This is a genomic window from Pseudoalteromonas sp. BSi20480 (genome assembly GCF_000241365.1).
GTDB classification, from domain to species: Bacteria; Pseudomonadota; Gammaproteobacteria; order Enterobacterales; family Alteromonadaceae; genus Pseudoalteromonas; species Pseudoalteromonas marina.
The window spans coordinates 1-57671 of sequence record NZ_BADX01000154.1; the positions used below are offsets into that span (position 1 = coordinate 1).

Sequence of the window (57671 nt, forward strand, 5' to 3'; positions counted from 1 at the left end):
TTTAGGGCATTGTCCGATAGTCATTATTTTTCATTATTATCTACTTGTTCAAGTTTTACTTTAAACCCCCATAATCTATAAAGATGCTTAAGTACTTCCTCATGTGTATTTGCTAAAGGTATATTATTGTGCGGAACATACCTAAGCGTAAGCGCTCTATCCCCTCTGATATCAACATCGTACACTTGAATGTTAGGTTCATGATTACTTAAGTTATATTGAGCCGAAAGCGCTTCCCTTACCGCTTTATATCCATTGTCGTTATGAATTGCGCCTATTTCTAAATGCGGAGCGCTTGCGTTATCAATAAGTGTAAAAAGCTTAAAGTCGCGAATTAATTTAGGGGATAAAAACTGGCTTATAAAGCTTTCATCTTTAAAGTTTTGCATAGCAAAATGAAGGGTATCAAGCCAATTACTTCCGGCATATTCAGGGAACCATTTTTTATCTTCTTCCGTTGGGTGTTCGCATAGTCGCCTAATATCAACCATCATATTGAAGCCTAAAGCATACGGGTTTATGCCCGAGTAATACTGACTATTGTAAGGTGGTTGATAAACAACATTTGTATGGCTTTGTAAAAATTCCAGCATAAATGAGTCGGTAAGTTTACCTTCATCATATAGGTGATTTAAAATGGTGTAATGCCAAAAGGTGGCCCAGCCTTCATTCATTACTTGTGTTTGTTTTTGTGGGTAAAAATATTGTGATATTTTACGCACTATACGAATAACTTCACGTTGCCAAGGTTCTAAAAGTGGTGCGTTTTTTTCTATAAAATACAAGATATTTTCTTGCGGCTCTTGAGGAAAGTGGCGTTCTTTCTTTTTTGCTTCTTGGTGATGTTCGGGGATTGTTCGCCATAATTCGTTCACTTGAGATTGCAAATAAGCCTCGCGTTCTTCTTGGCGCTTTTGCTCTTCGAATAACGAAATTTGTTGCGGGCGTTTATAACGATCAACGCCATAGTTCATGAGTGCGTGGCATGAGTCTAGTAAGGTTTCTACTGCTGTTACACCGTATTTTTCTTCGCAGCGACGTATATAATTTTTAGAAAATACCAGGTAATCAATGATAGAGCTGGCATCAGTCCATGTTTTAAATAAATAATTACCTTTAAAAAAGAGTTGTGGCCATAACATGCGTGCGCCATAACTAGTGCTTGCATCGGTAACGTATTTTCTTCCATTAAATATGCAATACAGGGGTCTGAATTAATCACTATTTCATACGCGAGGCCCATTTGTCCGCGTTTATAGTTTTGCTCAGTTTGAATGAATTTTTTCCCGTAAGACCAATGGTTGTAACCAATAGGCATCCCAACACTTGAGTACGCATCCATCATTTGTTCGGCGGTGATCACCTCTATCTGATTAGGGTAAATGTCTAACCGGTAAAAGTCTGCAACGCGAGCTATTTCTGTTTGATACTCAGTTAACAAATCAAAAGTCCAGTCAGGGCCGTCACTCATTCGTTTAGTATTCATATTAATACCTCGCTTGGTTATGCAGCCCCTTGTTGTTGCCGACCTTTTTTAAAAAGCTCCCTAAATATAGGGTAAATGTCTTCAACACTTTGAATGTGCTGTATGGCAAAGTTGGAATGTGTTTGCGTAATATTTAAATATTCTCGCCATAGGCTTTGATGAGCACGTGTTGTGATTTCAATGTAGGCAAAATAGCGAACAACATCTAAAATGCTATTACGTAATATTTGTCCGCAATGAGGAGTATCGTCAGCCCAGTTATCACCGTCAGATGCTTGTGCTGCATATACATTCCATTCGTCTGCGTTGTAACGCTCTTTAATTATTTTATCCATCAGTTTAAGTGCGCTCGATACGATAGTTCCCCCAGTTTCTTGAGAGTAAAAAAATGTTTGTTCGTCTACTTCAGTAGCTTGCGTATGATGACGGATATAGACCACTTCAATGTCTTTATAACTGCGCGTTAAAAATTGATATAGTAAAATATAAAACCGTTTTGCCATATCTTTTGTGGCTTGGTCCATAGAGCCTGACACATCCATAATACAAAACATAACCGCTTTGCTGGTGGGGTGGGGGCGCTTCTCGTAATTTCTAAAACGCAAGTCGTAGTTATCAATAAAAGGCACAGCTTTAATTTGCTGTTTAAGTAGGTTTATTTCTTTTTGTAAAAGTGCAACAGCGGCTTTATCGCTATGAGGTTCGTGTATTAATATTTTTAGCTGAGCTTCTAAATCGGCTAAGCGGCGCTTTTTTCCAGCGCTCATCGCAACACGTCGAGCAAGTGATCCTTGTAACGAACGAACAATATCAATATTACTTGGCATACCTTCACTGCAAAAACCGGCTCGGTGGGTTTTCATTTGTACAAGTTTATCAAGTTGATTTTCTTGAAGATTAGGAAGTTCTAAATCTTCAAAAAGTAAATCGAGGTACTCATCTTTTGAGATAGAGAACACAAATTCATCTTGCCCTTCGCCAGAGTCGCTTGCCTCACTTTGTCCAGAACCATCACCTTGACCACCTTTTGGTCGCTCTATTTTATCACCTGTTGCAAACTGATCGTTACCTGGGTGTATTTGTTTTTTATTCCCGCCTTTACCTTGATGAAAGGTAGGCTCGCTGATATCACGTTGTGGAATAGATATACTTTCCCCCGATGTAGAGTCGGTTACACTGCGTTTATTTATTGCATCTGACACCGCTTCTTTTATCTGTTTTTTATAACGCCTAATGAAGCGTTGACGATTTACGGTGCTTTTATTTTTACCGTTTAAACGTCTGTCTATAAAATGTGCCATAATGACCTCCTAAAACCACAACCATGAAGGTTATTGTGATTTCCTAACACGTAGGTACCACTCAGATAACAATCTGACTTGCTTTTGTGTATAGCCTTTCTCGACCATGCGATTAACAAAGTCTTCGTGTTTTTGCTGATCTTCAGCTGAGGTTTTAGTATTAAACGAAATAACAGGCAACAGATCTTCTGTGTTTGAAAACATTTTTTTCTCAATGACAGTCCGTAATTTTTCGTAACTCGTCCACAGCGGGTTTTTGCCATTGTTATGAGCCCGTGCGCGTAGTACAAAATTAACTATTTCGTTACGAAAATCTTTAGGATTAGAAATGCCCGCTGGTTTTTCAATTTTCTCAAGCTCTGCATTGAGTGCAGCTCGGTCAAATAATTGGCCTGTATCAGGGTCACGATATTCTTGATCTTGAATCCAAAAATCGGCATAAATAACATAGCGATCAAATATGTTTTGCCCATATTCTGAGTATGATTCCAAATACGCAGTTTGAAGTTCCTTACCAATAAATTCAACATACTGAGGGATTAAATAGCCTTTTAAAAAGCTCAAGTAGCGTTCTTCAACATCGCTGCTGAATTGTTCACGTTCTATTTGTTGTTCAAGTACATAAAATAAGTGAACAGGGTTTGCGGCCACTTCTGTGTTGTCAAAATTAAATACCCGAGATAAAATTTTAAATGCAAAGCGAGTAGAAAGACCCGTCATGCCTTCATCCACTCCTGCGTAATCGCGATACTCTTGATACGACTTTGCTTTTGGATCAGTGTCTTTGAGTGTTTCACCATCGTACACTCGCATTTTAGAATACAGGCTTGAGTTTTCAGGCTCTTTTAATCGTGAAAGAGTTGTAAATTGTGCCAAAGCTTTTAAGGTGCCAGGCGCGCAAGGGGCGCTATGAAGTTCACTATGCTGAAGAAGTTTGTCGTAAATTTTAATTTCTTCAGTGACACGCAAACAATAAGGTACCTTGACTATGTATACACGGTCTAAAAAGGCTTCATTATTTTTGTTATTTTTAAAGGTTTGCCATTCAGATTCGTTTGAATGAGCGAGGATCATGCCATTAAAAGGAAGAGCGCTAATACCTTCAGTCCCATTGTAATTACCTTCTTGCGTGGCCGTTAGTAGTGGATGAAGTACTTTGATAGGGGCTTTAAACATCTCTACAAATTCCATCAAGCCTTGATTTGCCATACAAAGTGAACCCGAGTAAGCATAAGCATCGGGGTCATTTTGCGCAAAATGTTCAAGCTGACGTATATCTACTTTACCTACTAATGCGGATATATCTTGGTTGTTTTCATCGCCTGGCTCTGTTTTAGCGATGCCTATTTGATTCAGAATAGATGGATAACGTTTTACCACTCTAAACTTACTTATATCGCCATTAAACTCTTTCAGCCGTTTGCCTGCCCACGGTGACATAATTGTTTTTAAATAACGTGGCTTAATACCGTACTCTTGCTCTAGCACATTAGCGTCTTCAATGGGATCAAACAGAGATAATGGATGATCGTTTACCGGTGACCCTTTAATTGAATAGATGGGTACTTGTTGCATGAGGTACTTTAGCTTTTCAGCAATAGATGATTTGCCACCGCCGACAGGACCTAATAGGTAGAGAACCTGTTTACACTCTTCAAGCCCTTGAGCGGCGTGTTTTAAATAAGAAACAATTTGTTCAATGGCATCCTCCATACCATAAAAATCGGTAAAGGCAGGGTAGCGTGCGACTACTCTATTTGAAAATAACCGACTGAGGCGTGCATCCGTTGCGGTATCTACCATTGTGGGTTCACCAATGGCCATTAAAAGGCGTTCTGGTGCACTCGCGTAGGCAGATTTATCGGTTTTACATATCTCAAGAAACTCGGCGATACTGTACTCTTCTTCTTGTGCCGCTTCGTAACGTGCTTGGTAATGCTCAAAAATCGTCATAATAACCTCCGAAACCCGCTGTAAAAGGTGCTTACATTTTAAAGTTTAGTCGCGAAAGTCTATGTTTGTGGAATAAAATTAAAAATTTAAGTGAAAAAAGATCATGTTGAAGAAGGTTATTTTGTCAAGTGACAGAGTTTAAAAGTATAAATAATAGGCATAAAAAAAGACGCTTTAGCGTCTTTTTTAAATTAGCGATAAGTGCTAATTAAGCGAAGTTTGCGTTTGCAAATTCCCAGTTAACAAGTGACCAAAAACCTTTAAGGTAATCTGGACGCACGTTACGGTAATCAATGTAGTATGCGTGTTCCCATAAATCTACAGTAAGAACAGGTGTAACGCCTTCGTCAGTAAGTGGTGTAGCAGCGTTAGACGTGTTAACGATGTCTAAAGAGCCATCGGCAAGTTTTACTAACCAAGTCCAGCTTGAACCGAAGTTATTTACTGCTTTGTCGTTTAATGCATCTTTAAACGCATCAAAAGAACCCCATTTAGCGTTAATTGCATCTGCAATTGCGCCAGTAGGCTCGCCGCCGCCATTTGGAGATAGGCTGTTCCAGTAAAACGTGTGATTCCAGATTTGCGCTGCGTTGTTAAATACACCGCCTTCTGATGAACATACGATTTCTTCTAGAGATTTGTTTTCAAACTCTGTACCAGGGATCAAACCGTTAAGCTTAACAACATACGTGTTGTGGTGCTTACCGTGGTGAAACTCTAATGTTTCTTTTGAAATATGTGGCTCAAGTGCGTCGATTGCATATGGTAGTGACGGTAGTTCAAATGCCATTTTTTATCTCCATCTTTTTTAGTTGATAGTCCATTTGGTAATACGTAATGCCTGTTGAAACAGACCACTTACCTATACCAAGTGGGAATATAGTGTTACTATAATTGTTGAGTATTTTACTCAAGTTTAAGCAAACAGCAATGCTATTGCGAAAGACTATTTCAATTGTGGCTTTATTTGCCCATTTTAAGTTATATATTTATGGTCACGATGAGTTATTTTCAAGACCTAAGTATATTTAGCTATCGTTACTTTGAGGTTGTAGATGGAAACCATTGATAAAATTAAACAGCAAATTTCAGAAAACCCAATTATCCTTTTCATGAAAGGGTCACCTAAGTTACCAAACTGTGGTTTTTCTTCACAAGCTTCACAAGCACTTATGTCGTGTGGCGAACCGTTTGCATACGTTGATATTTTACTAAACCCAGACATTCGTGCTGAGCTTCCTGCGTACGCAAATTGGCCTACATTCCCACAACTTTGGGTTGAGGGTGAGCTAATTGGTGGTTGTGATATCATCATCGAAATGTTCCAACGTGGTGAATTACAACCGTTAATCACAGAAACAGCGGCTAAGTACAAAGAAGCTGACGCTGAGTAATCTTATTTTGTGAGCGCTATTTCTATAGTGCTGTGATAATAAAAGCCACGTTAAGTGGCTTTATTGTTTTTAGTTTTTTTAACAACATCACTTATCTGCACGGCAGGGTAACTTGCACGTTTAGACCACCACTTAATTTATTATGTAAGCTTATTTGTCCTTTATGTGCTTCAGCAATCTCTCTGCACAAGGCTAACCCCAAACCACTTCCTGTACTTTTTGTAGAATAAAAAGGTACGAGGGCATTAGCCATAACCTGCTCACTCATTCCTTTTCCGCCATCGCTTACATCTACTATGCAAGTATTACTAAAGAACGTTACATCTATGTTTATTTTAGACGGATTTGAGCCTGACTCGTGTGCATTTTTGAGTAAGTTGATAAGCAACTGCTCAAGTTGTGCCTGATCTGCATGTAATATGCTTTGGGTGCTGCTTACTGTGTAGCTAAACTGCCATTGTCTATTCAGATCATTTAATGTGTTTTGCCAATTTATCGCTGACTTTTGTGGTGTAGGGAGCTTCGCAAATTTGCCATAGCCTTGAACAAACTCAGCCAAGTGGCTTATTCTTTCATCGATTGTTGAAAACACTCGTGCAAGACGAGGCTCATCTACGCGGCTAGCTAAAAGCTGAGCGCTGTGCAGCATTGATGACATAGGGCCAAGAGAGTTATTGAGCTCGTGGCTTATTATTCGAATAACTTTTTTCCATACTGCTACTTCTTGGCGGCTGAGTTCACGGGTAAGTTGTTTAAATATGTACAAGTGATGTTTTTGATTATTAAGCAAAAATTCGCCAGTCGATAAATGCCAAGTTTGAGAATCGTGACTATCTATTTCAATATTAAACAAGCCATCCACGCCTTGCTCAATAGCATTAGTAAGTTGAATAGGTGCATCAGACAATAATTCGTGAAGTTGCGTGCCTTCTAGTTGTGTTTTGCTATTAAATAAAGTGCGGCTGACTAAGTTACTAAATACAACAATTTTATTATCGTTAACAAGTAAAAGTGCTTGGGGAGAGCTTTGTAATACTTTATCTAACATTAACTCTCGTTGATAAATCCACTGTTTTTCTTGACGAAGTTGTTTTGCCGTTTGATTATAAAGCAGACATAGCTTTCCTAACTCATCGTTGTTTTTATAGGCTAATAAACTAGAAAGCTCACCATCTTTAAAATTAAGTAAGCCAGTTTCTAGCGATTGCAACCCTAGCTTAATAGGCTTTGTTAAGGCTCTAGCTAGCAAGATGCTTATTAGCATAGCTGCTATGACCAACAACACAGAGTAATACAGCGGATGTTGTGCAATTATTGTAATGCTAACAACAGGCAAAACGCTGCATAAAACACATATAGCCATTATTTTTTGAGTTAACGATAAGCCACTAATAAAATTAAACATTAGTAATCAATACCCATTTTTTGTAAGCGCCTATAGAGTGCTTGACGGCTTAAACCAAATTCTCGTGCTACTTTGGCTATAACCCCCTGATTAGCGCGTATTGATTGTTCAATTTCGAATTTTGTTGGTTCTTTTTTTACGTCGTTATTTTTTATTGGCGACGACGGGGTTAGGTCAAAATCTTCAGCACTAAGCAAACCATTAGGCTTGATTACACCAACACGTTTACAGGCGTTTTCAAGTTCTCTTACATTACCTGGCCATTGGTATCGATTAAGGGCTTGCTCTGCATCAATACTTAGCTCTCTATGTGGTAAAAAGTGATTAATGAGTGGCGCAATATCATCAACGCGTTCACAAAGCGCAGGTACGTTTAACTCAATAACGTTAAGGCGATAGTACAAATCTTCTCTAAAACGCCCTTCGGTTATTGCTTGTAATAAATTTTCGTTTGTGGCTGATATAACACGTACAGTTACTTTGCGCGTTTGTGTGGACCCTAACCGTTCAAATTCACCTGTTTGCAACACTCTTAGCAACTTCATTTGCCCAGAAAGTGGCAAGTTGCCAATTTCATCTAAAAATAATGTTCCACCATCAGCTGCCTCAAAACGACCTATACGTTGCTTGCTTATACCAGTATAAGCACCTGCTTCAGCACCAAACAATTCAGCTTCCAAAAGCTCTTGGGGAAGGGCGCCTGCATTGACCTTTATGAAAGGCTGATTTATTAGTGAAGAGTTTTTTTGAATAATAGTGGCAATACACTCTTTACCACTGCCATTAGGGCCTGTTATGAGTGCAGAGATATCAGATTTAGCCACTTGCAATGCCATCGTGACCAATCGCTCCATTGCGGTACTTTTAAAAATAAGGCCTGCTAAGTTAGCAGTGTTATATTTATCCTCTCGCTCTTTTTGTTGGCGGTTGTGCGTGGCCACAAGTTGCTTAGTGCGCCCTAGCTCTATTAAGTTAGTAATACACGTAAGAAGCTTATGGTCGTCCCATGGTTTTGGAAGGTAATCGGCTGCACCTGCTTTAACGAGTTCAATAGCCGTTGACAATTCAGTCCAAGCGGTTATTAGTATAATAGGGAGGTGTGGGTTCTCTTCACGCAGCGCATAAAACAAAGTTTTACCTTCTTCACCTGAGGTGGTATCGCTGGTAAAATTCATATCTTGAATAACGAGAGAGATGCGTTGGTACTGCACAATTTGAATCGCTTCAAAGGGCGTTGTTGCGGTAACTACATTAAAGTTATGTATTTCCAGTAGTAATGATAATGCCTCTAAAACAGCCGGGTTATCATCAACGATAAGTATTTTTTCCATGTGAATTTAATCGCTGTTTATTATTATTTAGAAAATGCTACACCGTATTTTGCCAGTGTAGCATAGGTTGGGAGCAGCGCTATATGGTTCGGGTTGCGATACTCGGCGAAATATTTGCTGCACGCTTAGCAGGGCCAAATACAGCTAGAAGGCTCATTATAAAAACCATAACGGCAGTTGCTGCGACATAGCCTAAGGGTAATACAGCTATTGAAAAGTGTTGCATTAGCAATTGCCCAAGTATGAGGGCCGCAATGACGCCTAAAACTAACCCAGCAGTGCAAATCAATGCATTTTCAACTAAAAAGTACTTGATGATTGAAGATTTACGAGCGCCCAAAGCGCGACGGGTTCCAATTTGTTTGGTGCGCTTACTTATATTGAATAAGGTTAAGCCAAAGATCCCTAAAGCGGTGACAAGTAAAAGTATAGTAATAAGCACAACTAACATACGCATCATCAATGTGTCTTCAGCCATATACTGCGCTTTGTCTTGATCTAAACCACGAATTCGAATAATCACACGCTTGTTATAATTTTTAAGCATAGCGTCTTCAATCTGTTTAGCTATGTCTGCACGCTCGTTGGACGCAGTGCGAACTAAAAAGTTGCCAGATATATTGGGATTAATGTAAGGAATTAATGCGATATTATTTGGGCGGCTGTCTTTTAACCAAGGCCCTTTTGCATGCTTAATTACACCAACAACTTTCAGTGGAATATCACCAAGAAAAATCGTTTTTCCTAAGCCCTCTTCATCAGGAAAAAGCTCATTGAGTAATGCTTGAGTGACAATTGTCACATTGGCTCGTTGATCATTATCGTTAGTGACAACGATTTCATCTTGAGTAAAATTTCGTCCTGCAACAAGCTCAACGCCAAGTGTATTAATTGCATGGTCATCCGTAAAAAAGTAAGCCGTTCTTGCTGAAAGCCCTGGCTCTGGTGCAGAGTTAATACTGAAGTCAGATGAGCTGCCACTACCTGATAACGGTATGTTGTTAATATATATGGCGTCTTTAACGCCGGGTAAAGCTCGAAGCATGGCTTCATCAAGTTCAAATTGCTGATGGCTTTGAACATCTTTACCAAAATGCATAACATGAAAAGCAAGTATTTCATCTTCCGGGTAGCCTGTTTCTTGGTTAAGGTAGGTTACTCTGTCTTGAATTATAAATGCTGCGTTACTAACAATTGCAGTGGTAATTGCTATTTGTATAAGTAGCAAAATTGCACCCACCTTAGATCGACACAGCGCATGAAAAATAGGTTTAATTTCTAATATCATTGTGTTCGTCCCTATTGGCTTTTTAGATAAATGGCAGGGTTGGTTTTACACACCAGCCAAGCAGGATAAAGCCCGGCAATTACACAAGTACTGATTGCAATAAGTGGGGCGCTTAGTAACATACTTAAATCCATAGTCGCTAAGCTTTCGTAATAACTGTAGCTCTGACGAACACCTAATAGACCAAACTGCGCAAATACAATCCCAAGTAGCCCGCCCAAAAGCCCTAACATAGCGACTTCAATGATATGTTGCATAAAAATCTGCCGTTTATTAGCACCAAGAGCACGACGTACTCCAACCTCTGGCGCTCGACGTAAAAATTTGGCAAGTAATAAGCCAAGTATATTAGCCAAACACACAGCCAAAAACATAAAACTTAGAGCCACTAAAATTTTGTTATCTTCACTAACCACATTATTGTAAGCCATCCATTGATTAACATCTCGAAGCCCAAAAGCGAGCTCTTTACGATTAAATCGACCGAGCTTTTGCTGCTCTTGCATATAAGCTAGTAAGTAATTCTCGTAATCATTTTTTTGTTGCTCGGTCGTTAATTCAACCCAGAATTGAATCCAAACCATTTCTGACTGTAATTTGGCAGTAAAACTTCGAACATCTTCATGCTTCCAACCATTAGTATTTCCCCAATTACCAAGTTGCTTTGCTTCAAGAAGGCTAAATGGCATAAAAAGTTGTTCGGGTTGGTTAAATGCACCATTGTTTAAGTCGTAATATTTGATGGTTAGTGGCCAATTTTTTGTAACGCCAATCACTTCGTAACTAGCATCGTCAAGGTAAATAACCTGACCCACTGAATTTTTGCCAGCAAATAACTTATTGTTTAACTCCTCGCTAATGACAACAACGGGCGCTGCATTGTCTTCTTGTTGCTGTGACCACTTGCTACCATGTAAAAATTCGAGGTCAAACATATTAAAAAATTCAGGAGTGGTAAGTCTTGCACTTTGACTAAACGGTTTTACTTTGTCAGAGTCTATGTAAACAGAAAAGCCACTTCGTACCATTTTTAAACGTTGAGCACCTACTTGGGATTGATAAAGATTTGCAGCATCTTGATAAGTTAGTTGAAGAGGCTGGTTATCTGACGTCCACCATGTGCTTCCATCATCCATTATCTGTAATTGCACACTAAAAAGCTGACTGCTCTTGTCCGGGATTGGATCGGCCGACATCATGTGATACACACTCAGACTAGTCATGGTGATGCCTATACCAATTGCTATGGCAAGTACCATTAAAAAGCTTACGAGTGGTGTGCGCTTAAAGCTACGCCAACTCAGATCAATATAATGAACCAGCATGAATTATACTCCTTGTGCGACTTTTATTGGCTGTGTACCTTGGTACAAAGTAAAGTCAGCAAGTTGTCCATCAACTACTTGAATGTTGCGCGGTGCACGGCGGGCTAATTCGCTGTCATGTGTCACCATTATAATTGTGGCGCCATCGCGATTTATTTGCTCAAGTAATTCCATCACTTGGCGAGCCATTAGGCTGTCTAAGTTACCGGTGGGCTCATCGGCAAGTAAAAAACGTGGTTCGCCGGCAAGTGCGCGGGCTATAGCGACGCGTTGTTGCTGGCCGCCAGAAAGTTGTAGAGGTAAATGCTTAGCGCGGGAGGCTAAGCCTACTTGTTCTAAACATTGCTCTATTCTACGTTTACGTTCTTTTGCTTTAATACCTCTATAACGAAGAGGTACTTCAATATTTTCATAGAGGTTTAAATCTGGTATTAAATTAAAACCTTGAAAGATAAAACCAATTTTTTGATTTCGGCAATCGGCACGTTGGTTGTCGTTTAGGCTACCCACGTTTACACCATCTAAAATATAATCACCTTCACTAAAGGGTTCTAACATTCCGGCAATATTTAAAAAAGTAGTTTTCCCAGAGCCGCTAGGGCCTGTGACAGCTATAAATTCGCCTTCATTTACATTTAAATTAAAGTCTCTTAATGCGTGAGTTTGAACCATTTCAGTTTGGTATACTTTACTTATGTTTTTCATTTGTAACATGGTTTTTCCTTAAATTGGCGCTGGTTGAGAGCGCTTCTAATTTAATAAAAGCGTGTCTGCTTGGTTAAATTGGTTGTAGCTAGAAATTATTATTTCGTCGTTTTCATTTAAGCCGCTTAAAATTTCTACCGCGTTAATGCTGGTGGCACCTACGGATATAGGTATACGTCTTGCAAAATTACCGTCTATTTTATATGCAACAATGCCGCCTTGTTGCATAAAAGCGCCTCGCTTTACCTGCAGCACATTTTGGCGATTGTCGAGTAAAATACGCGCGGTTAAACGTTGATTTTGGCGAATGTTATTGCTGTTGCTTGTAAAGCGAACACGTGTGGTTACTTCGCGATTATTAACTTCGGGTGATATAGCCGATAGCACCCCCATTATTGTTTCGTTCCCTAATTTAAGCTCTACGTCCATACCTAACCCGAGTTCGTTTGCGTAACTTTCTGGCACCTGCAACTGTGCTTCAAAATGACTTAAATCAACGAGTGTCATCAGAGGCTGACTTTGCGTGACGGCTGCTTTTTGTTGCACAAGCAGATTACCAACAATGCCTGTCACTGTGGCCCGAATTGACAGCTCATTTACTTTTCTATGTAATTCATCAACGATCAGCTGCTGACGCTCTACATCACTTTTAGCAGCTTGCAATTCAAATGCGAGTGTATCTTTAGCAAGTGCCACCTCTTGCTGTGCGTGTTTATAGGTAAGCTGAGCACGTGATAAGTCGTCTATTGCTTTTTCAAGGTCTATTTGGCTTATTAAATGCTTTTTAATTGATAGTTTTGCGCGACGATCTTCTCTTTGTGCTGCGTTTAATTCTACACTTGCCATATCGAGTGTTTTTGTAAGGGTTAAAGTGTCTCTTCTTGATTGTAGGTGTTGCCTTTTAAGTTCACCCTCTAAGCGTTGTAATACGGATTGTTGTTGTTTTAATTCATTGGTAAGTTCAGGGCTATGAAGAACAGCAAGCTCGTCGCCTTTGGTAACTGTATCGCCAGCTTTAACGTGCAAGCTTACAAAGCCTCTCTCTGGGCTGTAGATATGTGGCGCATTGGCGGCAACAATTTTTCCACTTGCGGCTACATCGCGAACAAGCGTTTTAATTTCTACTTTTGCTATTTGCACCTTTTCTTGGCTAAATGATTTAGTTGCATCCGAGCCTGACATAACTCCATAAGTAGCAGCAATAATAAGTAACAACACAGCGATAATTAAAAGAAAACGTTTTTTATGGTTTGCGAGTGTTTTAACTTGTATGTCTTGAGCACTGGTATCTTTAATCATTATTCAACCCTAACTAAATGAATTTATATTTTTTTCAAACATGACATAAAGTAGTGCTGCAAAAATGGCGGCTAGTGGCGAGAGTAAAAATAAGCTTAAAGTGAACATAATTCTTCCAAATAATAATTACTAAATTACACTATACGATTAGCATGCCAAAATTTAACCTATTGATATTAATATACTTAATAATTTATTTATTAAAGTAATATGTCCGCGGACACTTTATGTGTCCGCTTCGGACACATAAAAAGCAATATATAAAGAGTAAATACTGCGTTGCGGGTACAAGAAAACCAATAACGTCGCAACTACAGTGAACTCAAAGTGTAAGTGTATTTTAAAGCTAAGCTACTCAGGCGATTAAATAGCGGGGTGACATTTAAGCTTTGACTGGTTTTATTTTTCTATTTACGAATAATTAATCAAAGTAATGAGTGGTTAAATTACAGTTTTTAAGCTGAATGAAGAATAAGGAACATAATTCTACCTGTATTTATCCCTTTTATAATTCGTTAATGAAAAGGGGTAATATTATTTGCATAATCCCCACATTTTATAAATTCCTATAATTGAATATTTATTCACTAATATTTAGGTTTACGTTTACGTAAACTGCGTTTTGATTTAGAGCTATTTTTACAAAATGTTAAACTTGACACCAGTGTCATGAAAAAATAACGATGAAAACACCGCTAAATGTTAATAAAAATGATAAAAAAGAAATCTTGCTATGAAGTGAGAAATATTCAAGAATGTGAATATGTATTCAAATTACTGTTGACTCTATTTGATATAGAGGCTAGTTTTGACCGGCTGTTAGCAAATCGTCGAGCAGTTCATTAACGCTAACAGTGAAGCAAGGGGAGGGGTCTATGTTATACGACTCGAAATTAGAGAAAGAAAATTGTGGCTTTGGCTTAATTGCCCAAGTTAATGGTCAGGCTAGTCACCGGCTTATTCGTACTGCTATTACTGGGTTGGATCGTATGCAACACCGTGGCGGTATTTCTGCTGATGGTAAAACAGGCGATGGCTGTGGTTTGCTTTTGCAAAAACCAGATAGTTTTTTCCGTGCTATTGCAAGTGAGCATAACTGGCACCTTGGTAAAAACTATGCAGTAGGCATGATCTTTTTAAATTCAGATCCTGTTTTAGCACAAGCTGCAAAGGAAATTCTTAGCGAAGAATTAGAAAAAGAAACGCTAAATATTTTAGGCTGGCGCGAAGTGCCTACCGACCCATCAATGCTGGGTCCAATTGCTGTGCAGCAATTACCGGGCTTTGAGCAAATTTTTGTAAGCGCACCTGAAGGTTGGCGTTCAAAAGATTTAGAACGTCGCTTATACGTAGCGCGCCGTCGTGCTGAAAAACGTTTAGCAGACGATGAATCATTTTACATTGCAAGTTTATCTGGATTAGTGACTATCTATAAAGGCCTTATGATGCCTGCAGATTTGCCTAATTTTTATTTAGACTTAGCTGACATTCGTATGACCAGCGCAATTTGTGTTTTCCATCAGCGCTTTTCAACAAACACACAGCCTCGTTGGCCACTTGCTCAGCCTTTCCGTTATTTAGCGCATAATGGTGAAATTAACACCATTGAGGGTAACCGTCAGTGGGCTCGTGCTCGCTCGTATAAATTTTCGTCTCCACTTATTCCAGATTTACAAAGCGCAGCGCCGTTTGTTAATGAAACAGGCTCAGATTCGTCAAGCCTCGATAACATGCTAGAGCTATTTTTAGCCGGTGGCATGGATTTATTCCGTGCAATGCGCATGCTTGTGCCGCCTGCATGGCAAAAAAACCGTGCTATGGATGACGATTTACGTGCATTTTATGACTTTAACTCTATGCACATGGAGCCATGGGACGGTCCTGCGGGGATTGTTATGTCAGATGGCCGCTTTGCAGCCTGTAACTTAGACCGAAATGGTCTTCGTCCTGCGCGTTATGTAATTACACAAGATGGTTTTATTACTCTTGCTTCTGAAGTGGGCATTTGGGATTACACCGCCGATGAAGTAGTTGAAAAAGGCCGAGTGGGTCCGGGTGAGCTTTTAGTAATTGATACCAAATTGGGGAAAATTTGGCACTCAGACGAAATCGACCAAGATTTAAAATCTCGCCATCCTTATAAGTCGTGGCTTGAAGAAAATGTTAAGCGCTTGACTCCCTTTGAAGAATTAAAAGAGCAAGATGCAGGCAATCGTTCATTTGACGATGAAACGTTAGCTAAATATCAAAAAATGTTTGGTTATACCAATGAAGAGTTGGATAGCGTTATTCGTGTAATGGGTGAAAACGGGCAAGAAGCGACTGGCTCAATGGGTGATGACACTCCGTTTGCTGTGTTAAGCGAAGGGCATCGTTCACTATACGATTATTTCCGTCAAAAGTTTGCACAAGTCACTAACCCGCCAATTGATCCTCTTCGCGAAAACCATGTTATGTCTTTGGCTACGTGTATTGGTAGCGAACAAAATGTGTTTAATGAAACAACAGGGCACGCTAAGCGCTTACAGTTCGATACACCTATTTTAATGTATGCAGACATGCAGCAGCTACTAAATGCAGATGAAGCGCATTACAGCTATTGTAAAATTGATATTACTTACACTGTTGAAGAAGGCTTAGAAAACGCAGTTAAACGCATTTGCGATAAAGCAAAAGAGAAAGCAGCTGCTGGCTCTATCATGCTTATTTTAACTGATCGTAATTTTGACGATGTAAACCTACCTATCCCTGCGGCTATGGCTGTAGGTGCAGTGCAAAAGTGTTTGGTTGATAACAATTTACGCTGTGAATCAAACATCATTATTGAAACGGGTAGCGTAAGAGACCCTCATCAATTTGCAGTGTTACTTGGTTTTGGCGCAACAGCTATTTACCCATACCTAGCGTATGAGTCGTTAGTTGCGATGAGTGACAGTAAAATCATCGATAAATCTTACTGCGAGGTAACCCTTGCTTATCGTAAAGCAGTAAACAAAGGCTTATACAAAATAATGTCTAAAATGGGCATTAGTACAGTCGCTTCTTACCGCTGCTCAATGTTATTTGAGGCGGTGGGTTTATCAGATGCTGTTGTTGATATGTGTTTTAAAGGTGTGGCTAGCCGCATTAAAGGCGCATGTTTTACAGACTTTGATGACGATCAACAAAGCTTACACAAGCTTGCTTTAAGTAAGCGTAAGTTACTTAGCCATGGTGGTTTATTTAAATACGTACATGGTGGTGAATACCATGCATACAACCCAGATGTGATCCAAACACTGCAGGTAGCAGTTCGCTCTGGTGAATACAGAGATTACAACGAGTATGCAAAGCTTGTTAACAATCGCCCTATTTCAACATTACGCGATATGCTGGCTCTTAAATTACCAGAAAATGGAATTAGTATTGATGATGTAGAGCCTGCAGAAGCGCTTTACAAACGCTTTGACTCAGCTGCGATGAGTATTGGTGCTTTATCGCCAGAGGCACATGAAGCACTCGCAATTGCAATGAATCGCCTAGGTGGTTGTTCAAATTCAGGTGAAGGTGGTGAAGATAAACTTCGTTACGGCACAGAGAAAAACTCACGTATTAAGCAAGTTGCCTCAGGTCGATTTGGTGTTACACCGCATTATTTACGTAGCGCAGATGTAATTCAAATTAAAGTAGCGCAGGGTGCAAAACCAGGTGAAGGCGGGCAACTTCCGGGTGAAAAAGTAACACCTTACATTGCTAAGCTTCGCTATTCGGTACCTGGCGTGACGTTAATTTCACCGCCACCACATCATGATATTTATTCTATTGAGGATCTTGCTCAGCTAATTTTCGATTTAAAGCAAGTAAATCCAAAAGCACTTGTATCAGTAAAACTAGTGTCGGAACCGGGTGTTGGCACGATAGCAACGGGTGTAGCTAAAGCATATGCTGATTTAATTACTATATCTGGCTACGACGGCGGCACAGGCGCAAGTCCGCTTACATCTGTAAAGTATGCAGGCAGCCCATGGGAATTAGGCTTAGCTGAAACACAACAAGCCCTTGTAGAAAATGGTCTTCGCCACCGCATTCGTTTGCAAACAGATGGTGGTTTAAAAACAGGTTTAGATATTATTAAAGCCGCTATTTTAGGTGCTGAAAGCTTTGGTTTTGGTACGGGCCCTATGGTGGCATTAGGGTGTAAATACTTACGTATTTGTCATTTAAATAACTGTGCAACCGGTGTTGCAACCCAAGACGAAACACTTCGTCAAAAGCATTACCATGGCTTACCTGAAATGGCGATGAACTACTTTAAGTTTATTGCACAAGAAGCGCGTGAAATCATGGCAAGCTTAGGTGTTGCAAACTTAACAGACCTAATTGGTCGTCTTGATTTACTTGAAGCAATTGAGGGCAAAACAGCCAAACAGAAAAAGATAGATTTATCTTCTGTTATTGCGCAGCCAAACAATCCAACAGGCGAAACGTTATTTTGTAGCGCGCCAAATAGCTCACATTATTTAGGCGAGCTTAACGAAAGCCTATTAGGAAAAGCGCAAGAAGCGATTGATACTTCAAGTGGTATTTCACTTGTTAGCCGAATTTGTAATACAGACCGTTCAGTTGGTGCAATGCTATCAGGCTACATTGCTGATAAACACGGAAATCAGGGTATGGCGGCTGACCCGGTAGCAATCGAGCTCCATGGCACGGCTGGTCAATCGTTTGGTGTTTGGAACGCAGGTGGGCTTGAAATGACCCTCGTTGGTGACGCTAATGACTACGTTGGTAAAGGCATGGCTGGTGGTAAGCTAGTTATTCGTCCGCCAGTGGGTTCATCATTTGAAAGTCATAAAGCAACGATTATTGGTAATACCTGTTTATACGGTGCAACGGGCGGTAAATTGTTTGCTGCAGGGTGCGCAGGTGAGCGCTTCGCAGTTCGAAATTCAGGCGTGCAAGCAGTTGTTGAAGGCGTTGGCGATAATGGCTGTGAATACATGACCGGTGGTGTTGTGTGTGTGCTTGGTAATGTAGGTGTTAACTTTGGGGCGGGTATGACCGGTGGTTTTGCCTATGTTTTAGATGAGCGAAACGACTTTGAGAAACGCATAAACCCAGAGCTTGTCGAAGTTGTGACATTAGAAGCGTTAACGTCACACCAAGAGCACCTACGTGGATTAATTGCTGAGCATTTAGAGCTAACAGGCTCATGCAGAGCAGAAAGTATTTTAGCTAATTTTGAGCTCTACTTACCTATGTTTAAATTAGTAAAACCTAAATCAAGTGACGTAAAAAGTTTACTCGGGCACCGCGCCCGTAGTAGTGCCGAACTACGTGTTCAGGCGCAATAAGGGGGCAGTATGAGCGAAAATGTATATCAATTTATAGACGTGCAGCGTGTAGATCCACGCAAAAAGCCAATTTCGTCACGTAAAAAATCATTTGTAGAAATTTACGAACCCTTTTCAGAAAATCAGGTTAACTCTCAAGCTGATCGTTGCTTGGATTGTGGTAACCCATACTGTGAATGGAAATGTCCGGTACATAATTACATTCCACAGTGGCTTAAACTAATTCGCACAGGGCGTATATTAGAAGCTGCGGAGCTTTCTCATCGAACAAACAGTTTGCCTGAAGTATGTGGCCGTGTTTGTCCTCAAGACCGGTTGTGTGAAGGCTCATGTACGCTCGATGAAGAGTTTGGCGCAGTAACGATAGGTAACATTGAAAAATATATTACCGATACCGCGTTTAAAATGGGCTGGAAGCCAGACATGTCTTACGTAACATGGACTGACAAAAAAGTAGCTATCATTGGTGCAGGGCCCGCGGGCTTAGGTTGTGCGGACATTTTAGTTCGAAATGGTGTTAAGCCTGTTGTGTTTGACCGTCACCCAGAAATTGGTGGATTACTCACATTTGGTATTCCTTCTTTCAAACTAGAGAAAGAAGTGATGCAAAAGCGCCGTGAGATTTTCACTGAAATGGGCGTAGAATTTAAGCTGAATGTTGAAGTAGGTGTAGATATCACTATGGATGATATTTTAGCCGACTATGATGCTGTATTTTTAGGCGTGGGTACGTATCAGAGCATGCGTGCAGGGCTTGAAAATGAAGATGCGCCGGGTGTTCACGATGCGCTGCCGTTTTTAATCGGTAACACTAACCGAGTTATGGGTTATGATGAAGCGAATCAAGCTTATATTGACATGGCGAATCAGAAGGTCGTTGTATTAGGAGGTGGTGATACTGCGATGGACTGTGTAAGAACGTCTATACGACAGGGTGCTGCAAAAGTAACGTGTGCGTACCGCCGTGATGAAGAAAATATGCCAGGCTCTAAGCGTGAAGTAAAAAATGCCAAAGAAGAAGGGGTTATATTTACATATAACGTTCAACCTAAAGGCATTGTGCTAGACGCTAACGGCCATGTTGCAGGCGTAAAAATGGTTAGAACTAAGCTGGGTGAGCCAGATGCGAATGGTCGTAGCCGCGCAGAAGAGGTCGCCGGTTCAGAGCATGTTATTGAAGCAACACAAGTAATTATGGCGTTTGGTTTCAAGCCACACAAAATGGACTGGTTAGAAAAGTATGACGTAGAAATAAACCACTGGGGCGGTATTAACGCACCAGAGCAAGGTGAATTTACACATCAAACAACTAACCCTAAAATATTTGCTGGTGGCGATATAGTGCGTGGTTCGGATTTAGTAGTAACCGCTATTTTTGAAGGCCGTAACGCAGCTGAAGGTATTATGGATTATTTAAAAGTTTAATTTAATATTTTCAGAAATCGACAATTTAAAAGCAAGCCAAGTGGCTTGCTTTTTTTGTGCTTGAAACGAATTAGGTACCATTTATTTTTAACCATTTTATTTTAGATGATAATTTGGTCGTATTACCAAGCTACACTCATGAATAGTTTTAAGATTCATAAACTTATAATTTGTTAAAAAAGGTACTAGTATTAATTTTACATCAGTAATACTTTAATCTTGATTTAACTGCTGAAAAAGGGGAGTATTGAGTGTTACTCAGAAAAATTGGTGATAACTTTGCTGAAAATTAACTCAATAATATAAGAAAAATAGCGCTTATTATGCATGAACATTCAAATAATCCAGAAAGAAAACTAATAGTTAGATTTTTCTCATCAATAGGCTTTATAGCAACCTTGGTGATGGGCTGCATTGCATTGACCAACAGCGATTATTTTTTATTTTTTACCTTAATATGTTCTTCGCTAGTTTACGCATGGGCGCTTAGTGTTTATAAAAACCTTGAAAAGTCAGCTAGTGCTATCCTTTATAACCTTTATGCATTGATGATTTACCTTGTTTTAACTGGAGGCGCGCAGGGAACTGGTCCGATTTGGATATTCATAGTTTCGCCAGTCACATTTTCAATTAGAGGCTTAAAGCGCGGTATCGTTGATATTGTTTTGTTTTTATTAGCGGTTATATTAGCTTTTTATTGCGCGCATACCTTTAGTATTTATAACTATCAACCTGATCAATTTCCCTATCGAGTTATATTTTCATTTATTATTGTCGCAATGTTGAGTGGCTTTTATGAAAACTCAAGGGAAAAATACAATCAAAAAATATTAGCACTGAGTAAAAAAAATGAACTGTTGGCGACTATTGACCCTTTAACGGGGTTACCAAACAGACGCTTTACAATGAATAAGCTTAGTGAATTTAAATTAGCGCTCACGAAGGAGCAAACACCGTTTGTACTTATTTTGTGCGATGTAGACAATTTTAAAAAAGTTAACGACGAGTACGGGCATAGTTTTGGTGATGAAGCGCTCATACACTTAGCTAATATTTTAAAGCAACATATTCCTAATAATGCCGTTGCATCACGCTGGGGCGGGGAGGAGTTTTTGATTGCAATTCCTAATGTATTTAACGCAAAGGGCGTAGAAATCTCAAATAAAATACATGCCGCGCTAAAACAATTTCCTGTTAATACATCTTTTGCGAGCTTAAGCTTAACGATTAGTATGGGGGTTGTTCAATCCCATGAAAGCGATTCTATAGACATTGATATCAAGCGCGCAGATGAATTGCTTTATAAAGCTAAAGAGCAAGGTAAAAATAAGACTTGCTCAGAGTAGTTTTATTATTCCATTGAGAACGAATCAAGTGTTGACTTAACTTTAGCAATACGTCTTTTTAAACTCATGCAACAAAATACATTACACAGTATTTGGGTGAGCAAAACACATGTATAACTAAAAATTAAATTATTCGAATTACCATCCTGGTAACTCATTAAATTGTAAACACTAAGAATCAGCTGAACGAATAACGTTACATTTAAAAAGCTCATTAAGTGTTTCTTGAATTGTGTGTGTTTGTATCGGCTAAATAAAGTTAACAATAGACTAATTAAAACCAGTAGCCAGCTTACAATAATAAGAATTAAAGCAGTATTAGTAATCATATAAAGGCCTTGCTGAAAATTGAAACCCTAGTTGGTTATTAATTAAACCTAAATTACACATGCGCTTTTTATTAACTCTTTTGCGTTTGCTTTTGCTGTTTTACTAACATTGTCGCCGCCAAGCAACCTTGCTATTTCGTCTACTCTACCATCTTTTGTTAGTGCCAGCATATTGGTAAAGGTTTCACCTTTAGCAATTTCTTTTGCTACAAAAAATTGCTGATGCGCACTACTTGCAACCTGCGGCAAATGGGTAACACAGATCACCTGAGTCGATTTACCAAGTTGCCTTAATAACTTTCCAACAGCAGAGGCTGTAGGTCCAGAAATACCTACGTCTACTTCATCAAATATCAATGTTGGTGTTGTTACTTTTTGGGCAATAATAACCTGAATGGCTAAGCTAATACGCGAAAGCTCACCACCAGACGCCACCTTAGCCAAAGGCTGAAGGGGCTGCCCTGGGTTGGTCGATACTAAAAACGAAACGCTATCATGCCCTAAAAGATTGGGGGCGCGCTCAGGATCTTCAGTAAGCGATATTTCAAATACACCATTTTCCATGGATAAATTTGCCATACTTTCGCTTATTAAGGTGTTTAAGGTATTAGCATAACTTCTGCGGCTAATACTTAGCGCTTCACTTGCTTGCTTGTAGTCAAGCAATGCATCGTTTATTTCAGAGTCAAGTTGCTCCAAACGCGAACTATTATTACTAATTGACTCGAGTTCTTTTGAAATTGACTGATGAAATTCAACTAATCCTTGCGGTTTTATATGGTGCTTACGAGCTAAGTCCATTGCGCCACTTAACCTATTTTCTATCTCTGTTAAACGGGCTGGGTCTAAATCAACTTGTTCCGTATAATTGCGAATTTCTCGGCTAGCTTCTTCTACTTGAACAGCAGCTTCTTCTAACATTGCAGCCACACTTGCTAAGCTTTCATCATATTGTGCTAAATCTGCAAATTGTTGTGCGCTGTGCTGTAAAACAGAACACGCGCTTTGTTCTTCACCTTCATATAGGTATTGCAGCTCTTTTTGACATGACTCTAAAATGGTTTGGCTATTACTTAGCTTGTAATGTTCGGCTTCAATTTGTTCAAACTCACCGTCTTGTAACGCAAACTCGTCAAGTTCTGCCACTTGGTATTCTAGTAGCTGTTTTTGAGCGGCTTGTTGTAATTGCTGTTGCTCAAGCTGTTTAAATTCTTTTTGAAGGTTGGCAAATTGTTTATAACTTTCAGTTACTTTTACAACCAAGTCTTGATGGCCAGCATATGCATCAAGTAGTTGTAATTGATGTTCAGCTTTTAAAAGGTGTTGATGAGCGTGTTGCCCATGTATAGAAATTAAATACTGTCCTAGCTCTTTTAGTTGAGCTGCTGTAACAGCGCTGCCATTAATATAGCTTTTGCTGCGACCATTTTTGCAAACAACGCGTCTAAGTAGGCATTCATCGTCGTTACTCGTTAGCATGTGCTGTTCTAAAAAAGCCTGAGCGAGCGGGAGTGCACTTATATCAAATTGGGCACATACTTCAGCTTTGTCTGCAGAAGGTCTTACAGCAGAGGCTTCAGCACGCTCGCCTAAACACAATGAAAGTGCATCAATGGCAATCGATTTACCCGCGCCGGTTTCCCCCGTGATCGCTGTCATGCCGTTATGCCATTCAGTGCTTGAGTTACTTACAATTGCAAAATTTTTAATTTCTAAACCAACTAACATACTGTTTATCCATCCAGTTAATTAACTGGTAATTTATACAGTGTTTAGCTTTTTTGCAAATTAATTTTTTATTATTTAGGCAATATTAACATGTTGATTGAGTTGGTTGTTTGGGTCTTGATTTTCTGGAATGTATTCATTTTCTTCATTATCAAGGGGTTGTAGCAAGTCGTTGGTTTTAATTAATTCGATAAGGTTTGGTAACGCCTCTGAGTAAAACGTTTTGTTATACGAAATACCTTGCTGTGGAAGTTCAGACACAAAATACTGGATATTTTCTTCCAAGCTTTGGCCATTGCCTATTTGGTTCGCTTTAGTCAGTTCGTTAGATAAAGTATTGATTAATAGATCAGATACATCTTCAAGGGTTTGTAAATTCTCGTCAGTATGCTTTTGAACTACAAAAAAGTTGGAAACGATTGCTTGAATTCGAGGTGCGTATTTAGGGCGAAGAATTTTCGCCTCTACTAGCTCATTTAATTTTGACTTTAGACGGGCGCCAACTTGTGATACACGTTCGTTAAATTGCTTTTTTTGAGCTTCAATTGCTTTGCGACGATTGCTTTCTATTTTTAAGTAGGTTGCTAGAAGTGTAATTAACAGTAGCAAGGCAAAAAAAACGACATATGTCATTGCTATTTGTTCCTAAAAATTGGTGTATTATTGTTGTAATCTGCATTTTGCGCTAAAGACAACGCTTTAGCAATAAAATTAGTATAAACGACTGCCCCAATTTAATTTCGTACGTAAAACGTTGTAGTAAGAGTAGTTTTTTGGATGAATTAACCGCAATTTTTTATCTGCTTTTTTAATGACGACTTCATCACCAGGTAAAACGGCAAGCACAACGTGGCTGTCGCAGCTGACTTGCAAGCTGTCAGTATTGTCTAAACTAAGTTTTAGCCTCACTTCGTTATCGGCATCTACCACTAATGGCCTGCTTGATAACGTGTGCGGAAACATAGGCACCAAAGATATTGCATTTAGTTCAGGCGTTAATATTGGACCCCCACCAGAGAGTGAGTAAGCAGTTGATCCTGTTGGCGTAGATACAATTAGCCCATCAGAGCGCTGAGAGAATACAAAGTCGCTATTTATAAATGCCTCAAACTCAATCATATGAGCTACTTTATCTGCATGTAATACGGCTTCGTTTACCGCTAAATTGGCACTTTTTAGTTCATTGTGACGATAAACTTCTACTTCCAATAAAAAGCGATTCTCTTCTATAAACTCACCACTTAGAACATGCTCTAGGCTAGCTTCAAAACCTTCAGGGTTTAAGTCGGTTAAAAAGCCAAGGTTACCTCGGTTAACGCCAATTACAGCAATGTTAAATCGAGCAAGTACGCGCGCAGCTCCTAACATATTTCCGTCACCGCCAACCACAATTGCAAGGTCGGCTTGCTCTCCTAAATCAACCAGTTTAACAAGGTTTTCTTTGGGTACATCGACTAACTGTCCACCAGTGCGTTTTTCAACAATCACTTCAAAACCAAGTGCCAGTAAAAATGTATGCAAACGCTGCAAAGTGGCAGCCGCTTTTGGGTGGTTTGGTTTGCCAATAAGGCCAATAGTATTGAAAGGAGAGTTCATAATCTGCACACTAAAAGTTTTGATGGTTGTAGAGTAACTCAAAAGCAAAGTGTTTGAAAATACAGATTTTACCTAAATGAGTATGATTCAATTTAGTTTAAAATAAATTTGTTTTATATTGTTCAACAAAGGGGAAATGACTTGAAATAGCAGCAAATGCCCCGATATACCTTTCATGCAACAAGATGTAGATATCATGAAATTAAATCCGCGCGATCAGCAAATATTTTCAGCTGTAATGAACATGTACTGTAACGGTGAGGGATTGCCCGTTCCATCAACAAAAATTGCCAAGCTAAAAAGCATGGCTGTGTGTTCAGCAACCGTTCGTAATGCAATGGCCCGTCTTGAAAAAGTAGGTTTATTGTATTCCCCCCACACTTCTGCAGGACGAGTACCTACAGATGAAGGGTTTAATTATTGGTTTGATGAGTTTTTTCCATTATCAGATATTGCTAGTTACTGGGAGCCAGAACAAGCACAGCTAGTTGAATTGGCACATGGCTTGAGTCAAAAGTATCAGGTATGCTGTTGTGTTGGTTTACCGCAAGTGAGCTCACAGCATGTATTTAGGGTTGAAGTACTTGATTTTGATTCTACCGATTGGCTTATTTTATTGATAGATCGCGCAGGCCAAAGTCATAATATTTGCATTGATAAACCACATGATGCTTCAGATACGGTTCGGTACCAGTTTGCAACGTGGTTAAATACAGTATTTAGTCAACAAACATTGATGGAAGGCTTGTATAGAATGCAAGCAATGGCAAACACAGCGCCTAAAAACTGTCATGATTCACTTACTCAATGGACACGGCAGCTAAGTCAAAAGTTAGGTTCAGATAATAGTATTGTTGTGGGTGAAAACTACCTTTATAAAAAAATAAATTGTGAGCAAAGCCTAAATATAGGCGTGTCATTTCTAAATTTTGTTGAAGATGCACTGGCATTTAAAAATGGTGTTTCGGTGATCAGTGGTAAAAAACTTCCGTTTAGTGAATGTAACGATCTAATAACCATCAGCGTTCCTTACTTTCAAAACCAAGAATACCAAAGCCGCTTTTGTATAATCTGCCCAAAATCAGCGCAAATAGAACAAATAATCCAAGAATTTAAATTAATTGAGTCATCGAACTCTTGAATCTTTTTATTCAATCCCCATAATTACCGCAATTGAAAAGAATTGGAGCATGTATTTTATGTCTGAGCAGACACAAAACCCAGAGCAAGAAGTAGAACTAAACGAAGAAATTGAACAAATGCAAGCAGATGTAGAAGCAGCCGTGGATGCCGCTGAACAACATGCAGAAGAACAAAGCCCTGAAGCTGAAATTGCGATGCTTTACGCAGAGCTAGAAGCTGCTAAGCAAACTATTGCAGACCAAAAAGACGGTGTGATCCGTGCCGCTGCTGACGTTGATAACATTCGCCGTCGTGCTGCACAAGATGTAGAGAAAGCACACAAATTTGCACTTGAAAAGTTTGCTAACGAATTACTTCCTGTGATTGATAATCTTGAACGCGCTATTGAGTTTTCTGATAAAGAAAACGAAACGTTAAAGCCGTTGCTTGAAGGCATTGATATGACAGTTAAAAGCTTTAACGATGCTGTTGCTAAATTCGGTGTTGAAATTGTTAACCCACAAGGCGAGCAATTTAACCCAGAGTTCCATCAAGCTATGTCAATTCAGCCAAGCAACGATGTAACACCAAACACAGTTCTTGCTGTAATGCAAAAAGGCTACACATTAAATGGTCGTTTATTACGCCCGGCAATGGTTATGGTTTCAAAAGCGGCTGATGCTTAATTTAGCCGTTTAACACTTTAAAAATGCCTCAGATTGAGGCATTTTTTTTGTCTTTTTTATAATGAATTATTTGCACTAATATAGTCAGTAGTACCGCGCTAAACATGAGGCTCGAAAACGGCACAGAGCTTTGAGCATGCATAACAGCAAGAATGGGGCCTACCAAGGCACCGCTGCCAAACCTAAGCGTACCAATAACGGCAGTAGCCGTGCCGGTGTTTTTTTCAAACTTCATGAGTATTAAAGAATCTGCATTACTGGCAGTGACCCCTAAACTCATCATTAATGGTGCAATTGCTGCCACTATATAATAAAGCGATAAATGTAAAATACTAAAAGTTAAAAGGCACAACCCTGATATAAAACCGCATACCAATCCAACATATAACATTTTGCGTGAACCAATACGCGGCACAATACGCGTATTTAAAAAGTTACCAAACATTAATGCCATCACATTAAAGGCAAATAATATCCCAAACAGTTGCTCCGACACTTTGTATAAGTCTAAATAAATAAAAGGCACTGAGGTTAAAAAGCAAAAAAAGCCAAACGATACAAACATTGAGCTTAAAATATCGGCGCGTGCATCGGTGTTACTCAACACAGTTTTATAACTGTCAAAAAATAAGGCTAAACCTTTTTTTTCACTGGTATGAATAGGTATATCAATTAAATATACTTGCACAAACACAAGTATTATAAAACTGTAAGCTGCTAATACTAAAAATATGGTAGACCAAACAGAAAACCCTAAAATAAAAGAGCCTACAGACGGCGCTATTAATGGTGCAACCATCATGATCATCGATACATACGACATACCTTTTGCCGTATTTTGCTGATAAATATGCCTAATGATTCCTGGCACGACTACCGTAGCAGCAGCACCAGTGAACGCTTGTATTGCCCTTAGTGCCCAAAAAGTATGAATTTCTGTTGTGAATGCTAACGCAGTAGAGGTTAAACCAAATAATGTTAAACCAATTTTAGCCAGTTTCCGGCGGCCAATTTGATCCGCTATAGGGCCAAAAAATAACATGCCCAATGAGTAACCTGCTAAATATATACTTAGCGATATTTGTACATTTGGCATACTAGTTTGTAAATTGTTCGCAATAACCAACATTGCGGGCAAATACATATCAATTGCAAGGGGGGTAATAGCGACAATACTTGCCAATAAAGGTAATAAAATACGGGTATTGAAAGACGTAGACGAGGCGCCCATACATAAACTCAAGGTAAATAAAACAAGGGCTATAGTGTAGCAGGGCATTGTATATGTATAAACGTAGTTTAGCCGGAACGTTACTTACTTCACCGCAAAGTACTTACCTTAAACCAATGATTTTAAACTGGCACTGTGTTTGCTATCCTACTTGCAGTATAAATGACTTAAGGTAATACAATGAAAAAATTGGTATTGGCACTAGTAGCAACGGCTGTTTTAGCAGGGTGTAAAACATCGCCAACAGGGCGTACTCAAATAGCGCTTTATTCGGATCAGCAAATGAGCGAAATGGGTACAGCTAGCTTTGCTGACATGAAAAAAAATCAGCCAATTAATAAAAATCCAAAAACCAATACATATGTAAATTGTATTGCTGAAAAAGTAATTGCCGTTTTACCTAATGAGTATGCGTCTCAAAACTGGGAAGTGGTGGTATTTGAAGATGATTCAGCAAATGCATTTGCTTTGCCTGGCGGTTACATTGGTGTTCATACCGGGTTACTAAAAATAGCGACTAATCAAGATCAAGTCGCCACCGTTTTAGGGCATGAGGTAGGGCACGTAATTGCAGAACACTCTAATGAACGTGTATCACAAAGCTCGTTGTTAAGTACAGGAATGCAATTGGGTAGTGTTGCGCTTGAAATGGGTAACGTGCAGTACCGTAATGAAATTATGCAAGGGCTCGGATTAGGCGCTCAATATGGTGTGATTTTACCGTTTAGCCGTTCTCATGAGTCTGAGGCCGATACCATTGGTCTTGATTTAATGGCTAAGGCGGGTTTCAACCCAAAAGAGTCGGTTACGCTTTGGGAAAACATGAGTACAGCGGGAAGCGGTGCAACGCCTGAATTTTTGTCTACCCACCCAGCACCAACGAGTCGTATTAATAATTTGCAGTCGCAAATGACAAAAGCACTAAGTGAGCAAAGTACTGCAAACTCACAAGGAAAAAGGCCACAGTGCTCACTTTAGTTGAGCTCTTAACAGTATAAAGCAGTGGCGTATAGTGTTGATGCGCTAATAAAATAAAACCCCTGAATGTAAATACTTTCTAGGGGTTTTATTTTGTCGGTTATGTGTATTTATGTGGGTTATTCAGCAGCGAGTGCTTCTTTAAATACAGTTTTAAAGCGCTCAAAGTCTTCTATATGTGGTAAGTGGCCTAAATTATCGAGTTCATATAATTTAGCATTGGGGATAAGCGATACGGCATTTTTGCCTAACTTATCGTATCGACCAAGCTCATAATCTACACCGGTTTTTTTCCAGTTTCGGCCTGGTCCTGTTCTATCGCGGGTACCAATAATTAACTCAACTGGCACGGCAAAATCTTTAAATTCAGTAATAACCGGTTGAGTGAAAATCATATCGTATGTTTTAGCATTAACCCACGCCATGTGAGCTTTGTCCGGCCCTTGTATTTGCCCAGTAATAAAGTCTGTTAATGCTGAATACGTAGCGTTCCATTTACCATCGTAATAGTTTTTTTGCTGATATTTTTTTACGCCCTTAGGCGTTTTAGCAAGCTCATTTTTATAAAAGAAGTTGGTGTCTTTGTATTCAACATAATGTAAGTAGTTTTCAAGCCCTATAGGGTTAAGCAAAACCAATTTAATTGTTGTATTGGGATACATTAAAGCAAAGCGACTTGCCAACATGCCGCCCATAGAATGGCCAACTACAATTGTTTGTTTTAAGTTAAGGGAGTCCATTAACGCATGTGTATGGTGGGCAAGCGATGCAAACGAATATTGATAGTTAGTAGGTTTGGATGATTTACCAAAGCCAATTTGATCAGGAATTAATACACCAAAGCCAAGCGATTGCAAGTACTGCGCTGTAGTCGTCCAATAATCAGCATTAAAATTTTTGCCGTGCATAAGTGTCACGGTAGGCATCTTTTCTTTGGTAGGCTTTAGGTAAATATACGCCATTTTTAAAGACTGCTTTTGTGATTCAACGCTAAAGTAATTTACTTTAAAGTCATATTGATAACTGCTTAAGAGGGCATCGTAAGATAGAGACTCTGTATTTACTTCACTACTTGCTAAAGCATTATTAGTTAAAGCTAAAAAGGCAGCAAAACACATCACTTTAATTGACATCATTTCATTATTCCTTCAAAGGTAAAGCATGAGGCTTAAAAGAAATACGACAATAACTAAGTATTTACAGCCATTCAATTAAATACTTTTATGGCATAAAAAAAGGAGCGCTTAATAGGGCTCCAATTTATGTGATTTTAACGCAGTGTAATTGCTTAAAAGGTCCACTCTACATGTATTTGCGGAACTGACTCTGTCACTTCAGTTCCTAGCTTGTTATGCCAGTATTGAAGCTCCATGCCGAGTAGCAACGTATTTTCTTTCATTTCAAAGGCATGGCCCATGTCCCATACTAAAATAGGTTGTGCGAGTATCCATGCCTCTACATCGTTTCCAAATTCGTCTTCACGTTCTGCAATGTATTCTGCGTGCCCTTTAAAGCTGAACTTTTGTGAGCCAATAGTAAAAGGGTATTCAAAAGCTACATCAAACATCCAACTATTTGTTTCTATGGGGGCGCCGCCTTTAGCAACACCTTCGCTGTCGTCAATATAGGCTGTTACTATCGTTTGAAAGAAGTTAAAACCTGGTACATCCCAGCTTAATTTAACACCCGGCAGGTATTTCACCATTTTAGCATCGCCAGCAATATTTATACCGCCAGTAAGGCCAACATCTAATAACGCACCGGTGCCAATTTTTTCACCGCTGAGCGCCGATAAGCTAACAGTTGAATACCATTCGCCGTAAAAATCGCTATCTTGATAGCCGTCAGCTTTATCGTCTTTACTGTAATCAATGAAAAAGAAGTTGTCGCCGTAATCGTAACCCGATGCATGTTGAACTGAGTAAACCGTGGTATCTGACTCTTGCTCAGTAAAAGGGTTTTTTTGGTCGCCATTGTTAATGTGTAATGCTGTGCTGCTCCAATTAGCGGCAAAAGCAGAAGACGATAAAGCAATGGATGTAAGGGTAAAAAAGGAGAGTATTTTATTTAATTTCATAATTTGTATTTAACTATAACTTGAGTGACACGCGAAAGCGCGCATTATAGCAAAAGTGATTAATATGTAGAGTAATATGTTGCAGCTTATTTTTAAGCTGCAACAGTGGGGCAAAGGTTTTAAGCTTTATTACGACGCAAACAAATTATTGCTATAGCGGTAAATGCTAAAATGAAACAATAATAAGACGATGTTGAGACTTCCCAAGGGCTAATTTTAAACGTAGCGCCAAGTAAAAGTGCTTGTGCTCCATAAGGTAAAGAGCCCTGAGTTACACAAGCAAAAATATCAAGTAGGCTTGCAGAGCGTTTGCCACTAATTTCACCATCGTCAGCGAGTTTTTTAGCAATAGGACCCGCCACAATAATTGAAACGGTATTATTGGCAATACAAATGTTACTTGTCATGACTAGGGCTGCAATGCCAAGTTGGTCAGCTACTTTACGGTGCCATTTAGCAATTACTTTAGTAATGGCTTGAATTTTTTGGGCAATGTAATCAAGGCCACCGTTAATGCGAATAAATTCTGAAAGACCACCAATAAACATAGAAAGTAAAAATATTTCCTGCATATCGGTAAAGCCTTGATAAATATCTTTAACAAAGCTAGACCCTTCGTAGCTACCGGTAAAGCCCATTAATGCAGCAAATATAATACCGCTAAATAACACAACAAATACATTTAGGCCTGCTACGGCGAGAACTAAAATAAAGGCATAAGGTAGCACTAACCAAATATCGTAATCTTGGGTTTCGACCACTTGCGCTGCAGGCGTAAGGTAAAACAATAAAGCGATTGTTAAAATTGCGGCTGGTACTGCAATTTTAAGGTTTTCTTTAAATTTATCTTTCATTTCACAACCTTGCGTTCGTGTAGCCGCAATAGTGGTATCTGAAATAATTGATAAGTTATCGCCAAACATAGCGCCAGACACAATAGTACCTGCCATAAGAGCTGGGTCTATACCTGTTTTGATCGACACCGCATAAGCAATTGGGCCAATCGCCCCAATAGTGCCCATTGATGTGCCCATGGCTGTAGATACAACCGCGGCAATTAAAAATAAACCAGGAAGTAATAGAGCGGGCGGTATCAGTGATAAACCCGCATTAACTACTGCGTCAACACCCCCTGTTGCACTGGCCACTGCAGAAAAAGCACCAGCAAGCAGGTAAATTAAACACATCGTAATAATGTTGTTATGCCCAGCGCCTTTTATAAAGGTTTCAACACATTGATTAACAGTGCCTTTATTAAGTATAAAGGCAAGCATAATGGCGGGTAATATTGCCACCGGTGCTGGGAGTTGATAAAAAGCGTAATCAACCCCTTGCGATTGCAGGTATAAACCAGAACCTAAAAATAGGGCTACAAATGTTAGTAGGGGTAGTAAAGAAAGTATTGCTTTGTTTTTATTAAATGATGGCTGCATCATAATCCTCGGAACCAATTAATTACCACAGCCAAAAATTCCTCTTTTAGCTGAATTTAGCAAGTCTATCTACGTTGTTAAAAGCTAACAAATAGTAGAACAATGCAGCGCCCGCAAGCCAAAGACCAAATCGACGCGAAAGGGAAGTTTAAATGTATAGATGGCTAAAGTAAACTGGTATTGTTATTATTCTTTTATTAAAGGGTTGACTGACTATTACATGACTTTTAGATAAAATCTACTAAGTACGTTACTTTCAGTGATTGATGTTAACTGAGCGGTATATACACTCAATATATACAAAACGATCGGTTTACGGTTTAAACAAAAATAAATTAAGGCATAGTGATGATTCGAATAGGTGTTTTTGGTGCTAATGGCAGAATGGGTTTAGCTTTATTGGAAGCCGCAACAATAAAAGAGCAAACACAACTAACAGGCGCCTATGTTCGCAGTGGGTCATCGTTAATTGGAGTTAATGTAAACCAAATAAATAGCGCTGCCGATAAGAGCGTATGTTTTAGCGACGAAAACACGCTCGAAAGTGTTGATGTTTTAATTGATTTCACCCTGCCAGATGGTATGCGTAGCCACTTAAAGCGTGCTGTTGAACAATCTCTTCCTTTAGTTATTGGCACAACAGGTTTAACGGCCGATGACATGGCATTATTAGAAAATGCTGCTAAACATATACCTATTGTATTTGCTCGTAACTACAGTGTTGGTGTAAATGTGTTACTAAATTTAGTTCAAACGGCTGCCACTAAGTTCGGTGACGATTTAGATATTGAGATATTTGAAGCGCATCACCGTCATAAAATCGATGCGCCATCGGGTACGGCTCTGGCAATTGGTGAGTCAATTGCAGATGCAAAAGGATGGAACCACGAAGAGGTTGCTGTATACGATCGAAGCCAAATTGAAACTGAAAAATCTCAAAACGAAATTGGTTATTCAGTCCTAAGAGGAGGTGACATAGTAGGTGAACATACCGCATATTTTGCCACAATGGGGGAAAGGCTTGAATTAACGCACAAAGCAAGTTCGAGAATGACCTTTGCGCTAGGCGCTATAAGAGCTGCAAGCTGGTTGCAAAATAAACCGGTAGGACTTTATGACATGCAAGATGTGCTCGATTTAAAGTAGTTTAGTATCTATTTTGGGTGTTTGGGTCTAATTTTAGCTAAAAGCACTTATTTGTTATGATTTACCAAATAATGTTAGACCTAAAACTCAACATCATGTAGTATACAGCCAATTTGCCAAAAATTACTAAATGCGTGTTTCCAATTATACCCAAGTGGCTAGTAAAATCAGGGGTTCAGTGGGAATGATAAGAGTTTTAGGCAAGAAAAAATGTTGAAGATTTAGCGGTTATATCGGCCTCATTTAAGACTGCGTAAAACAATTTAATCTCATACAAAATCTGGTTTTGACGATCCCTCTGGGTATTGGCGGGGTGATAAGCAATTTGCTTACTCCCGTTTTTTACTGTTAGGAGGTTTAACTTGACTAAATCCGCTCTGTTAGTCCTAGAAGACGGCACAGTGTTTCGCGGTACTGCAATCGGCGCTGACGGCATGTCAGTCGGTGAAGTGGTATTCAATACGTCTATGACTGGTTATCAAGAAATTTTGACTGACCCTTCGTACGCGGAACAAATCGTAACTTTGACGTACCCACATATCGGTAATACGGGTACCAACAGCGAAGACGAAGAAGCGAATCAAATATGGGCTAAAGGCCTAGTGATCCGTGATTTGCCACTGCTAGCAAGTAACTTTCGTAACGAGCAATCGTTAGATGATTACTTGAAAGAACGTAATATTTTAGGTATTGCGGACATCGACACCAGAAAGCTAACACGTATTTTGCGCGACAAAGGCGCTCAAAATGGTTGTATTATTGCTGGTGACGAACTAGACGAACAAAAAGCGCTACAAGCCGCGCAAGCCTTCCCAGGCTTAAAAGGTATGGATTTAGCAAAAGTTGTCTCAACCAAGGAAAATTTTGAGTGGCGCGAATCAAGCTGGACATTAGGCGAGGGGTTTAAAACCTTAGATACCGCCGATGAAAAGTTTCATGTTGTAGCCTATGACTTCGGTGTTAAGCGTAATATATTACGTATGCTTGTTGACCGTGGTTGTAAACTTACCGTAGTACCTGCACAAACTAGTGCTGCTGAAGTACTCGCATTAAACCCCGATGGTATTTTCTTATCTAATGGCCCTGGCGATCCTGAGCCATGTACATACGCAATTGACGCGATAAAATCATTTTTAGAAACCGACACACCCATTTTTGGTATTTGTTTAGGTCACCAGTTATTAGCGCTTGCTTCAGGTGCTAAAACAGAAAAAATGAAATTTGGCCATCATGGTGGTAACCACCCAGTTAAAGATCTAGACCGCGATGTAGTGATGATCACAGCGCAAAACCATGGTTTTGCAGCCCAAGAATCAAGCCTACCAAGCACGCTTCGTGCAACACACAAATCACTGTTTGACGGTACGCTTCAGGGTATTCATCGTACAGATAAGCCAGCATTTAGTTTTCAGGGTCACCCTGAGGCAAGTCCTGGCCCGCATGATGCAGCCCCATTATTTGACCACTTCATCGATTTGATGCAAGCGCGTAAACACTAATTTAACTGGAGTAATAATGCCAAAACGTACCGACATAAAAAGCATTCTTATCTTAGGCGCAGGCCCAATTGTTATTGGTCAAGCTTGTGAATTTGACTACTCTGGTGCACAAGCGTGTAAAGCACTTAGAGAAGAAGGCTATAGAGTTATTCTTGTTAACTCAAACCCAGCAACGATTATGACTGACCCAGAAATGGCTGATGCAACATACATCGAACCAATTCACTGGGAAGTAGTAGAAAAAATCATCGAAAAAGAAAAGCCAGATGCAGTCCTGCCTACAATGGGCGGCCAAACAGCATTAAACTGTGCACTTGATTTAGACAAGCACGGTGTATTGGCTAAGCATGGCGTAGAGTTAATTGGCGCAACAGCTGATGCAATAGACAAAGCCGAAAACCGTGAACGCTTTGACACTGCAATGAAAAATATTGGTCTTGAGTGTCCTCGTGCAGAGATAGCACACTCAATGGAAGAAGCTAAAGATACGATGAGCCGCATAGGCTTACCGTGTATCATTCGTCCTTCTTTCACCATGGGTGGCACCGGTGGCGGTGTTGCTTACAACATGGAAGAGTTTGAAGAAATTTGTGAGCGTGGTTTAGACTTATCACCTACCAACGAATTACTAATTGATGAATCACTGATTGGTTGGAAAGAATACGAAACAGAAGTTGTTCGTGACAAAAAAGACAACTGTATTATTGTTTGTACTATTGAAAACTTTGACCCAATGGGCGTGCACACAGGTGATTCAATCACTGTTGCACCAGCGCAAACGTTAACCGACAAAGAATACCAAATTATGCGTAATGCCTCTATGGCAGTACTGCGTGAAATTGGTGTTGAAACCGGTGGCTCTAACGTACAATTTGGTATTAATCCTAAAGATGGCCGTATGGTTATCATTGAGATGAACCCACGTGTATCGCGCTCATCGGCACTAGCCTCTAAAGCAACGGGTTTCCCAATTGCTAAAATTGCAGCAAAACTTGCAGTAGGCTACACGCTTGACGAACTTCAAAACGATATCACTGGCGGTAAAACACCAGCCTCTTTTGAGCCTTCAATTGATTACGTTGTAACTAAAATACCTCGCTTTAACTTTGAGAAATTTGCTGGTGCTAACGACCGTTTAACCACGCAAATGAAATCAGTAGGCGAAGTAATGGCAATTGGTCGTAACCAACAAGAGTCATTACACAAAGCATTACGTGGTCTTGAAGTTGGCGCAACAGGTTTTAATCCAATTGTTGCACTTGATGACCCTAAGGCAAAAGAAAAAATCATCCGTGAATTACGTGAGCCAGGCGCTGAGCGTATTTGGTACATTGCAGATGCAATGCGACACGGTATGAGCGTTGAAGACGTTTACGAGCTGACTAAAGTTAACCGCTGGTTCTTGGTTCAAATTGAAGACATTTTAAAAGATGAGGCAAGAATCGCTGAAGGCGGAATGGCTGGCCTTAATGCAGATTTTTTACGCAAGCTTAAGCGTAAAGGCTTTGCCGACCCGCGTATTGCTGAAATTGCCGGCGTGTCAGAAGCTGAAATTCGTAAAAAACGTCATCAGCTAAATATTGTGCCAGTGTACAAGCGTGTAGATACGTGTGCTGCAGAATTTAGTTCAGACACCGCTTACATGTACTCATCGTATGATGAAGAGTGTGAAGCTAACCCAACAGACAAAGATAAAATCATGGTTATTGGTGGCGGTCCTAACCGTATCGGCCAAGGTATTGAATTTGATTACTGTTGTGTACATGCTGCGCTTGCACTTCGTGACGACGGTTACGAAACCATCATGGTTAACTGTAACCCTGAAACTGTATCTACCGATTACGATACATCTGACCGACTTTACTTTGAGCCAATTACGCTTGAAGACGTACTAGAAATTGTACGTGTTGAAAAACCAAAAGGTGTTATTGTTCAATACGGTGGACAAACACCACTTAAACTAGCACGTGAGTTAGAAGCCAATGGCGTGCCAGTAATTGGTACTTCGCCAGATGCAATTGACCGTGCAGAAGACCGTGAGCGTTTCCAACAGTTAGTAGATCGTCTAGATTTACTACAGCCAGAAAACGCAACGGTTACATCAACTGAAGAAGCTATTTTAAAATCAGCTGAAATTGGTTTCCCGCTGGTTGTTCGCCCATCTTATGTATTAGGTGGCCGTGCAATGGAAATTGTATACGACGAAGACGATTTACGCCGTTACATGACCGAAGCAGTTCAAGCCTCAAATGAAGCGCCTGTTTTATTAGACCACTTCCTAGATAACGCAATTGAAGTTGACGTAGACGCAATATGCGACGGCGAGCAAGTAATCATTGGCGGTATTATGGAACACATTGAGCAAGCTGGTGTTCACTCTGGTGACTCTGCCTGTTCATTACCAGCACATTCTTTATCGCAAGAAGTGCAAGATGTAATGCGCAAGCAAGTAACCGATATGGCTCTTGAACTAGGTGTTGTAGGCTTAATGAATACACAGTTTGCAGTAAAAGATGGCAAAGTGTATTTAATTGAAGTTAACCCACGTGCTGCGCGTACGGTTCCATTTGTATCTAAAGCCACCGGCGTTGCACTTGCAAAAGTAGCTGCACGTTGTATGGCGGGCCAATCTTTAGCGAGCCAAGGCATTACTAAAGAAATTATCCCTCCTTACTACAGCGTTAAAGAAGTAGTTTTACCGTTTGCTAAGTTCCAAGGTGTAGACCCTATCCGTGGCCCAGAAATGCGCTCAACAGGTGAAGTAATGGGTGTTGGTGATACTTTCGCCGAAGCATTCGCAAAAGCACAATTAGGTGCAAGCAATACTTTACCACGCGGTGGTCGCGCGTTATTATCTGTTCGTAATAGCGATAAGTCACGTATTGTTGAATTAGCTAAAATCATGACTGAGTTAGGTTTTGAATTAGACGCAACAGGTGGCACAGCCAAAGCGCTTGAAGAAGCGGGTATTAACGTTCGTCGCGTAAACAAAGTTTACGAAGGTCGTCCACATATTCTTGATTACATTAAGAATAAAGAATACAGCTATATCGTTAATACCACCGAAGGTCGCCAAGCGATCGAAGATTCGAAGGTGTTACGTCGTGGTGCATTGCAAAATAAAACCAACTATACGACTACCTTGAACGCGGCATTCGCTAACTGTACTGCTAACAAAGCAGATGACCGCAGTAAAGTGGCGTCAGTTCAAGAGCTACACCTGCGATTGAACTAAGGAAATGTACCAAGGCCTAATTAGGCCTTGGTGTTAAGTGAGAAAATATGCAAACAATTCCGATGACAGTTCGTGGCGCAGATTTACTGCGTAAAGAGCTTAACGAATTAAAAACAGTTACCCGTCCTAAAATCATCGCTGATATTGCTGATGCGCGTGAACACGGTGACTTAAAAGAAAACGCTGAGTACCACGCTGCGCGTGAGCAACAGGGTTTTTGTGAAGGTCGTATTCAAGAAATTGAAGCTAAACTTTCAAATGTTCAAATAATCGACGTAACTAAAATGCCTAACACAGGCAAGGTTATTTTTGGCACCACAGTAACTATTGTTAATGTAGAAACTGATGCCGAAGTTAAATACCAAATAGTTGGCGATGATGAGGCAGATATTAAAAATAACTTAATCTCTGTTAACTCACCTATAGCTCGTGGTTTGATTGGTAAACAAATGGATGATGCAGTCACCATTAAAACACCAAAGGGCGACGTTGAATACGAAATCATTGAAGTTGAGTACCTTTAATATATCCTCACTTTAGCGTTTACATAAAAGCCGATGTGATTACATCGGTTTTTTTATGCCTTTAATAATCTCGACTTTGTTTAATTTATTGGGTACGTTAGGTTGACTATATCCTAATGATTGAGAGTACTGATGTCCTTAATTAATTTTCCTGAGCCACTTAAACCTAATGATAATATTGCAATTTGTGCGTTTTCTTCAGGTGTTGATAATCACTTTCAAACACGATTAGACACTGTGCTAAATGGTTTAAAGTCGCAAGGGTATAAAGTAATTGAAGGTGACAGTGTAAGGCAAAATATCAGCGCTAAAGATCGAGCTTTAGAGCTAATGCACTTTCTTACCGACGATAATATAGCAGCAATTATGCCGCCATGGGGTGGAGAGCTTGCGCTAGAAGTTTTGCAATATATTGACTTTAACACAGTGAAAACCGCTAAACCTAAGTGGTTAGTGGGGTTCTCTGATGTTAGTACATTAGCGTGTGTGCTCACTTCTCGTTGTGGTTGGGCAACCCTTCATACAGCTAATTTAATGCAGCTACATCCAAATGAAACTGATCATAATTGTATAAATGTTTTTCACGTTTTAGCGCTCACCAAAGGCGAGCAATTTGAACAAGTACCTTCAGCATCATACCAAACTAAATTAATTAATTATGAGAGCGACCCTGATGCGTTGTTTGAACTTACTGAGCCAACGCAATGGCAATGCTTAAATTACAAAGATGCGCGTAAATTAGAAATTACAGGCCGGCTTTTTGGCGGTTGTTTAGACACGCTTAACTTGTTGCTTGGCTCGCCTTACCTCGATTTACATCGCTTTAAACAAGAGTATGCACCAGAGGGGCTTGTGCTCTTTCTTGAAAACGCAGAGTTAAGCCCAACAGCCGTAGCACGTAGTCTCATTGCATTAAAACTAAATGGCGTACTTACTGATGTAAACGGTATTATACTTGGTCGCAGTGCCATTATTGATAGCCCCCATAAGCAGATTGATTATTACCAAGCAATAGAATTAGCACTTGGTAAATGTATTTTCCCCGTACTGTTTGATGCTGATATTGGGCATGTTGCACCTAATTTAAACTTAATTAATGGTGCAAGCTGTACGATTAACGCAGACATAAATGAAGGCAAAGTGATTAAGGCATCGCTAAGCACTAAGCTGTGTTAATTATTAAGTTTTATATCTAATGTATAGTTGAAAAGGAATCTTTAAATTGAACATTACGGACGCTCATTACTCATACTTTTTAGGCAAGAGACTCTGTCACTAATCTATTTATTTCACTTTTCACATCGCTAGTTAGGTTAAACTGATGCGATCACCACAATTTAATAAACCCTACTATGGCTAAATGTGCCTCTAAGATAAACCTTGATCTTAGAGGAACGATTTCCTATTTACTGCCCGCGTTATTCGTGGAATTATTAAGCAACTAAAATGCAATTTATGCAGAACGTGTAAACAATTTTAGCTCAGGAGTAATTATGTGGGATGAAAGGTATAACACTCAGCAATACGCTTATGGCAAAGAGCCAAACGATTTTTTAGCCCAGCAATACAAACAATTACCTAAAGGCAGGGTTATAAGCTTGGCCGAAGGCGAGGGGAGAAATGCGGTATTTTTAGCAAAAATGGGTTATGAGGTTACTGCGGTTGATGGCTCGAAAGTAGGCCTTGAAAAAGCAGAAAAACTTGCAAAAGAGCATTGCGTAAACATTGAACTAATACATGCTGATTTAGCAGAATTTGATTTTGGAAAAGAAACATGGGATGCAGTCGTCTCAATTTATTGCCCTTTACCGAGCGCAGTTCGCTCTGCTGTATATAAACGTGCTGTAAAAGGTTTAAAGCCAGCTGGAGTATTTTTACTCGAGGCCTATACACCAGAGCAAGTAAACTATAATACCGGCGGCGGCCCAGATGCAGATACTAAAACCTCAAAAAGCGATTTAGAGGATGACTTAATAGGGCTTAGTTTTGTACATTTAAAAGAATTAAAACGAGAAGTGTTTGAGGGCTCGTATCACACCGGTTTAGCATCGGTCTTGCAGGCTATAGCTAAAAAATAAATGTTATATAAGTTTAGGGCGCTTGTTATAGCGCCCTTTATTTTTATGGTTTAAACAAAGGCTAATTTTTCTTATTTGATAATTTCTCAACCAATTCAACTCGGCGATTAAGCTCACGCCCTAATTCGTTATTGTTTGTGGCAACCGGTGAATATGGGCCTGCGCCATGAGCAAGCAGTCTTGATTTTGACACGCCATAATTAGTTATTAGCGCCTTAACAACAGCATCAGCCCGGCGCTTAGAAAGGTTTAAATTATATTCAGCTGACCCTTTATCGTCTGTGTGCCCAACTACATATAAGCTCAGCTGTTTATTTTTATCTAATACTTGTGCAATGGTATCTAAAGCCTGCTTAGACTCTGGTTTAATACTGGCTTTATCATAATCAAATTGCACACCGTATATTGATGCTTTTCCTTTTTGCGCTAACTGCTCTAGTACTTTGTCGCTATTAGTTTCGATTAAACCAGTTTGCAATGGAGTGGTTTGCATAACCACGAGTTGAATACGTGAATGGCCTTGATAATTCCCTATAAAAAATGCAGCGTAAGTCGTTTGTTCATTAAGCGTTTTTTTCATAACCTGATAGCGAGGTTGCCCTGAGTAGTTATAAATTAATTTAACCGCTAAAACATCACCTAACTGATTTATATCTTCTCTGATTTTTCTTTTATTAGTATTTTTACTACATGAGCTCTTTTGGCACGAAAATACAGTTTCAAACCCCTCTTTAACTAATGCGCCAACATAATTGTGGTAAATTTTAAGAGAGGATACGTTATTTACCACATAAGTAATCTGAGTTATGTCGCCAATCACATCAAGTGTTGGGATCTGTTTTGTTTTTTTATCTACAACACCCACAGGAATGTTAAATTCTTCGTAGTCTACTTGCTTAAAATCCTCAATATAACTACCTGGATAACGACTCAGCAAAGGGTGATCTTGAGTTCCTTTTTTATCTTTTCTTGGGGCTTTATTACTATTTTTATGTGTTGTTGTTTTAAGTGCACTGAGATCGGCGGTTATTAAGCCGGTTTCAATCTCTTTTATATCTATAGTGGTTAACTGCACACCCGTTTCATTTTTATATTGCCCTACATAAAGAGCAATAGCAGCCTCAAGTTTGTCAGTGCCTTTGGTTGCGAATATATAATAGGGGTTTCTAAATGCACTACCAAGGTTAAAATAGCTAGATTTTTCGCCTAACCGCTTTTTATCTTCGTACTTATCACCTGAGTAACATTCATCTAGCGAACACATATAGTTAATAGTAAAGCCGGCTTTATTAAGTGCTTCTTGATAGTTTTTGGTGACCTTTAAAGAAGCCACATTTTTTATATCGTAAGAGTAATGGCTCGCAAAGCCAATAAATGAGTCAAAAGTAAATTGTTTGGCCTTTGTTTCATTGCGATTAAACTGTGTAACAAGGCGAGTTTGTTCACCTTCTAGTACCACTTTATTTTGTAATTTTGCACCAGGATAAGGTGAAAGAAATGGCTTAGCGTGAATATAAAATGCACTTAAGCAACAAGTGAAAATGATGACTAATTTATTTATATTTTTCATTAAAATGTCCTTTTTATATTGAAAGTATTCCGCGACTATAAAACAGCTGATTTTTAAAGTCATCCTACTTAACTTATAGTTTTGCTTCATTTATTTTTTTATCAACACAAAATACAGAGAACGGTCGGTTTGAAAACTAAAGCATTAATAAGCTGTTTTGGTTTACGTTTATTTGATGACGATTGCTCAGAAAAATGAGAACCTAATTAAAGTCACTTACATAAATAAGTTATTAAGCCTTCCGCACCTAAATAATAAAAGGAAAACAATGAAAATAGATGACATCAGAGTGTTTGTGCCATGTAAAAACTATCAACAATCGTGTGCATTTTATCAGGCGCTGGGCTTTAATGTTGAGCAGGCATCAGCTGATTTAAGTATTGCAACATCAGGTGAATGCAGCCTCTTTTTACAGCGTTACTACAACCAAGAATTTTCTGAAAATTTAATGCTGCAAGTGTGCGTATTAAACATAAACGAAGCTTTTAACACTATTAGTAAGTTAACTCACTTTGATATTCGCTTTGAAGGGATAAAACAAGAGCCGTGGGGTAAAGTGATTTATTTATGGGGACCATCAGGCGAGCTTTTACACATAACTGAATTTAATTAAAAAGGAATAATAATGAAAAAAAATAACGTTTTTTGTCATGTTGATGGTTTTTGTACTGACCTCATGTAGTGCGCTTGTGAGTAATAATGCAGGTAAAAATACGCGTTCTAGCAGTTTGGTTGACTTTCTTTATCCAAACGAAGATAGCCGTGCTACGTATAAACCAGAAATTCCAGTGTTAAAATTACCTGTTACAGTGGGCATTTCATTTGTGCCTTCTAAAGATTGGCGAGCAAACGCAATTGAAAGTCAAAATGAGGTAGAGTTGCTCGAAAGAGTTAAAAAATCTTTTTTGCAGTACGATTACATTGACCGCATAGAAGTAATTCCAAGTACGTACCTTAAAGGTGGGGAAGGGTTTTCAGCGATTGAACAAGTAGGGCGACTATACGATGTAGACGTAATGGCATTGGTTTCTTACGATCAAGTAACGCAAACCTATGAAAATAACGCCGCATTATTGTATTGGACCATTGTAGGTATGTACGTTATTCCCGGTAACGAAAATACTATTCAAACCTTTGTCGACACTGCTGTTTTTGATATAAAAAGTAAAAAAATGCTTTTTAGAGCACCAGGCATCAGCAAGCTTGAAAAAAGAACCACCGCTATTGGTATTGACGAAACGCTCAATGAAAAGTCACTTGAGGGGTTTAATTTAGCGGTTACCGATATGAGCCTAAATTTAGATGCGGAATTGGCACGCTTTAAAACGCGGGTTAAAGAAGAAAAAATAGCAAAAATAGAGAATAAAGATGGCTCAAGCAGTGCTGGGGCGTTTAGTGTGTTTATTCTGGTTTTTATATCGCTACTTGTTTTAAAGCGCAGATATGTAAATAACTAAACATCTACATAGTTAAGTCGCTAAATACTTAAATTTAAAACGCCACATTATTCATCTTATGCGGCGTTTTTTTTATGGTGTTTAGCTTAATTTTTCATTAAAAAACGCTAAGGTACGCTGCCAAGCAAGCTCTGCTTTTTGCTCATCATAACGCCCAGTAGAGTCGTTATGAAAACCATGATTAGCACCTTCGTACATGTGCATAGTGTACTCAACATTGTTAGCTTTTAAGCTTTTTTCATACTCAGGCCATGTGGCGTTAACGCGTTTATCAAGTTCACCTAATTGAATCATTAAAGGGGCTTTAATATTTTTGTGTAAGCTTTCACTTGCAGGTGTGCCATAAAAGGGCACGCCCGCGCTGAGTAAGTCACTATCAACTGCGGCTAAGTAGTTAACAATATAACCCCCAAAACAAAAGCCTACGGCGCCTAATTTGCCGTTGCTGCTAGGGTGGGCTTTTAAAAAGTGAGCGGCGGCTACAAAGTCGTTTTGAATTTTAGCTCTGTCCATCGTGCGTTGCATTGCACGGCCCTCATCGTCATTGCCCGGATAGCCACCAAGCGGGAAAAGTGCGTCGGGGGCAAAAGCAATAAAGCCTTTTTTGGCTAAGCGTCTTGCTACGTCTTTTATGTAAGGGTTTAAACCACGGTTTTCGTGAATAACTAACACAACCGGCAGTTTACCTTCAATTTTGCTAGGCACCGCTAAATAACCTTTACCCTTACCATGCCCGTTTGGCGAATCAAATTCTTCGTAGGTGGCTTTAATATCGTCATCGTTAAACGAAACTTGCTCTGCAAGTGCGTAGTTAGGTAAAAGCGCGCTGGTGAGCACACTCATTGAAATTCCCAGTGCTGCAAGGCCACCTAGTTTTTTCATAAAAGTGCGACGGTCCATTAAACCATGGGCATATTCGTCATACCAATCAAACGCTTCTTGAGGAATGTGATCTATTTGAGATGAATTCATGGTTTTCCTTAATTGTTATGCTTTTTAATATTAAGTACCTAAACGTATCGGGTATAAAAAACGAGCACTAATTTTACTATTTAGTGTATTTTTGCCGTTAACTATTAATAAGCAGACAGGCTATGATCAACCCCCATCATAAAATCTAATCCTATAAAGGCAAACGCTACAACAATGGCACCCAATAACATTAAATTACGGTTATTTTTTCTGTATCCAACAATGGTTAGTACTGCAAATATGATAAATAAAATAAGTTGAAATGTACCCATGGTTAATCCTTTAAGAAAGTAAACTGAGAGTTAAAATAACCAGTGAAAAGGGGAAGTTAGCAAATAATTGAAGGTTATTTTTAACGATAAATAAAAAGCTCGGCATGTTGCCGAGCTTTTTCTTGGTTGGGGGTTTTACTTAATTAGCTATTGGTCGTTGTTGGTTGGCCATCGACAATAGGGTTTTTACCACGCCACTTACGAATCATTCGTTTTGTATCTTCAAGTGCGACATACTGACACGGTATAAGAATAAGCGTAATTACGGTGGCAAATAGCACACCAAAGGCGAGTGATACTGCCATAGGTATTACAATTTGTGCCTGTAAACTCGTTTCCATAATAATAGGTAACACGCCAATAAAGGTGGTCACTGAGGTTAGCAATATAGCTCTAAAACGACGAGCTCCCGCTTGCATAACCGCTTCTTTTATAGGTACACCTTCAGCACGCGCTTTATTTACAAAGTCAACCATAACTAACGAATCGTTAACTACAATACCGGCTACTGCAATGATGCCAAACATTGAAAGGCCGCTCATGGTCATACCTAATACCATATGGCCAAACATTGCACCGACCACACCAAATGGAATAACCGACATAATGATCAATGGTTGTGAGTATGAGCGAAGCGGAATAGCTAATAATGCAAATATAATCATTAGTGAAATTGCAAAGTCACGTAATTGCTCATCAGCACTTTCCATTTCCTCTTGCACTCGACCAGCGACATTACTGGTAACACCTGGGTAATTTTGTAAAAGGGTTGGTAAATACTCGTCAGTGATTTCTTTTACAATGGCAAAAGGTTCAACTTTATCAGTATTAATGGCTGCCCATACATTAACTGTTCTGTTTGCGTTTTCACGGCGGATTCTGTTTACACCATCTACAATGTTGATTTGTGCAACTTCACTTAACGGCACTTCAACACCTGTTGGCGTGATAATACGTGTGCTGTGTATGTTACTAATAGAGTTACGTTCGTTTTCAGGGTAGCGGATCATCACTCTGATCTCTTCGCCTTCACGTAAAATACGTTGTGCCTCTAATCCGTAATAACTAAAGCTAACTTGCGATGCAACGTCTGCAAGGGTCAATCCCATGCTGTATGCAAGTGGTTTTAAATCAAGTTGTACTTCATCGGTAGCGCTTTGTAGTGAGTCGTTAACATCGCCTACGCCTTCCATGCTTTGTAATTTAGTTTTTAATAACGAAGCAACTTCTTTTAGTTTGTCGGTATCTTTACCTTGCAGTCTAAAACTTACGTCGCCGTCATCTCGTCCGCCGCCAAATAAGTTATCTTCAATAGTCAACGTTTTAACGCCCGGCAATGGTGGCATTTTTTCACGCCATAATGAGCTAAGGGTGAAGGTATCAATAGGGCGTTTATCAGGTTCAATGAGCACAGCCATTAATTGTGCAGTGGTACGGCCACGAAGGCTTACCGAGAGGTCACGTATCATTTTTTGACCGTATTGTGCTTCAAGCTCTTCATCTACACTAAGAAGTACCGCTTCAATTTTTTTAGCTGTTTCAAGTGTTGCTTGCTCTGATGATTCAAGATTCATTTCTACAACCACACGCGGAAAGTCATGTTGTATTTTAGGGTTTGGTACAAATTTAACTAAACCGCCTGCAAACATGCCTGCGCTCATAATTAAAATACATATAAACCCAATAATTACGGTATAGCGATAATGAATACAGTGCCCTATAAATGGCGTGTAGTAATTTTGAACAAACGATTTAAGGCCTTTATCAACAACCATACGCACCTTGTGCAATGGGTTTTTAGGATTAGGTTTACGTGGGTTCATTGCGGCAATATGAGCCGGTAAAATAAGTTTTGATTCAATTAACGAAAAAATCAAACACAGAATAATAACAACACCAATCGCTTTAGAAAATGCTGCGCCTGGGCCTGATGCCATAGCTTGTGGTAAAAAAGCAGCAATGGTAGTGAGTACGCCAAATGTAGCGGGCATTGCAACACGTTTAACACCACGGATTACGTTATCGAGTGAGTGGCCGTGTTTTTCTATTTCGGCACTGGCCGATTCGCCCACAACAATTGCATCGTCCACCACAATACCGAGTACAATAATAAAGGCAAACAACGACACCATATTAATGGTGATATCTAAAAAGCCTATCGGCATGAACAAAAAGGCACCCAAAAAAGAAACCGGTAAACCCATCATTACCCAAAATGCTAATCTAAGCGGTAAAAACAATGCCAACACCAGCATAACTAAAACACCACCCCATACCATGTTATCAATCATCATATCGAGACGACCTTGCAGGTAGTAGGTTAAATCAACCATAGGGGTTAGTTTTACGCCTTGTGGTAATTTAGATTCTTTTTCGGCCATGTAATTTTTAAGTACTTTGGCAACGTCGGTAATGTCTTGATCTTTAGATGCTGCAATATCAAACATTAACGAATTTTTACCATTGTATTTTGAATATAATAAGCCTTCTTCAAAACCATCGTTAATGGTGGCTACATCGCCTAAATATATTTGTGCGCCATCAGCAAGGGTAATTAAAGGCAACTGCTCAAACTCATTGCCTTTATATGCTTGTTTTTCAACACGCATAGAAATATACCCGTTATCTGAACGGATTTGGCCAGCCGACATATTAGTTGAAAAGTTTCTTACAGCGTTTGATACATCTCTAAAAGTAAGCCCGTATTCACGCAGTTTGTCGGGGCTAATCTCAATGCCTATTTCATAATTTAAGCCGCTAAAAAAACTGACTAAATTAACACCAGGTAAAGCGAGTAATTCATCTTCTAAATCGGTACCTAGTTCTTTTAGTTGGGCATAGGTCATATCCCCATATAGCGCAATAAACATCACTTCTTGTTGAAACTTATCGCGCTGAATTATTGGCCTTTCCATACCCGCAGGAAACGAGTTAATTGAATCTACTTGGGCTTTTATCTCGTCTAAAGCTTCTTGAAGGTCGTATTTTTCTTCAATTTCAATCCATGCTTGTGCGTAGCCGCGATTAGAGTAAGTTATAAAGCGTTTAATACCCTCTAATCCCTCTAGGTTTTCTTCAATTTTTATTGTAATGCCTTCTTCAACCTCTTGCGGTGCGGCGCCAGGGTAAACGGCTTGAACACTCACCCAGTTACTTTCAAATTGCGGAAATGCTTGCTTACGAATCGTTAAGGCTGTTAATAAACCGCCAACCAGAATAAAAATCATGATTAAATTTGCTGCAACAGGGTTGCGAGCAAACCAGGCAATTAGGCCCTTTTCAGAGGTACTCATAGGGTGTCCTCTTTAAGAGCAAGCTGTGTTACTTCACCTTGTTTGTCATCTTCATCCGTTTTAACAGCCATTCCTTCGCTTGGGTATTCTAGTGCTGAGGTAATTAACTGTTCGCCAAGTTGTAACCCTTGATCGGCTATTACCATGCCATCTTGTTCACGTACAATATTCAGTGTTTTAAAGCTTAGAGTATTGTTCGCGTTTAAAATGGCAATTTGTTTATCTTTAACAAGGTGATGCGGGACAATAATTGCGTTATCAAGGGCTCTGCCCTCAATGGTTGCATTAATATATGAACCAAAACGTAGTGGCTTAGTGTTATCGGCGTATGGCGTTGGTAGTTGTGCAACTAAATAACTCATACGGCTTACTTGATCTATTACGCCTTCGCTGCGCACAACTTCGGCCTGCCAAGACGTTTGCTTGCCGGCAAATTCAGCATTAAGGGTAACAGTAGCACCAATGCCTCCATTGGCTAGGTATTGCATTTCGCTATCTGCTACAGGTAAACGTACTTCTGCCACTGATGTGGCACTTAGTGCGCCAAAGCTACTGCCCGGGTTTACTACAGAGCCTAAGCTTATTGTGCGTGCGTTAATAATAGCGTCGTATGGGGCTTTTATATAAGTGCGTTCAAGGTTACGTTTTGCACGTTTAACACTGGCTTGTGCAGAGCGGTAACGCGCTAGCTTTTCGGCTAATTGCGGTTTACGTAAATAAAGCTCTGATGCAGTTGAGTCACTTGAGTCTGATTTAATACGTTCCCATTCAGCTTTTGCTACATGTGCTTGGGCGCGTTCTATTTCAAGGGCTGAACTTGCTTGAGCAAGGCCTGCTTGTGCTTCAATAAAATCGGCTTCGTAATCATTTGGATCAATTCGTGCTAATATGTCGCCTTGTTTTACAAATGCACCTTCAACAAATTCATCTGCTACGGAAATAACTTGGCCACTTACTTGTGCAACTAGCTCGGTACGGTCTTTAGGTTTTACAACCCCGTACGATTTTACGTCGAGTGTTTTTGCATCAATGTTGACTGTTTGCGCAGCAACCAGTGGACGAGTATCTTGCGCTGGTTTTTCTTCAGGCGGGGTTTTCATATTTGAAAAGCCAATTGCCAGTGCAATTCCGGCAGCTAAAACTGCGATTGGAAGAACAATTTGTTTTTTAGTAGCCACAAGGCATTCCTTCATAAAAGTGGTGATAGGGCAATAATACGCAATAAAGTGTTTACAAGGCGTTTGAAGATGTAACAAAGCATTACATATGTGTATTACAAATAAATATTTGGCTCTAAAAAGGAGTCTGTATTGTTAAATATGTGGTTAATTTAAACTGAGGGTGTTATGAAAACAGAGCCAATGACGTGTCGATTAGGCTGCGGTGCATGCTGTATTGCGCCAAGTATTAGCTCGCCAATACCGGGTATGCCAAATGGCAAAAAGGCCGGAGAACGTTGTATTCAGCTAGATGAGCGCAATTTATGTAAGTTATTTGGTGATGAGTCTCGACCAAAAGTATGCAGTGATTTTAGTGCCACAGTTGATGTGTGTGGGTCAACTAATGCAGAGGCTCTAGCGCTTATCACGAAGCTTGAACAATTAACTTAGTTGGTGTGTTCAATACACACATAGTTACATTTAACTACTACCGAGTAACTTTTTTAAGTTATTAAAAGCTGCGCTTTTCACGCGAGCGAGCTCTGCGTCTACTACAAATGTGAAGTTATACGGCTATTTTATAGACGTAAAGCATGCTTACGTTACTGGCAAAGCATGTAAAAGTGATTTATTTACAAAGAGGGTAAGAGGCGCTGCGCTTTTAGAGCAAAGATTAATTGAATAAATCTTAACTATTCTTTCAGGTTTGATTTTTAGATTTTGCTCAAATCGAATATTCGCATATGTGGCATGAGCACACATCGAAGGTTTTTGATGTCTGTAGTCAGGGTTTGACCCCATTCACCTTAAACGGAGTTCTGACTTTTGCTAATTGTTCCCTTGGTAAACTCATATCTTCCCTCGTCTTATAACGCTTACAATAACGGGAAAAACCGAGTGCTTTGGCACAAGGTGCCTGCGAGGATTTTTTCCAATGAGCGAAGCGAATTCTGTTAATTGTTTTGTTAGTTTCCATTTTCACCAAACTTATTCAACAACTTTTCAGTTAGCATTTGCGCCTGTTCAATATCTTGAAATTCCATATTTTGATGAATACGCTGCTTGATAAAATCTAATTTCAAGTAAATATCGTTATCCTCTACTATTTTTAACCCAAAGTCTGCATATGCTATGACTTTTAAATAGTTTGGGTTTCCAGTGTCAGGATCGTAATTTTGATACTCTTTTACCAGCCTTAATATTGACTGCTCTCCACCAGTCAAAGCAACACTTTCGGAAAGGCGGTATTTCAATTTATTAAATTTAACTCTTTGCTTTATTGTGTCTTCTCTGCTTAATTCATCTAAGCCTTTACTTTGAAAATATTCTCTACCCGAAATAGCCCATAACTCTGCTACGGCATTATCGGAACCTAATTCAATTGCTTTAAAAAGTAATTCAACAAAATCATCAGATATAAAATTAAATTGTGAACAGCGCTCAAAACGAGACAAAACCTCTTCGATATACTCGAAGGGCTCACCCACCTCATTTACTTTGCTCATCCATTTATCAAGTTCATCTTGAGTTTTGGGTATTGCGCTGCAACGACGTATTTCTTTTGCTTCAAGTAAGTATTCTTCTGCGGATGCAAGTTCACTAACACCTATATCAGTTTCAATCGTTGATTTTTCTTTGCGCTTTAAGTCTTTAGAAACAGCGTTTTCACTATCATTTTTATCGCTAAACTTTTCAATTTCACTATGTTCTTTTGTAATAAAATAGAAAACAACTAAGGCCACAATTGATATAGCAAGAGCAAATTTTTTCACGAAACCTCGACAGGAAACTAACGCCTTACTAAGAGGCAAATAATAGTTGGTTAAAATAAGCGACGAAGGAGCAAAAACCAACTATTATTTGTCCTTTTAAGTGCCTTGTTAGTTTTATTTTTTCACCAACCTGATAGCGCATGATAACTCTATCCCCCTTTCTTCTAATAGGTACTTATGAGTTTTTGCTAGTTCATATCTAACCATGAAGGGTAAACTATCAATATTCTTGTTTTTGTCGAATGTTAATATACACAAAATAATAGAATAACTTGAAGCATGGACATCCTTTCTATCTTTTGGAATTAAGGTTAAAAACGTTTGTTTGTTTTTATTTTTATTTTCATTATTTGTGTTGTTGTTTACAAAATCCCTCATAGAATTTCGAGTTGCTTCTTCTTTAATAAATGCATCTATATAGAATCGAGATTGTAGAAAAAGGTGACTTAAAGAGCTTGTACCTGATTTAAAAACCTTCACATGGATAAAGTTTTTATCTGAATGAAATAAATCACATATTTCATATAACTTTTGATCTGCAATTTTAATTTTTGATTTATCAAAAAGGAAAATATCATTATAGTTTTTAGCTACATGTGAATTATATACCTCCTCTTTATATCTATCTTTACCTTTCACTATGCAATGTATTGAAACATCATTAGGTAAATATGCTGCTTGGTTGTCATTTACATTATTTTTAATGTAGTCATCGATTTGTGTTTTAAAATCAGTACTAACACTTCGCCATACCCCTCCAGTGAGTATAAAGGTTTCTCCTTTGATCACAGTTTCAAAATTAATACAATCATAAGCTCTCATACTTGAGTATTCACCAGCATCACTAGCACTATATATTTTCCAGTTTTTTATAGTCGTAATAGATGATTTTACATTGAACTTAGGATGAGCTTTTAATAATTCATATATGTTCAATTCATCATGTTTTACAGATGAGTCCTGGATATCCTCATAACTATAAAAAGCATGGTCATCACTTTCAATGACACTTGAAGATAAGTGAATAGAATCGAGCTTATTCGATTTAAGCTTGTCAAATAATATATTATCAAGAACTTTTATTTGGTCATTATCACTAACAAAATCTAACCGCCCGTATGTAGGGAAACTTTTTTTATAAGAAAGCAATTCGTAAGCCGTATCTAATTTCAGTAAGATATTTATTAAATCATCATTGTCTACGAAAGCTTTTTTATTGAAATTTACTTGAATTGAGTTACGGCCTGAAAATGATTTAATAAAGTCATAGTTTGTATGAGTCGTTCCTGCAATAGATCTAAAAAACTCCTTTTCATCGTTAATATCAAAGATATCTAAACTGGCTCCTTTGCTTGCTTGCCTATCAGTTAAGGTAGATACTGATGAATGAGTCATCGTATTTACTTTCCGTAAATTTTCAGGGTCACAAATATTCATAGCGACTTTAATACCAAAGTCGTTAACAAGCTTATCAATGTTTATGAATCTAGACGTGTGCATTCCAAAGGTTAAAAGAAAAAACAAAACATCATTACTAGGCTGTTTTGTGATTTTTATCCCCACAACAGCAGAAGGGGTTTTATTAGTAGATGAAAACTTAAGATTTATATCCTCAGATAACTCATTGACCATTGCCATCCATGGATAATCATCTTGTGTTTTTTTTACCCCTCCAACTTCACTATATTTGACAATGCCTTCAACAAGGTTTTCTTCGCTTTTGAATTTAAAGCTATCAAGAGTTTTAGTCGTTACGTCAAAAATTTCAGAAAAAGCTTTTACTGCTTTCTTTGCCCTGAAAATCGTCATTTTATCCAATTTATTAACGCTCAACATATACTCCTTTATACATTATAAAACTAACGCTTGCCTAACCGGCGTAAAATAGCAGGCTAAAATTAGCGACGAAGGAGCGCAAGCCTGCTGTTTTGCGTCCTTTGGTTTAGGCACTTGTTAGCCGTTTTATATCTCGTTTAACTCTGCTTTCATTTGCTCTCGAAGTTTAAAGCGAGAATCTAATACACTTTTCCCTGCCTTTTCAATTTCCATTTGATAAGGAGCAACTAAACTTTGATCCTGCCAAAACTCAGGTGTAGCCATAAATTTCAGCATATCTGTAGATTGGTCAGTTGCTAATTTTACACTTTCTTCTAATGTGTCGAGCAAAGTGTCAACTTTAGGGGTAGCTATTAGTCGAATACTATTCGTTTCTGTTTGTATTTTTAGGTATTCAGCATTCAGTTCAAAAAAGAGTCCTTGAACATCTTCATTATATTTCAGAGTTGCTTGGTGCTGTTTTTCAGGATCATCCGATAAATATTCATTCATAAATTCAGTCATTATCGGCTGAAATTTTTCAGCAAAAGCAGAATTACATTTACCATGAAATTCATCAAGCAAGGAGAAGTATTTTGAGAACTGAGTCCGTTTATCTTCATATTGGAACTTTCTTTTTTCGATATCCAATGTATGTTGTTTTTTAATTTCTTCAGTTTCTGCTCGATATTTGGCTATGATTTTTTGTTTTTCATCTTCTAGCTTTTCAATATCTTCCAACAAAGCCTTATTTTTACTTTTTGCTTTTGTATATGCGGTTAAATAGATAATAAACATTCCGCCCAAAAAACTAAGAACATTAATAATTACTTCCATGGTAAAGATATACTCCATTGACGGCTAACATGTTTATAGCGAGCGAATCGCGCGTTCTTCTACCACAGCGTCGCTCGTTTGTCTGAATTACTCATTTGTAACAAACTTCTTAACTATTTGCCAGCACTAGCAAAATATAGTAGTTCTGGTTTGTACTTAAGGACAAAAACGAGCGATTAGGTCGTTTTCCTGACTATGAAAGCAATATACTTTGACGAAATTAAAAAGTAACTGTTAACGACCGCTTATCGCTGTCTGTCAGATGAAGTCTAAATCTATTCCATTAAACTTTAAGATAAGATATGAGCTAGTGCAGATTAATTAAAAGCATTGTCTGATTACTTTTATCTCATTTACTCCTCATTCGCTTCTCTTTGTGCGTTTTTTAGCTTTGCGTTATTTAAAACGCGCTACTTTTATTGGTTGAAGCTCATAAAGTGAATAATTCACAAAAAGGGTAAGAGGCGCTGCGCCTTTAGAGGAAAGATTAATTTAAAGCATTGGCTGATTTACGCTTATCTAATTTACTCATCACTCATTTCTCTTTGTGCAATATTTTGTATAAAAGACGTTTTTATATAAACCAACACAGCGTTTACAAACCAAAATATACATTGAGTTTGTAAACGCCGGCTTTATTTATTACCAGCTATACGTTGCACTTAAGGTATATTGCTCACCTCGCCCGGGTGTGCCGGGTATTTCTTCAAACGATTCATCCCACACATTGTCTGCAGCTAACGTAATAAATAAATTATTAATAACGGTTGGGGTAATTTTTAGCGACAATTGCGTAAATAATGCGGTGTCTTTGCCGCTGCGCAGTGCGTTTTCGTGCTGTTTACGCCACTCGTTATCAATCCTCATTTCTATTAGGTCGTTTGGTGTCCAAATTGCACCTAAGGTAACACGGTGATCAGGAAAATTTAACGCGTAAAAGCTGGCGTCTATATCTGCATCACCATAGCTTTCTGACTTATTTAAGTAGGTGTAGCTTGCAATGAGCTCGGTTGTATCAAAATATTTAGTCGCAAAAAACTCAACGCCGGTGGCGTCTATGTCTACCGGATTAGCAAAGCGAGCAGAGCTAGAGTCAAAACTAAAAGTCCAATCAGTTAGGTTGTTATCCTCTCGGTAAAAAACTGCTGAATTAAGCTGCCAGGTTTGCTCTTGTATTAAATAGCCAAGCTCTAGGTTTTTAGTTGTTTCGCGCTCAAGGTTGTAATTACTTCTAAATAAACCGCCTTGATCACTGCCACCAATAGCGGTGTAGCCTGCAACTTGGCTCGCTTGCGCATACGATAAGTAAACGGTTTGCTCAGAGCCATCACTGTTTTGAGTGTTTAGTGAAATATCGCCAATGAGCGATAACTCAGAGTCATCTCGGTTTGTGTCGTCAAAAGCCGCACCTAGGCGAAGTGTTAATAGCTGGTTTTGTTTAAGGTCGATTTTATACTCAGGTAATACGCTCAGTTTGTAATAAGTGCGTGAGGTAAAATTATTCTCAAGTGTGGTCGACTCTATTTCATCTTCAATATATTGCGCTGAATAATTTACTGCAAACGCGGTGTTTTGTGCATGGCTTCCTGATACCGCAATCGATTTTACTTTAGTTTCATGAAATGCTTCAAAGGCGCTTGGATTCTCACGAGAAAATACATAATGGTCATTGTGTTTTCTGTAATAGGCAGATAGTTCAAAATGGCTATTATCTGCGTAATTTTGCTGGTGGTTAAGCATGAGTAAGCGGGTTTCTAGTTCTTCTGTTTCGTTTACGCCAAATGGTGTGTACATATTTGGCCAACCAAAAAACTTTTTTTGTGAGCCATACAGCACATCGGTTTGCGAATCCGCACCTATTAACTGTATGCGCGCAGAGGCGCGATTAAAATCGTGATCGCCGTTTTCTATTGAGCCGTCACTTTGTGAATGAGAATACTCGCCCTCAAAGCCAAGCTGCCAATTTTTAGCATCGTCGACATCGGTGCTTATTCCTGCGTAAATACTTTGTAAGTTAAAGTCGTTTGTACCGGTACCTACAGAGACATTGCCGCCAGTTGTGATAGGTTTAAAACCAAACGAAATCGATCCCACAGAGCTGTTCATACCGTTTAAGGCATTGTCGGCTCCGGTTAAAATGTAAGGTCCAGTTAGCATTTGCGGTGCAATTGGAAGCTCAGCAACGTAATGACCTGTTTGAGGGTCGAGTAGGGTAGCACTGCCGACTCTAAACCCTGTGTTTTCGAAAATACCACCACGGATTGTTACATCAGCTTGGGCTTCTGCCATATTACGTGATTGTAAATCAACACGAGGGTCGTATTCTAAATTAGAGACGGGGGAGTCAAAGGTACCAACGGGTAATTTATTTGCCGTGGCCGATGCCTCAACAGTAATTTGTTCTATTGCTGTTTCGGTGTTGCTTGTAGCTTGTGCATAAGAAAAAGGCGTAACGCTGCACAGCAGTGCAGAAAATATAAAATGCTCAGTGCGATTCATGGTGTATCTCATAATGTGTTTGGGCACTAATAAAAACTATATAAAGCGGGTGGGCTAGCTTAACTTAGTCAGTGCAATTTTGCGCGATATTGTACAGTAATTATAAAAATCTGCATTTGATAATCATTTGTATAATTAACGCGTTACAATACACATGTATTTTTAATTAACTTTATTGAGTTAGATAAACGATGACAGTTCAGCAACACAATACACTTTATTTTGCCGGCGGCTGCTTATGGGGCGTGCAAGAATTTATGAAGTATTTACCCGGCGTTATAACAACGCAAGCAGGGCGTGCAAACGGCGCAAGTAATACCACGCAAGGAGAATACGATGGTTATGCCGAGTGTGTGAAAGTAACGTTTGACTCAAGTGTTGTTTCACTCAATCAACTGTTTGACTATTTTTTTGAAATTATTGACCCCTATAGTATTAATAAGCAAGGGGCAGATGAAGGCCCAAAATACCGTACAGGCATTTACAGCAAAAACCAAAACCATTTAAATATTGCACGCAATTATATAAATAAGCGCAGCGATGCCGATAAAATTGCAGTAAAGGTAGAGCAGTTAACCAATTACGTACCAAGCGATCCAGAGCATCAAGACCGATTAACGAACCACCCAGATGATTACTGCCATATACCACTAGATTTATTGTATAAATATAAATTGTAAACTTGATGCTCAATGCTATGTAAGTAATTAGAAGCTATTACTTCTCGCGCAAGCAAGCTTAGCGCATACAAAATAAACTCAACGTGGTGTT

At 39.1% G+C, this 57671-nt stretch carries 43 protein-coding genes and 1 pseudogene; 17 read left to right on the top strand and 27 right to left on the bottom strand.

Annotated features, from left to right (window positions below):
• Positions 1-23: 23 nt before the first annotated feature.
• From P20480_RS20150 to P20480_RS03370, 5 genes and pseudogenes are all read right to left on the bottom strand, one after another.
• The gene (locus P20480_RS20150) at positions 24-185 is read right to left on the bottom strand and encodes a hypothetical protein (protein WP_474089421.1); all 162 of its coding nucleotides are present in this window, start codon (positions 183-185) and stop codon (positions 24-26) included.
• Between the two features lie 78 nt (positions 186-263).
• Positions 264-1486: pseudogene (locus P20480_RS18675) on the bottom strand (SpoVR family protein); the annotation flags it as partial.
• Between the two features lie 17 nt (positions 1487-1503).
• Positions 1504-2787 carry a YeaH/YhbH family protein gene (locus P20480_RS03380; RefSeq protein WP_008132050.1) on the bottom strand — a complete coding sequence of 428 codons (1284 nt, stop codon included), beginning with the start codon at positions 2785-2787 and terminating at the stop codon, positions 1504-1506.
• Positions 2788-2817: 30 nt separating this feature from the next.
• Positions 2818-4740: a PrkA family serine protein kinase gene (locus P20480_RS03375; protein WP_006792407.1), complete on the bottom strand. Its 1923-nt coding sequence runs from the start codon at positions 4738-4740 to the stop codon at positions 2818-2820.
• A gap of 208 nt (positions 4741-4948) precedes the next feature.
• Positions 4949-5530 carry a superoxide dismutase gene (locus P20480_RS03370; RefSeq protein WP_006792408.1) on the bottom strand — a complete coding sequence of 194 codons (582 nt, stop codon included), beginning with the start codon at positions 5528-5530 and terminating at the stop codon, positions 4949-4951.
• Between the two features lie 265 nt (positions 5531-5795).
• Between P20480_RS03370 and P20480_RS03365 the strand changes: the two genes are divergently transcribed.
• Positions 5796-6134: a Grx4 family monothiol glutaredoxin gene (locus P20480_RS03365; RefSeq protein WP_006792409.1), complete on the top strand. Its 339-nt coding sequence runs from the start codon at positions 5796-5798 to the stop codon at positions 6132-6134.
• A gap of 91 nt (positions 6135-6225) precedes the next feature.
• On the opposite strand, the gene P20480_RS03360 is transcribed toward P20480_RS03365, so the two are convergent.
• The 6 genes from P20480_RS03360 to P20480_RS03335 all read right to left on the bottom strand — a co-directional run bounded on the left by P20480_RS03360 (position 6226) and on the right by P20480_RS03335 (position 13487).
• The gene (locus tag P20480_RS03360; RefSeq protein ID WP_008132052.1) at positions 6226-7539 is read right to left on the bottom strand and encodes a sensor histidine kinase; all 1314 of its coding nucleotides are present in this window, start codon (positions 7537-7539) and stop codon (positions 6226-6228) included.
• Entirely contained in the window at positions 7539-8870 is a 1332-nt protein-coding gene (locus P20480_RS03355; RefSeq protein WP_008132054.1) for a sigma-54-dependent transcriptional regulator, read from the bottom strand. Before P20480_RS03355 ends, P20480_RS03360 begins: the two co-directional genes overlap by 1 nt.
• A gap of 79 nt (positions 8871-8949) precedes the next feature.
• Positions 8950-10158, bottom strand: coding sequence for an ABC transporter permease (locus P20480_RS03350; protein WP_008132056.1), 1209 nt, complete (start codon positions 10156-10158; stop codon positions 8950-8952).
• 11 nt (positions 10159-10169) lie between these two features.
• Complete coding sequence (locus P20480_RS03345) at positions 10170-11483, bottom strand: ABC transporter permease (RefSeq protein WP_008132058.1); 1314 nt, start codon at positions 11481-11483, stop codon at positions 10170-10172.
• A 3-nt stretch (positions 11484-11486) separates the two neighbouring features.
• On the bottom strand, positions 11487-12197 hold the full coding sequence (locus P20480_RS03340) for an ABC transporter ATP-binding protein (protein WP_008132059.1): 711 nt from the start codon (positions 12195-12197) through the stop codon (positions 11487-11489).
• Positions 12198-12233: 36 nt separating this feature from the next.
• Complete coding sequence (locus P20480_RS03335; RefSeq protein WP_008132061.1) at positions 12234-13487, bottom strand: efflux RND transporter periplasmic adaptor subunit; 1254 nt, start codon at positions 13485-13487, stop codon at positions 12234-12236.
• A gap of 875 nt (positions 13488-14362) precedes the next feature.
• Between P20480_RS03335 and gltB the strand changes: the two genes are divergently transcribed.
• The 3 genes from gltB to P20480_RS03320 all read left to right on the top strand — a co-directional run bounded on the left by gltB (position 14363) and on the right by P20480_RS03320 (position 21591).
• Positions 14363-18820 (top strand): glutamate synthase large subunit, encoded by a 4458-nt coding sequence (gltB, locus tag P20480_RS03330; protein ID WP_008132062.1) that lies wholly within the window; start codon positions 14363-14365, stop codon positions 18818-18820.
• A 9-nt stretch (positions 18821-18829) separates the two neighbouring features.
• Complete coding sequence (locus P20480_RS03325) at positions 18830-20245, top strand: FAD-dependent oxidoreductase (RefSeq protein ID WP_008132064.1); 1416 nt, start codon at positions 18830-18832, stop codon at positions 20243-20245.
• Positions 20246-20568: 323 nt separating this feature from the next.
• Positions 20569-21591 (top strand): GGDEF domain-containing protein, encoded by a 1023-nt coding sequence (locus P20480_RS03320; protein ID WP_238530319.1) that lies wholly within the window; start codon positions 20569-20571, stop codon positions 21589-21591.
• A gap of 377 nt (positions 21592-21968) precedes the next feature.
• On the opposite strand, the gene recN is transcribed toward P20480_RS03320, so the two are convergent.
• The 3 genes from recN to nadK form a co-directional block, all read right to left on the bottom strand.
• Positions 21969-23648 (bottom strand): DNA repair protein RecN, encoded by a 1680-nt coding sequence (recN, locus tag P20480_RS03315; RefSeq protein WP_008132068.1) that lies wholly within the window; start codon positions 23646-23648, stop codon positions 21969-21971.
• 75 nt (positions 23649-23723) lie between these two features.
• Positions 23724-24281, bottom strand: a complete 558-nt coding sequence (locus tag P20480_RS03310; protein ID WP_008132070.1) for a hypothetical protein — start codon at positions 24279-24281, stop codon at positions 23724-23726.
• Between the two features lie 78 nt (positions 24282-24359).
• Positions 24360-25244, bottom strand: a complete 885-nt coding sequence (gene nadK, locus P20480_RS03305; RefSeq protein ID WP_006792422.1) for an NAD(+) kinase — start codon at positions 25242-25244, stop codon at positions 24360-24362.
• Between the two features lie 175 nt (positions 25245-25419).
• On the opposite strand from nadK, the gene P20480_RS03300 reads away from it, so the two are divergent.
• Together P20480_RS03300 and grpE are read left to right on the top strand one after the other, a co-directional pair.
• Positions 25420-26385, top strand: coding sequence for an HrcA family transcriptional regulator (locus P20480_RS03300; protein WP_006792423.1), 966 nt, complete (start codon positions 25420-25422; stop codon positions 26383-26385).
• 58 nt (positions 26386-26443) lie between these two features.
• Positions 26444-27052: a nucleotide exchange factor GrpE gene (grpE, locus tag P20480_RS03295; protein WP_008132071.1), complete on the top strand. Its 609-nt coding sequence runs from the start codon at positions 26444-26446 to the stop codon at positions 27050-27052.
• A 28-nt stretch (positions 27053-27080) separates the two neighbouring features.
• Here the strand turns inward: grpE and P20480_RS03290 are convergent, their stop codons facing one another.
• Positions 27081-28283 (bottom strand): multidrug effflux MFS transporter, encoded by a 1203-nt coding sequence (locus P20480_RS03290; RefSeq protein ID WP_006792425.1) that lies wholly within the window; start codon positions 28281-28283, stop codon positions 27081-27083.
• A 180-nt stretch (positions 28284-28463) separates the two neighbouring features.
• Here P20480_RS03290 and P20480_RS03285 point away from each other — a divergent pair, with 180 nt between their 5' ends.
• Positions 28464-29261, top strand: a complete 798-nt coding sequence (locus tag P20480_RS03285; protein ID WP_008132072.1) for a M48 family metallopeptidase — start codon at positions 28464-28466, stop codon at positions 29259-29261.
• A 119-nt stretch (positions 29262-29380) separates the two neighbouring features.
• Here the strand turns inward: P20480_RS03285 and P20480_RS03280 are convergent, their stop codons facing one another.
• The 3 genes from P20480_RS03280 to P20480_RS03270 all read right to left on the bottom strand — a co-directional run bounded on the left by P20480_RS03280 (position 29381) and on the right by P20480_RS03270 (position 32771).
• Positions 29381-30397 carry an alpha/beta fold hydrolase gene (locus tag P20480_RS03280; RefSeq protein ID WP_033025805.1) on the bottom strand — a complete coding sequence of 339 codons (1017 nt, stop codon included), beginning with the start codon at positions 30395-30397 and terminating at the stop codon, positions 29381-29383.
• Positions 30398-30549: 152 nt separating this feature from the next.
• Positions 30550-31338: a hypothetical protein gene (locus tag P20480_RS03275; RefSeq protein ID WP_008132074.1), complete on the bottom strand. Its 789-nt coding sequence runs from the start codon at positions 31336-31338 to the stop codon at positions 30550-30552.
• A gap of 119 nt (positions 31339-31457) precedes the next feature.
• The gene (locus P20480_RS03270) at positions 31458-32771 is read right to left on the bottom strand and encodes a Na+/H+ antiporter NhaC family protein (protein WP_008132075.1); all 1314 of its coding nucleotides are present in this window, start codon (positions 32769-32771) and stop codon (positions 31458-31460) included.
• Between the two features lie 348 nt (positions 32772-33119).
• Between P20480_RS03270 and dapB the strand changes: the two genes are divergently transcribed.
• The 6 genes from dapB to P20480_RS03240 all read left to right on the top strand — a co-directional run bounded on the left by dapB (position 33120) and on the right by P20480_RS03240 (position 41253).
• Positions 33120-33917: a 4-hydroxy-tetrahydrodipicolinate reductase gene (dapB, locus tag P20480_RS03265; RefSeq protein ID WP_008132076.1), complete on the top strand. Its 798-nt coding sequence runs from the start codon at positions 33120-33122 to the stop codon at positions 33915-33917.
• Positions 33918-34279: 362 nt separating this feature from the next.
• Positions 34280-35416 carry a glutamine-hydrolyzing carbamoyl-phosphate synthase small subunit gene (gene carA / locus P20480_RS03260; protein WP_008132077.1) on the top strand — a complete coding sequence of 379 codons (1137 nt, stop codon included), beginning with the start codon at positions 34280-34282 and terminating at the stop codon, positions 35414-35416.
• A gap of 16 nt (positions 35417-35432) precedes the next feature.
• Positions 35433-38651: a carbamoyl-phosphate synthase large subunit gene (carB, locus tag P20480_RS03255; protein WP_008132078.1), complete on the top strand. Its 3219-nt coding sequence runs from the start codon at positions 35433-35435 to the stop codon at positions 38649-38651.
• A 47-nt stretch (positions 38652-38698) separates the two neighbouring features.
• Positions 38699-39175 (top strand): transcription elongation factor GreA, encoded by a 477-nt coding sequence (gene greA / locus P20480_RS03250; RefSeq protein WP_006792433.1) that lies wholly within the window; start codon positions 38699-38701, stop codon positions 39173-39175.
• A gap of 132 nt (positions 39176-39307) precedes the next feature.
• Entirely contained in the window at positions 39308-40351 is a 1044-nt protein-coding gene (locus tag P20480_RS03245) for a S66 family peptidase (RefSeq protein WP_008132079.1), read from the top strand.
• A gap of 317 nt (positions 40352-40668) precedes the next feature.
• Positions 40669-41253, top strand: a complete 585-nt coding sequence (locus P20480_RS03240) for a class I SAM-dependent methyltransferase (RefSeq protein WP_008132081.1) — start codon at positions 40669-40671, stop codon at positions 41251-41253.
• Between the two features lie 61 nt (positions 41254-41314).
• On the opposite strand, the gene P20480_RS03235 is transcribed toward P20480_RS03240, so the two are convergent.
• Complete coding sequence (locus P20480_RS03235) at positions 41315-42823, bottom strand: OmpA family protein (RefSeq protein WP_008132082.1); 1509 nt, start codon at positions 42821-42823, stop codon at positions 41315-41317.
• A 268-nt stretch (positions 42824-43091) separates the two neighbouring features.
• On the opposite strand from P20480_RS03235, the gene P20480_RS03230 reads away from it, so the two are divergent.
• Both P20480_RS03230 and rhlP read left to right on the top strand, forming a co-directional pair.
• Positions 43092-43436 carry a VOC family protein gene (locus tag P20480_RS03230; protein WP_008132086.1) on the top strand — a complete coding sequence of 115 codons (345 nt, stop codon included), beginning with the start codon at positions 43092-43094 and terminating at the stop codon, positions 43434-43436.
• A 37-nt stretch (positions 43437-43473) separates the two neighbouring features.
• A complete protein-coding gene (rhlP, locus tag P20480_RS03225) occupies positions 43474-44280 on the top strand; it encodes a rhombotarget lipoprotein (protein WP_008132088.1) in 807 nt (268 codons plus the stop codon).
• Between the two features lie 81 nt (positions 44281-44361).
• Here the strand turns inward: rhlP and P20480_RS03220 are convergent, their stop codons facing one another.
• From P20480_RS03220 to P20480_RS03210, 4 genes are all read right to left on the bottom strand, one after another.
• Positions 44362-45252: a dienelactone hydrolase family protein gene (locus P20480_RS03220; RefSeq protein ID WP_008132090.1), complete on the bottom strand. Its 891-nt coding sequence runs from the start codon at positions 45250-45252 to the stop codon at positions 44362-44364.
• Positions 45253-45356: 104 nt separating this feature from the next.
• Positions 45357-45524, bottom strand: a complete 168-nt coding sequence (locus P20480_RS19610) for a hypothetical protein (RefSeq protein WP_008132091.1) — start codon at positions 45522-45524, stop codon at positions 45357-45359.
• Positions 45525-45667: 143 nt separating this feature from the next.
• Entirely contained in the window at positions 45668-48817 is a 3150-nt protein-coding gene (locus tag P20480_RS03215; RefSeq protein WP_008132094.1) for an efflux RND transporter permease subunit, read from the bottom strand.
• Positions 48814-49995 (bottom strand): efflux RND transporter periplasmic adaptor subunit, encoded by a 1182-nt coding sequence (locus tag P20480_RS03210; RefSeq protein ID WP_008132095.1) that lies wholly within the window; start codon positions 49993-49995, stop codon positions 48814-48816. The genes P20480_RS03215 and P20480_RS03210 overlap by 4 nt, the downstream gene beginning before the upstream one ends.
• Positions 49996-50163: 168 nt before the next feature.
• On the opposite strand from P20480_RS03210, the gene P20480_RS03205 reads away from it, so the two are divergent.
• Entirely contained in the window at positions 50164-50427 is a 264-nt protein-coding gene (locus tag P20480_RS03205; RefSeq protein WP_008132097.1) for a YkgJ family cysteine cluster protein, read from the top strand.
• Between the two features lie 515 nt (positions 50428-50942).
• Here P20480_RS03205 and P20480_RS03200 read toward each other — a convergent pair.
• The 4 genes from P20480_RS03200 to P20480_RS03185 all read right to left on the bottom strand — a co-directional run bounded on the left by P20480_RS03200 (position 50943) and on the right by P20480_RS03185 (position 56900).
• A complete protein-coding gene (locus P20480_RS03200; RefSeq protein WP_008132100.1) occupies positions 50943-51749 on the bottom strand; it encodes a hypothetical protein in 807 nt (268 codons plus the stop codon).
• Positions 51750-51863: 114 nt separating this feature from the next.
• Positions 51864-53585, bottom strand: coding sequence for a DUF6119 family protein (locus P20480_RS03195; protein ID WP_008132104.1), 1722 nt, complete (start codon positions 53583-53585; stop codon positions 51864-51866).
• A 126-nt stretch (positions 53586-53711) separates the two neighbouring features.
• The gene (locus P20480_RS03190; RefSeq protein ID WP_008132105.1) at positions 53712-54401 is read right to left on the bottom strand and encodes a hypothetical protein; all 690 of its coding nucleotides are present in this window, start codon (positions 54399-54401) and stop codon (positions 53712-53714) included.
• A 642-nt stretch (positions 54402-55043) separates the two neighbouring features.
• Positions 55044-56900 (bottom strand): TonB-dependent receptor plug domain-containing protein, encoded by a 1857-nt coding sequence (locus P20480_RS03185; protein WP_008132107.1) that lies wholly within the window; start codon positions 56898-56900, stop codon positions 55044-55046.
• A gap of 191 nt (positions 56901-57091) precedes the next feature.
• Here P20480_RS03185 and P20480_RS03180 point away from each other — a divergent pair, with 191 nt between their 5' ends.
• Positions 57092-57580, top strand: coding sequence for a peptide-methionine (S)-S-oxide reductase (locus tag P20480_RS03180; RefSeq protein WP_008132109.1), 489 nt, complete (start codon positions 57092-57094; stop codon positions 57578-57580).
• The last annotated feature ends 91 nt before the right edge of the window (positions 57581-57671 follow it).

Bases quoted from the DNA above. Each gene is read 5' to 3' on its own strand.
- P20480_RS03380 (WP_008132050.1), bottom strand. From the start codon at position 2,787: ATGGCACATTTTATAGACAGACGTTTAAACGGTAAAAATAAAAGCACC.
- P20480_RS03375 (WP_006792407.1), bottom strand. From the start codon at position 4,740: ATGACGATTTTTGAGCATTACCAAGCACGTTACGAAGCGGCACAAGAA.
- P20480_RS03370 (WP_006792408.1), bottom strand. From the start codon at position 5,530: ATGGCATTTGAACTACCGTCACTACCATATGCAATCGACGCACTTGAG.
- P20480_RS03365 (WP_006792409.1), top strand. From the start codon at position 5,796: ATGGAAACCATTGATAAAATTAAACAGCAAATTTCAGAAAACCCAATT.
- P20480_RS03360 (WP_008132052.1), bottom strand. From the start codon at position 7,539: ATGTTTAATTTTATTAGTGGCTTATCGTTAACTCAAAAAATAATGGCT.
- P20480_RS03355 (WP_008132054.1), bottom strand. From the start codon at position 8,870: ATGGAAAAAATACTTATCGTTGATGATAACCCGGCTGTTTTAGAGGCA.
- P20480_RS03350 (WP_008132056.1), bottom strand. From the start codon at position 10,158: ATGATATTAGAAATTAAACCTATTTTTCATGCGCTGTGTCGATCTAAG.
- P20480_RS03345 (WP_008132058.1), bottom strand. From the start codon at position 11,483: ATGCTGGTTCATTATATTGATCTGAGTTGGCGTAGCTTTAAGCGCACA.
- P20480_RS03340 (WP_008132059.1), bottom strand. From the start codon at position 12,197: ATGTTACAAATGAAAAACATAAGTAAAGTATACCAAACTGAAATGGTT.
- P20480_RS03335 (WP_008132061.1), bottom strand. From the start codon at position 13,487: ATGATTAAAGATACCAGTGCTCAAGACATACAAGTTAAAACACTCGCA.
- gltB (WP_008132062.1), top strand. From the start codon at position 14,363: ATGTTATACGACTCGAAATTAGAGAAAGAAAATTGTGGCTTTGGCTTA.
- P20480_RS03325 (WP_008132064.1), top strand. From the start codon at position 18,830: ATGAGCGAAAATGTATATCAATTTATAGACGTGCAGCGTGTAGATCCA.
- P20480_RS03320 (WP_238530319.1), top strand. From the start codon at position 20,569: ATGCATGAACATTCAAATAATCCAGAAAGAAAACTAATAGTTAGATTT.
- recN (WP_008132068.1), bottom strand. From the start codon at position 23,648: ATGTTAGTTGGTTTAGAAATTAAAAATTTTGCAATTGTAAGTAACTCA.
- P20480_RS03310 (WP_008132070.1), bottom strand. From the start codon at position 24,281: ATGACATATGTCGTTTTTTTTGCCTTGCTACTGTTAATTACACTTCTA.
- nadK (WP_006792422.1), bottom strand. From the start codon at position 25,244: ATGAACTCTCCTTTCAATACTATTGGCCTTATTGGCAAACCAAACCAC.
- P20480_RS03300 (WP_006792423.1), top strand. From the start codon at position 25,420: ATGCAACAAGATGTAGATATCATGAAATTAAATCCGCGCGATCAGCAA.
- grpE (WP_008132071.1), top strand. From the start codon at position 26,444: ATGTCTGAGCAGACACAAAACCCAGAGCAAGAAGTAGAACTAAACGAA.
- P20480_RS03290 (WP_006792425.1), bottom strand. From the start codon at position 28,283: ATGGGCGCCTCGTCTACGTCTTTCAATACCCGTATTTTATTACCTTTA.
- P20480_RS03285 (WP_008132072.1), top strand. From the start codon at position 28,464: ATGAAAAAATTGGTATTGGCACTAGTAGCAACGGCTGTTTTAGCAGGG.
- P20480_RS03280 (WP_033025805.1), bottom strand. From the start codon at position 30,397: ATGATGTCAATTAAAGTGATGTGTTTTGCTGCCTTTTTAGCTTTAACT.
- P20480_RS03275 (WP_008132074.1), bottom strand. From the start codon at position 31,338: ATGAAATTAAATAAAATACTCTCCTTTTTTACCCTTACATCCATTGCT.
- P20480_RS03270 (WP_008132075.1), bottom strand. From the start codon at position 32,771: ATGCAGCCATCATTTAATAAAAACAAAGCAATACTTTCTTTACTACCC.
- dapB (WP_008132076.1), top strand. From the start codon at position 33,120: ATGATTCGAATAGGTGTTTTTGGTGCTAATGGCAGAATGGGTTTAGCT.
- carB (WP_008132078.1), top strand. From the start codon at position 35,433: ATGCCAAAACGTACCGACATAAAAAGCATTCTTATCTTAGGCGCAGGC.
- greA (WP_006792433.1), top strand. From the start codon at position 38,699: ATGCAAACAATTCCGATGACAGTTCGTGGCGCAGATTTACTGCGTAAA.
- P20480_RS03245 (WP_008132079.1), top strand. From the start codon at position 39,308: ATGTCCTTAATTAATTTTCCTGAGCCACTTAAACCTAATGATAATATT.
- P20480_RS03240 (WP_008132081.1), top strand. From the start codon at position 40,669: ATGTGGGATGAAAGGTATAACACTCAGCAATACGCTTATGGCAAAGAG.
- P20480_RS03235 (WP_008132082.1), bottom strand. From the start codon at position 42,823: ATGAAAAATATAAATAAATTAGTCATCATTTTCACTTGTTGCTTAAGT.
- P20480_RS03230 (WP_008132086.1), top strand. From the start codon at position 43,092: ATGAAAATAGATGACATCAGAGTGTTTGTGCCATGTAAAAACTATCAA.
- rhlP (WP_008132088.1), top strand. From the start codon at position 43,474: ATGTTGATGGTTTTTGTACTGACCTCATGTAGTGCGCTTGTGAGTAAT.
- P20480_RS03220 (WP_008132090.1), bottom strand. From the start codon at position 45,252: ATGAATTCATCTCAAATAGATCACATTCCTCAAGAAGCGTTTGATTGG.
- P20480_RS19610 (WP_008132091.1), bottom strand. From the start codon at position 45,524: ATGGGTACATTTCAACTTATTTTATTTATCATATTTGCAGTACTAACC.
- P20480_RS03215 (WP_008132094.1), bottom strand. From the start codon at position 48,817: ATGAGTACCTCTGAAAAGGGCCTAATTGCCTGGTTTGCTCGCAACCCT.
- P20480_RS03205 (WP_008132097.1), top strand. From the start codon at position 50,164: ATGAAAACAGAGCCAATGACGTGTCGATTAGGCTGCGGTGCATGCTGT.
- P20480_RS03195 (WP_008132104.1), bottom strand. From the start codon at position 53,585: ATGTTGAGCGTTAATAAATTGGATAAAATGACGATTTTCAGGGCAAAG.
- P20480_RS03190 (WP_008132105.1), bottom strand. From the start codon at position 54,401: ATGGAAGTAATTATTAATGTTCTTAGTTTTTTGGGCGGAATGTTTATT.
- P20480_RS03185 (WP_008132107.1), bottom strand. From the start codon at position 56,900: ATGAATCGCACTGAGCATTTTATATTTTCTGCACTGCTGTGCAGCGTT.
- P20480_RS03180 (WP_008132109.1), top strand. From the start codon at position 57,092: ATGACAGTTCAGCAACACAATACACTTTATTTTGCCGGCGGCTGCTTA.